This is a genomic window from Pseudomonas sp. PAGU 2196, assembly GCF_022179005.1.
Lineage (GTDB): Bacteria > Pseudomonadota > Gammaproteobacteria > Pseudomonadales > Pseudomonadaceae > Aquipseudomonas > Aquipseudomonas kermanshahensis.
The window spans coordinates 1-57,671 of the sequence record NZ_BNTL01000009.1; the positions used below are offsets into that span (position 1 = coordinate 1).

General features: G+C 62.2%; 52 protein-coding genes and 1 tRNA gene (1 of these 53 running past the window's edge). 28 read left to right on the forward strand and 25 right to left on the reverse strand.

What is annotated here, in order from left to right; translation table 11 throughout:
* Positions 1-213: hypothetical protein (locus MFF34_RS08185; protein ID WP_238212291.1), on the reverse strand; the 213-nt coding region annotated here is incomplete at its 3' end.
* A 156-nt stretch (positions 214-369) separates the two neighbouring features.
* Entirely contained in the window at positions 370-1,569 is a 1,200-nt protein-coding gene (tyrS, locus tag MFF34_RS08190) for a tyrosine--tRNA ligase (RefSeq protein ID WP_238212294.1), read from the reverse strand.
* A 217-nt stretch (positions 1,570-1,786) separates the two neighbouring features.
* Here tyrS and MFF34_RS08195 point away from each other — a divergent pair, with 217 nt between their 5' ends.
* Positions 1,787-3,208 (forward strand): peptidoglycan DD-metalloendopeptidase family protein, encoded by a 1,422-nt coding sequence (locus MFF34_RS08195; RefSeq protein WP_099428193.1) that lies wholly within the window; start codon positions 1,787-1,789, stop codon positions 3,206-3,208.
* A 3-nt stretch (positions 3,209-3,211) separates the two neighbouring features.
* Positions 3,212-4,303, forward strand: coding sequence for an anhydro-N-acetylmuramic acid kinase (locus MFF34_RS08200; RefSeq protein ID WP_238212297.1), 1,092 nt, complete (start codon positions 3,212-3,214; stop codon positions 4,301-4,303).
* Between the two features lie 58 nt (positions 4,304-4,361).
* On the opposite strand, the gene erpA is transcribed toward MFF34_RS08200, so the two are convergent.
* Entirely contained in the window at positions 4,362-4,712 is a 351-nt protein-coding gene (erpA, locus tag MFF34_RS08205) for an iron-sulfur cluster insertion protein ErpA (RefSeq protein ID WP_099455778.1), read from the reverse strand.
* Positions 4,713-4,858: 146 nt separating this feature from the next.
* Positions 4,859-5,893: an N-acetyl-gamma-glutamyl-phosphate reductase gene (gene argC, locus MFF34_RS08210; RefSeq protein ID WP_008089527.1), complete on the reverse strand. Its 1,035-nt coding sequence runs from the start codon at positions 5,891-5,893 to the stop codon at positions 4,859-4,861.
* 142 nt (positions 5,894-6,035) lie between these two features.
* Between argC and hemJ the strand changes: the two genes are divergently transcribed.
* The 6 genes from hemJ (at position 6,036) to MFF34_RS08240 (ending at position 10,463) form a co-directional block, all read left to right on the forward strand.
* Entirely contained in the window at positions 6,036-6,461 is a 426-nt protein-coding gene (gene hemJ, locus MFF34_RS08215) for a protoporphyrinogen oxidase HemJ (RefSeq protein WP_099428191.1), read from the forward strand.
* A 26-nt stretch (positions 6,462-6,487) separates the two neighbouring features.
* The gene (locus MFF34_RS08220) at positions 6,488-7,444 is read left to right on the forward strand and encodes a nitronate monooxygenase family protein (protein WP_238212307.1); all 957 of its coding nucleotides are present in this window, start codon (positions 6,488-6,490) and stop codon (positions 7,442-7,444) included.
* Positions 7,445-7,512: 68 nt separating this feature from the next.
* Complete coding sequence (locus MFF34_RS08225) at positions 7,513-8,295, forward strand: SDR family oxidoreductase (protein ID WP_238212309.1); 783 nt, start codon at positions 7,513-7,515, stop codon at positions 8,293-8,295.
* Positions 8,296-8,359: 64 nt separating this feature from the next.
* Entirely contained in the window at positions 8,360-8,698 is a 339-nt protein-coding gene (locus MFF34_RS08230) for a histidine triad nucleotide-binding protein (protein ID WP_027594412.1), read from the forward strand.
* A gap of 65 nt (positions 8,699-8,763) precedes the next feature.
* Positions 8,764-9,411, forward strand: coding sequence for a 2-polyprenyl-3-methyl-6-methoxy-1,4-benzoquinone monooxygenase (gene coq7 / locus MFF34_RS08235; protein WP_027594411.1), 648 nt, complete (start codon positions 8,764-8,766; stop codon positions 9,409-9,411).
* An 11-nt stretch (positions 9,412-9,422) separates the two neighbouring features.
* Positions 9,423-10,463 (forward strand): DUF2157 domain-containing protein, encoded by a 1,041-nt coding sequence (locus MFF34_RS08240; protein WP_238212311.1) that lies wholly within the window; start codon positions 9,423-9,425, stop codon positions 10,461-10,463.
* Between the two features lie 40 nt (positions 10,464-10,503).
* On the opposite strand, the gene MFF34_RS08245 is transcribed toward MFF34_RS08240, so the two are convergent.
* Entirely contained in the window at positions 10,504-10,926 is a 423-nt protein-coding gene (locus tag MFF34_RS08245) for an OsmC family protein (protein ID WP_027594409.1), read from the reverse strand.
* A gap of 191 nt (positions 10,927-11,117) precedes the next feature.
* On the opposite strand from MFF34_RS08245, the gene crp reads away from it, so the two are divergent.
* Positions 11,118-11,762, forward strand: coding sequence for a cAMP-activated global transcriptional regulator CRP (gene crp / locus MFF34_RS08250; RefSeq protein WP_027594408.1), 645 nt, complete (start codon positions 11,118-11,120; stop codon positions 11,760-11,762).
* On the opposite strand, the gene MFF34_RS08255 is transcribed toward crp, so the two are convergent.
* The 4 genes from MFF34_RS08255 to MFF34_RS08270 form a co-directional block, all read right to left on the reverse strand.
* Positions 11,759-12,463: a lipoate--protein ligase family protein gene (locus MFF34_RS08255; RefSeq protein ID WP_186681377.1), complete on the reverse strand. Its 705-nt coding sequence runs from the start codon at positions 12,461-12,463 to the stop codon at positions 11,759-11,761. The genes crp and MFF34_RS08255 overlap by 4 nt on opposite strands.
* A 144-nt stretch (positions 12,464-12,607) precedes the next feature.
* Entirely contained in the window at positions 12,608-13,441 is an 834-nt protein-coding gene (gene trpC, locus MFF34_RS08260) for an indole-3-glycerol phosphate synthase TrpC (RefSeq protein WP_099428188.1), read from the reverse strand.
* Entirely contained in the window at positions 13,438-14,487 is a 1,050-nt protein-coding gene (gene trpD, locus MFF34_RS08265; protein WP_027594405.1) for an anthranilate phosphoribosyltransferase, read from the reverse strand. The genes trpC and trpD overlap by 4 nt, the downstream gene beginning before the upstream one ends.
* 9 nt (positions 14,488-14,496) lie before the next feature.
* Positions 14,497-15,090 (reverse strand): aminodeoxychorismate/anthranilate synthase component II, encoded by a 594-nt coding sequence (locus MFF34_RS08270; protein WP_238212313.1) that lies wholly within the window; start codon positions 15,088-15,090, stop codon positions 14,497-14,499.
* A 373-nt stretch (positions 15,091-15,463) separates the two neighbouring features.
* Between MFF34_RS08270 and estP the strand changes: the two genes are divergently transcribed.
* A complete protein-coding gene (gene estP, locus MFF34_RS08275) occupies positions 15,464-17,353 on the forward strand; it encodes an esterase EstP (protein ID WP_238212328.1) in 1,890 nt (629 codons plus the stop codon).
* 81 nt (positions 17,354-17,434) lie between these two features.
* On the opposite strand, the gene trpE is transcribed toward estP, so the two are convergent.
* The 9 genes from trpE to MFF34_RS08320 all read right to left on the reverse strand — a co-directional run bounded on the left by trpE (position 17,435) and on the right by MFF34_RS08320 (position 28,409).
* Positions 17,435-18,916, reverse strand: coding sequence for an anthranilate synthase component I (gene trpE, locus MFF34_RS08280; protein WP_238212330.1), 1,482 nt, complete (start codon positions 18,914-18,916; stop codon positions 17,435-17,437).
* A 70-nt stretch (positions 18,917-18,986) separates the two neighbouring features.
* On the reverse strand, positions 18,987-19,805 hold the full coding sequence (locus MFF34_RS08285; protein WP_027594401.1) for a phosphoglycolate phosphatase: 819 nt from the start codon (positions 19,803-19,805) through the stop codon (positions 18,987-18,989).
* On the reverse strand, positions 19,802-20,476 hold the full coding sequence (rpe, locus tag MFF34_RS08290) for a ribulose-phosphate 3-epimerase (RefSeq protein ID WP_099430855.1): 675 nt from the start codon (positions 20,474-20,476) through the stop codon (positions 19,802-19,804). The genes MFF34_RS08285 and rpe overlap by 4 nt, the downstream gene beginning before the upstream one ends.
* A gap of 160 nt (positions 20,477-20,636) precedes the next feature.
* Entirely contained in the window at positions 20,637-21,464 is an 828-nt protein-coding gene (locus MFF34_RS08295; protein WP_238212332.1) for an ABC transporter permease, read from the reverse strand.
* A gap of 11 nt (positions 21,465-21,475) precedes the next feature.
* Positions 21,476-22,723 (reverse strand): ABC transporter permease, encoded by a 1,248-nt coding sequence (locus MFF34_RS08300; RefSeq protein ID WP_027594398.1) that lies wholly within the window; start codon positions 22,721-22,723, stop codon positions 21,476-21,478.
* A gap of 153 nt (positions 22,724-22,876) precedes the next feature.
* Complete coding sequence (locus MFF34_RS08305) at positions 22,877-23,911, reverse strand: ABC transporter substrate-binding protein (RefSeq protein WP_238212341.1); 1,035 nt, start codon at positions 23,909-23,911, stop codon at positions 22,877-22,879.
* 40 nt (positions 23,912-23,951) lie between these two features.
* Entirely contained in the window at positions 23,952-25,076 is a 1,125-nt protein-coding gene (locus MFF34_RS08310; RefSeq protein WP_238212343.1) for an ABC transporter ATP-binding protein, read from the reverse strand.
* 305 nt (positions 25,077-25,381) lie between these two features.
* Positions 25,382-26,014: a response regulator transcription factor gene (locus MFF34_RS08315; RefSeq protein WP_172960400.1), complete on the reverse strand. Its 633-nt coding sequence runs from the start codon at positions 26,012-26,014 to the stop codon at positions 25,382-25,384.
* A gap of 7 nt (positions 26,015-26,021) precedes the next feature.
* On the reverse strand, positions 26,022-28,409 hold the full coding sequence (locus MFF34_RS08320) for a PAS domain S-box protein (RefSeq protein WP_238212345.1): 2,388 nt from the start codon (positions 28,407-28,409) through the stop codon (positions 26,022-26,024).
* 93 nt (positions 28,410-28,502) lie between these two features.
* On the opposite strand from MFF34_RS08320, the gene MFF34_RS08325 reads away from it, so the two are divergent.
* Positions 28,503-29,501 carry an alpha/beta hydrolase family protein gene (locus MFF34_RS08325; protein ID WP_238212348.1) on the forward strand — a complete coding sequence of 333 codons (999 nt, stop codon included), beginning with the start codon at positions 28,503-28,505 and terminating at the stop codon, positions 29,499-29,501.
* Positions 29,502-29,640: 139 nt separating this feature from the next.
* Here MFF34_RS08325 and MFF34_RS08330 read toward each other — a convergent pair whose 3' ends face one another.
* From MFF34_RS08330 to MFF34_RS08340, 3 genes are read right to left on the reverse strand one after another with little or no spacing between them, the layout of a single operon-like run.
* Positions 29,641-30,405, reverse strand: coding sequence for a TerB family tellurite resistance protein (locus MFF34_RS08330; protein WP_027594392.1), 765 nt, complete (start codon positions 30,403-30,405; stop codon positions 29,641-29,643).
* Between the two features lies 1 nt (position 30,406).
* A complete protein-coding gene (gene murU / locus MFF34_RS08335) occupies positions 30,407-31,078 on the reverse strand; it encodes an N-acetylmuramate alpha-1-phosphate uridylyltransferase MurU (RefSeq protein ID WP_027594391.1) in 672 nt (223 codons plus the stop codon).
* The gene (locus MFF34_RS08340) at positions 31,075-32,094 is read right to left on the reverse strand and encodes an aminoglycoside phosphotransferase family protein (protein WP_186681353.1); all 1,020 of its coding nucleotides are present in this window, start codon (positions 32,092-32,094) and stop codon (positions 31,075-31,077) included. Before MFF34_RS08340 ends, murU begins: the two co-directional genes overlap by 4 nt.
* A 130-nt stretch (positions 32,095-32,224) precedes the next feature.
* Here MFF34_RS08340 and MFF34_RS08345 point away from each other — a divergent pair, with 130 nt between their 5' ends.
* The 11 genes from MFF34_RS08345 (at position 32,225) to MFF34_RS08395 (ending at position 46,210) form a co-directional block, all read left to right on the forward strand.
* Positions 32,225-35,032: an LPS-assembly protein LptD gene (locus MFF34_RS08345; RefSeq protein WP_027594389.1), complete on the forward strand. Its 2,808-nt coding sequence runs from the start codon at positions 32,225-32,227 to the stop codon at positions 35,030-35,032.
* On the forward strand, positions 35,013-36,332 hold the full coding sequence (gene surA / locus MFF34_RS08350) for a peptidylprolyl isomerase SurA (RefSeq protein ID WP_238212350.1): 1,320 nt from the start codon (positions 35,013-35,015) through the stop codon (positions 36,330-36,332). Before MFF34_RS08345 ends, surA begins: the two co-directional genes overlap by 20 nt.
* The gene (pdxA, locus tag MFF34_RS08355) at positions 36,329-37,318 is read left to right on the forward strand and encodes a 4-hydroxythreonine-4-phosphate dehydrogenase PdxA (RefSeq protein WP_099428175.1); all 990 of its coding nucleotides are present in this window, start codon (positions 36,329-36,331) and stop codon (positions 37,316-37,318) included. The genes surA and pdxA overlap by 4 nt, the downstream gene beginning before the upstream one ends.
* Positions 37,315-38,115: a 16S rRNA (adenine(1518)-N(6)/adenine(1519)-N(6))-dimethyltransferase RsmA gene (gene rsmA, locus MFF34_RS08360; RefSeq protein WP_027594386.1), complete on the forward strand. Its 801-nt coding sequence runs from the start codon at positions 37,315-37,317 to the stop codon at positions 38,113-38,115. Before pdxA ends, rsmA begins: the two co-directional genes overlap by 4 nt.
* A gap of 163 nt (positions 38,116-38,278) precedes the next feature.
* A complete protein-coding gene (gene apaG, locus MFF34_RS08365; RefSeq protein WP_238212352.1) occupies positions 38,279-38,659 on the forward strand; it encodes a Co2+/Mg2+ efflux protein ApaG in 381 nt (126 codons plus the stop codon).
* Positions 38,659-39,525, forward strand: a complete 867-nt coding sequence (locus MFF34_RS08370; RefSeq protein WP_238212354.1) for a symmetrical bis(5'-nucleosyl)-tetraphosphatase — start codon at positions 38,659-38,661, stop codon at positions 39,523-39,525. The genes apaG and MFF34_RS08370 overlap by 1 nt, the downstream gene beginning before the upstream one ends.
* A gap of 14 nt (positions 39,526-39,539) precedes the next feature.
* The gene (glpE, locus tag MFF34_RS08375) at positions 39,540-39,869 is read left to right on the forward strand and encodes a thiosulfate sulfurtransferase GlpE (protein ID WP_027594383.1); all 330 of its coding nucleotides are present in this window, start codon (positions 39,540-39,542) and stop codon (positions 39,867-39,869) included.
* A gap of 283 nt (positions 39,870-40,152) precedes the next feature.
* Positions 40,153-42,075 carry a PrkA family serine protein kinase gene (locus tag MFF34_RS08380; protein ID WP_027594382.1) on the forward strand — a complete coding sequence of 641 codons (1,923 nt, stop codon included), beginning with the start codon at positions 40,153-40,155 and terminating at the stop codon, positions 42,073-42,075.
* A gap of 119 nt (positions 42,076-42,194) precedes the next feature.
* A complete protein-coding gene (locus MFF34_RS08385) occupies positions 42,195-43,466 on the forward strand; it encodes a YeaH/YhbH family protein (protein ID WP_027594381.1) in 1,272 nt (423 codons plus the stop codon).
* A complete protein-coding gene (locus MFF34_RS08390; RefSeq protein WP_027594380.1) occupies positions 43,463-45,031 on the forward strand; it encodes a SpoVR family protein in 1,569 nt (522 codons plus the stop codon). Before MFF34_RS08385 ends, MFF34_RS08390 begins: the two co-directional genes overlap by 4 nt.
* 60 nt (positions 45,032-45,091) lie before the next feature.
* The gene (locus MFF34_RS08395; protein WP_238212356.1) at positions 45,092-46,210 is read left to right on the forward strand and encodes a multifunctional CCA addition/repair protein; all 1,119 of its coding nucleotides are present in this window, start codon (positions 45,092-45,094) and stop codon (positions 46,208-46,210) included.
* 64 nt (positions 46,211-46,274) lie between these two features.
* On the opposite strand, the gene folK is transcribed toward MFF34_RS08395, so the two are convergent.
* Together folK and folB are read right to left on the reverse strand one after the other, a co-directional pair.
* Entirely contained in the window at positions 46,275-46,784 is a 510-nt protein-coding gene (gene folK, locus MFF34_RS08400; RefSeq protein ID WP_238212358.1) for a 2-amino-4-hydroxy-6-hydroxymethyldihydropteridine diphosphokinase, read from the reverse strand.
* Entirely contained in the window at positions 46,775-47,131 is a 357-nt protein-coding gene (gene folB / locus MFF34_RS08405) for a dihydroneopterin aldolase (RefSeq protein ID WP_033703061.1), read from the reverse strand. The genes folK and folB overlap by 10 nt, the downstream gene beginning before the upstream one ends.
* A 74-nt stretch (positions 47,132-47,205) precedes the next feature.
* Here folB and plsY point away from each other — a divergent pair, with 74 nt between their 5' ends.
* Complete coding sequence (plsY, locus tag MFF34_RS08410; RefSeq protein WP_027594376.1) at positions 47,206-47,775, forward strand: glycerol-3-phosphate 1-O-acyltransferase PlsY; 570 nt, start codon at positions 47,206-47,208, stop codon at positions 47,773-47,775.
* Positions 47,776-47,781: 6 nt separating this feature from the next.
* Here the strand turns inward: plsY and tsaD are convergent, their stop codons facing one another.
* Positions 47,782-48,807 (reverse strand): tRNA (adenosine(37)-N6)-threonylcarbamoyltransferase complex transferase subunit TsaD, encoded by a 1,026-nt coding sequence (gene tsaD, locus MFF34_RS08415; RefSeq protein ID WP_238212360.1) that lies wholly within the window; start codon positions 48,805-48,807, stop codon positions 47,782-47,784.
* Between the two features lie 204 nt (positions 48,808-49,011).
* On the opposite strand from tsaD, the gene rpsU reads away from it, so the two are divergent.
* The 5 genes from rpsU (at position 49,012) to MFF34_RS08440 (ending at position 57,405) form a co-directional block, all read left to right on the forward strand.
* Complete coding sequence (gene rpsU, locus MFF34_RS08420) at positions 49,012-49,227, forward strand: 30S ribosomal protein S21 (RefSeq protein WP_003255575.1); 216 nt, start codon at positions 49,012-49,014, stop codon at positions 49,225-49,227.
* A 312-nt stretch (positions 49,228-49,539) separates the two neighbouring features.
* Positions 49,540-51,522 carry a DNA primase gene (dnaG, locus tag MFF34_RS08425; protein ID WP_085274069.1) on the forward strand — a complete coding sequence of 661 codons (1,983 nt, stop codon included), beginning with the start codon at positions 49,540-49,542 and terminating at the stop codon, positions 51,520-51,522.
* Between the two features lie 67 nt (positions 51,523-51,589).
* Positions 51,590-53,437 carry an RNA polymerase sigma factor RpoD gene (rpoD, locus tag MFF34_RS08430; RefSeq protein WP_238212362.1) on the forward strand — a complete coding sequence of 616 codons (1,848 nt, stop codon included), beginning with the start codon at positions 51,590-51,592 and terminating at the stop codon, positions 53,435-53,437.
* A 131-nt stretch (positions 53,438-53,568) separates the two neighbouring features.
* On the forward strand, positions 53,569-57,312 hold the full coding sequence (locus MFF34_RS08435; RefSeq protein WP_238212364.1) for a bifunctional diguanylate cyclase/phosphodiesterase: 3,744 nt from the start codon (positions 53,569-53,571) through the stop codon (positions 57,310-57,312).
* A gap of 16 nt (positions 57,313-57,328) precedes the next feature.
* A tRNA-Ile gene (locus tag MFF34_RS08440) sits at positions 57,329-57,405 on the forward strand.
* A 71-nt stretch (positions 57,406-57,476) separates the two neighbouring features.
* Here the strand turns inward: MFF34_RS08440 and MFF34_RS08445 are convergent.
* On the reverse strand, positions 57,477-57,671 hold the 3' portion of the coding sequence (locus tag MFF34_RS08445; protein WP_238212373.1) for a DUF2442 domain-containing protein. The gene runs 348 nt beyond the window's last position; 195 of the gene's 543 nt are visible here — the last part of the coding sequence; the start codon falls outside the window, past its right edge; it ends in the stop codon at positions 57,477-57,479.

Here is a 57,671-nt window from a genome sequence, read left to right on the forward strand (position 1 = left end):
TACGCTTTCCTCAGGGCCTGTCAAGCTTTTATTTTGAAGTTTTTCGCGAGAAACTCGTTTAGCTTCAAACACTTGGCTCGCTGCTATCTCTCGTAGCGGGAGGCGAATCATACAGCTTTTAGAAGCGCTGTCAACCACCATTTCAACCGCTGACGATCTTTCGATCGAAGCCCTTACAACACCACCTGAATCGATTAACTCGTTGATACTCAAGGAGTTTCTCGTTCCAATCACGCTGGAAGTGGGGCGCATTATAAGGGGATTCGAAACCCCGTCAACCTTTAATTTCACGAAACCTTAATATCGCTAAAAACAAAGCGGGGAGACCTGTCGGCCTCCCCGCTTCTATATAGCTACACCTACTAACGATCACTCAGCCTTTAGGGTGACCCGGGCAAATGCCTTCTTACCGGCCTGGCAAACGTGTGTGGCGCCCAGTGCAAATACGAAGTCGCGATCGACCACCGCACCATCTACCTTAACGGCACCGCCATTAAGCAGATCCCGCGCCATCGCCGAGTTCTTCACCAACCCCGCCCGGTTCAGCACCGCAGCGATCGGCAGGTCTTCAGCCGCAGTAACTTCGATTTCTGGCAAGTCTTCTGGCAACTCGCCTTCCTTCATTCGGTTGCCCGCCGCACGGTGAGCATTGGCAGCAGCCTCTTCACCATGGAAGCGCGCCACGATCTCTTCCGCCAGCTTGATCTTGATGTCGCGCGGGTTCGCGCCACTGGCAACATCAGCACGGAACTGCTCGATCTCTTCCATCGAGCGGAAGCTCAGCAGCTCGAAGTAACGCCACATCAGCGTGTCCGGGATCGACACCAGCTTGCTGTACATCACCCCTGGCGCTTCCTGGATGCCCACATAGTTGCCCAGCGACTTGGACATCTTCTTCACGCCGTCCAGCCCTTCGAGCAGCGGCATGGTCACGATGTTCTGCGCTTCCTGGCCATAGGCACGCTGCAGTTCACGCCCCATCAGCAGGTTGAACTTCTGGTCGGTACCGCCCAGTTCCACGTCAGCTTTCAGTGCCACCGAGTCATAGCCCTGCACCAGCGGGTAGAGGAACTCATGGATGGCGATCGGCTGATTGGTGGTGTAACGCTTGTCGAAGTCATCCCGCTCAAGCATGCGCGCAACGGTGTACTGCGATGCCAGGCGAATGAAGTCAGCTGGCGTAAGCGTGTCCATCCAGGTGGAGTTGAACGCAACCTCGGTCTTGGCCGGGTCGAGAATCTTGAACACCTGCTGTTTATAGGTCTCGGCGTTATCAAGTACCTGCTCGCGGGTCAGCGGCGGGCGCGTGGCGCTCTTGCCGCTCGGATCACCGATCATCCCGGTGAAATCACCAATCAGGAAGATGACCTGATGCCCCAGCTCCTGGAACTGGCGCAGCTTGTTGATCAGCACCGTGTGCCCAAGGTGCAGGTCAGGCGCAGTAGGGTCGAAGCCTGCCTTGATGCGCAGAGGTTGGCCGCGCTTGAGCTTCTCCACCAGTTCCGACTCGACCAATACTTCTTCCGCACCGCGCTTGATAAGCGCCAGCTGCTCTTCAACCGACTTCATAGACAGACCCGCAAGGCTCAGATTCAAGGGGAGCCAACCATACAAGATCGGCCATCAAATACAAGTTTCGCAACGGAATGTGACCTGACCGCAGGCTTGCGGCGTCTACGCGCCCTTGCGTGAAAATGGATTTGGTTATATTTTATACAGTTATTTCATCTTCATCATGTCATTCATCTTTTCCATATTCACTTTTCTTCAAAAAGTCACCTTACCTATGACCAACGAACCGCCTAAAGCGCCCCCGCTTTATCCGAAAAGCCATCTGTTGGCCGCCAGCGGCATCGCCGCCCTGCTCAGCCTGGCACTGCTGGTATTTCCCTCCAGCGAAGTCGAAGCCAAGAAAACCACCCTCAACCTCGAACTGGAAAGCCCGGTCGAGCAACTGAAAGAAGAATCCAAGGCCGCGCCGCTGGTGCAGGCTGACGCTGAGCAAAGCTCGCCGTTCGCCCAGATCGAAGAGGCCGATTCGGCCACCGAGAAAGCCGAACAGGAAAAGCCTGCAGCAGCACCGGTAGCCGAGGCCGCCAAGCAGCCCGGCCACCGCGAAGTCACCGTAGCGCGTGGCGACACCCTCTCCACCCTGTTCGCCAAGGTCGGCTTGCCAGCCAGCGCGGTTCATGAGGTGCTGGCCAGCAACAAGCAGGCGAAGCAGTTCAGCCAGCTCAAGCACGGCCAGGTGCTGCAGTTCGAGCTCGACAAAGACGGCCAGCTGACCAACCTGCACAGCAAGGTCAGCAACCTTGAAACCATTCGCCTGACCAAAAACGCCAAGGGCTACACCTTCAACCGCGAAATCAGCAAGCCCGTGGTCCGCACGGCCTATGCCCATGGCGTGATCAAGAGCTCGTTGTCGGCCTCCGCCCAACGCGCCGGCCTTTCCCACAGCATGACCATGGACATGGCTCGCGTCCTTGGCTACGACATCGACTTCGCCCAGGACATCCGCCCGGGCGACGAATTCGACGTGGTGTACGAGCAGAAAGTCATGGATGGCAAGGTGGTTGGCACCGGCAACATCCTCTCTGCGCGCTTCACCAACCGCGGCAAAACCTACACTGCGGTGCGTTACACCAACAAACAAGGCAATACCAGCTACTACACCGCCGATGGCAACAGCCTGCGCAAAGCGTTCATCCGTACCCCGGTGGACTTCGCCCGCATCAGCTCACGCTTCTCCGCTGGCCGCAAACACCCGATTCTGAACAAAATCCGCGCCCACAAAGGCGTCGACTATGCCGCCCCCCGCGGCACACCGATCAAGGCAGCGGGTGACGGCCGTATCGAACTGGCCGGGCGCCGTGGCGGCTACGGCAACACCGTGATCATCCAGCACGGCAACCGCTACAAGACTCTTTACGGCCACATGCAAGGCTTTGCCAAAGGCATCAAGACCGGCGGCTCGGTCAAGCAGGGCCAGATCATCGGCTACATCGGCACCACCGGCCTCTCCACAGGCCCGCACCTGCATTACGAGTTCCAGGTCAACGGCGTTCACGTCGACCCGCTGAGCCAGAAAGTGCCGATGTCCGACCCGATCGCCAAGGCCGAACGCCAACGCTTCCTGCAGCAGAGCCAGCCACTGATCGCCCGCATGGATCAGGAAAAGGCCACCATGCTCGCAGCGAACAAGCGCTAAGCCATGGCGCTTTATCTGGGGGTCATGTCCGGTACCAGCTTAGATGGCCTGGACATCGCCCTGATCGAACAGCGCGAGCAGCCTCAACTGCTCGCCACTCACTATATCCCCATGCCTACCGACCTTCGCCAGGACTTGCTGAGCCTTTGCGCCAGCGGCCCTGACGAGATTGCCCGCGCTGCATTGGCCGAGAACCGCTGGGCCAGCCTGGCAGCCGAAGGCATCGGTCACCTGCTCGCGAGCCAGGGCTTGCAAGCCAATGCTGTCCGCGCCATCGGCAGCCATGGCCAGACAATCCGCCATGAACCCGCCCGCGGCTTCACGGTGCAAATCGGCAACCCGGCGCTGCTTGCCGAGCTTACCCAGATCAGCGTGATCGGCGACTTTCGACGCCGCGATGTAGCCGCTGGCGGGCAAGGGGCTCCACTGGTCCCGGCCTTTCACGAAACGCTGTTCGGCCACCTGGGCAAACGGCTCGCCGTGCTTAATGTCGGCGGCTTCAGCAACCTCAGCCTGATTGCCAACGACACGCCGGTGCATGGTTTCGACTGTGGGCCGGGCAACGTGCTGCTGGACGCCTGGATCGAGCACTCGCGCGGCCAGCATTACGATGCTGACGGCGCCTGGGCGGCGAGTGGCGTGGTGATCGAGGACCTGCTTGCGGCGCTGTTGCGCGACCCGTTCTTTGCAGGCGCCGGCCCCAAGAGCACAGGCCGCGAAGTGTTCAACCTGGCGTGGCTGCGCAGCCACCTGAGCCAGCTGCCGCCCTACCGTGCCGAGGATGTGCAGGCGACCCTGCTGGAGCTGACCGCGCGCAGCATCATCGAATCACTGTGCACTGCGCAGCAAGGCACTGAGGCACTGCTGGTGTGCGGTGGCGGGGCCCGCAACGGCACACTGATGCGCCGGCTTGCCCAACTGTTGCCAGGTGCCCAGGTGGACAGCACCGCAGCGCATGGCGTCGACCCGGACTGGGTAGAGGCCATGGCCTTTGCCTGGCTTGCCCATTGCTGCCTGGAAGGCATTCCAGCCAACCGCCCCAGCGTGACAGCAGCCCGTGGGCTGCGCGTGCTTGGCGCCATCTACCCCGCTTAACACTCCGCCAGAATGCAAAACGCCGCGCAAATGCGCGGCGTTTTCGTACAGCCCGTGATCAGATCGAGAACGAAGAACCACAGCCGCAGGTGGTGGCGGCGTTCGGGTTCTTGATGACGAAGCGCGAGCCTTCCAGGCCTTCCTGATAGTCCACTTCGGCACCTGCCAGGTACTGGAAGCTCATCGGGTCGACCACCAGCGACACGCCTTCACGCTCGACGATGGTGTCATCTTCGGCCACATCTTCATCGAAGGTGAAACCATACTGGAAGCCCGAGCAGCCACCGCCGGTCACGAACACACGCAACTTCAGACGCTCATTGCCTTCCTCGTTGACCAGGGTCTTCACCTTTTGGGCTGCCCCTTGGGTGAATTCCAGACCGGTAGGGGTGAAGGTTTCGACGCTCATGCTGATTCTCCCGGCGCAGTTGCCGCCATAAAACTCGATGACGCGCATTATCCGCTTCTCCGAGAAAAATGGTCAAGAATTGTGCGGCTTTAGTCGCGCCCACAAAAAGGCCCGCACACGGCGGGCCCCTGTGCCAGCTTACCCTGTTAAGGGAGCAGGCCCGCGTGGGACAGGCCCATACGCTCATCCAGACCGAACAGGATATTGAGGTTCTGCACCGCCTGGCCCGACGCGCCCTTGACCAGGTTGTCGATCACCGACAGCACCACCACCAGATCACCGCCCTGCGGACGATGCACAGCGATACGGCAGACGTTCGCACCGCGCACGCTGCGGGTTTCCGGGTGGCTGCCAGCGGGCATCACATCGACGAACGGTTCATCGGCATAACGCTTCTCGAACAGCGCCTGCAGATCGACCGACGTATCTGCCACGGTGGCGTACAGGGTGGCGTGGATACCCCGGATCATGGGCGTGAGGTGCGGCACGAAGGTCAGGCCAATATCCTTGCCCGCCGCCAGGCGCAAGCCCTGGCTGATTTCTGGCAGGTGGCGATGGCCCTTGACCGCATAGGCCTTCATGCTCTCGCCAGCCTCACAGAACAGCGAGCCCACTGCAGCGCCACGCCCAGCACCACTGACACCCGACTTGCAGTCGGCAATCAGGCGCGACGGGTCGGCCAGGCCAGCCTCCAGCAGTGGCAAGAAGCCCAGCTGGGTGGCCGTCGGGTAGCAGCCCGGGACCGCAATCAGGCGTGCCTGGCGGATTTTTTCGCGGTTGACTTCAGGCAGGCCATAGACGGCGTCCTTGAGCAGCTCAGGCGCGCCATGAGGCTGGCCGTACCACTTGCCCCACTCGGTAGCATCCTGCAGACGGAAGTCGGCAGACAGGTCGATCACTTTGGTGCCAGCCGCCAGCAGTTCGCCTGCCAAGGCGTGGGCGACACCATGGGGCGTTGCGAAAAACACCACGTCGCACGCCGCCAGGGCCTTGCTGTCCGGCACGCTGAACGCCAGGCCGTCATAATGGCCGCGCAGGTTCGGGTACATGTCAGCTACCGCCACGCCCGCTTCGGAGCGCGAAGTGATGACCGCCACTTCGGCCTGTGGATGCTGCGCCAGCAGACGCAACAGTTCGACGCCGGTGTAACCCGTGCCGCCGACGATACCGACCTTGATCATAACGCTTGCCCCTTATCAACGAGCCCACTGGAAAGCGCACGATAATAGGGGCGCAAGCCGCCTGTAACAACTCTTCGGGTGACCCTTCGGGCGCTTGACCACTACTATCTGACGACCGTGAAAACCTGAAGGAACTCCCTCAATGCTTTACCTATGGATCAAAGCGCTGCATATCATCAGCGTGGTCTGCTGGTTCGCCGGCCTGTTCTACCTGCCCCGGCTGTTCGTCTACCACGCCCAGAGCCAGGACAGCATCAGCCAGGACCGCTTCGTGACCATGGAGCGCAAGCTGTACCGCGGCATCATGAACCCGGCCATGATCGCCACCTATGTGTTCGGCGCCTGGATGCTCTACCTGACCCCGGGCTGGCTGAGCCAAGGCTGGCTGCACGCCAAGCTCACCCTGGTCATCCTGCTGACCGGCTACCATCACATGTGCGGCGCGCAGCGCAAACGCTTCGCCAGCGGCGCCAATACCCGCAGCCACGTCTACTACCGCTGGTTCAACGAAGTCCCGGTGCTGTTCCTGCTGGGTATCGTAATTCTCGTGGTGGTCAAACCGTTCTGACGGTAACCCCCTACAGGAGCCTTGCCATGTCATTGCCCGCCTCGCTCGAACAACGCCTGCGCCTGCCCGTGGTGGCAGCACCGATGTTCCTGATTTCCAACCCGAGCCTGGTTCTGGCCTGCTGCGCCAGTGGCGTGGTGGGCAGCTTCCCGGCGCTGAACCAGCGCGACAGTGCCGGGTTCAAGGCTTGGCTAGAAGAGATCGAGGCAGGCCTGGCACAGTTGCAAGCACCGGCCCCCTATGCGGTGAACCTGATCGTGCACCCGACCAACCCGCGCTTGCAGGCCGACCTGGCCCTATGTGTAGCGCACAAGGTGCCGATCGTCATCACCAGCCTGGGCGCGGTGAAGGAAGTGGTCGATGCCGTGCACAGCTACGGCGGCCTGGTATTCCATGATGTCACCACCCGCCGCCATGCCGAGAAAGCCGCCGAGGCCGGCGTCGATGGCTTGATCGCCGTCGCGGCGGGTGCCGGCGGCCATGCCGGTACCTGGAGCCCATTCGCCCTGGTGGCCGAAATCCGGCAGTTCTTCGACAAGACCCTGCTGCTTGCGGGCTGCATCAACCATGGCCATGAAATTCTCGCGGCACAACTGCTCGGTGCGGACCTGGCATACATGGGCACCCGCTTCATTGCCACCGCGCAAAGCCAGGCCCAGGATGCCTACAAGCAGATGCTGCTCGATGCCCATGCCGTGGATATCGTCCACACCCCGGCGGTCTCCGGTGTGCCGGCGAGTTTCCTGCGCCCGAGCCTGGAGCAGGCGGGCTATGACATGAACGCACTCAAGAGTGGTCACGAACTGGGCAAGCTCAAGCCGATCGACGACGAAGCCAAGGCCTGGAAAACCGTATGGTCGGCAGGCCAGGGGGTGGGCGATATCCATGACCTGCCGGACGCCCGCGTGCTGATCGAACGCCTGCAAAGCGAGTACCGGGAAGCCCTGGATCGCTGCCAGGGTATTCGCGCTCAGGCCTTGTAGCAAAAGGCAACACCTTGCCCAGCCAAGCTGTACACTAGGCGCCCTCTTCAGCCCCCAGGAGCCTTTGCATGACCCGTTACGCCATGATCACTGGTGCTTCCAGCGGCCTGGGCCTGGCCCTGGCGGAAGCGCTGGCACGGCGCGGGCGCAATCTGATCCTGGTGGCACGTCAGCGTGAAACGGTGGAGCCGGTGGCCGTCGAGCTGACCCAACGCTTCGGTGTCGAAGTGTTGTTCCGCGCCTGTGACCTCAGCCAGCCGCTTCGCCTTTCGGGCTTTGTGCTAGAGCTGGAAGAAGGTGAGCGGCGTATCGACCTGCTGGTCAACTGCGCGGGGCTACGCACCTACGGGCCGTTCCTGGCCCACGAGTGGGCCGACGAGCAGGACCTGCTGGAGGTCAATATCCTGGCCATGAGCCGCCTCTGCCATGCCATCGGCAACCTGATGGCTGTACAGGGTGGCGGGCAGATCCTCAATGTCGCAGGCCTGGCCGGCGTCGCACCGGGCCCCTGGATGGCGGCCTACGCGGCCAGCAAAGCTTATGTGTTGAGTTTCTCCCAAGCATTGCGCGAGGAGCTCAAGCGCACCGGCATCAAGGTCTCGGTACTCTGCCCTGGCCCGGTGCGCTCTTCGCGCCGGCGCATTCCGCGGCTCGAGGGCAGCACGCGCTGCCTCAGCCCCGAGGAAGTGGCGCTGTACACCGTGCGTGCCCTGGACAAAAACCGCACGCTGATCACCCCCGACCGACGCAATCGCTGGCTGGCGTTCGCGCCACGCCTGCTACCGCGCTGGTTGGTGCGCAAGCTCGCCGGGGTAATCCATCGCCGCTACTGCCCGGTCGGAATGGAATAGCCACTGGGCGAGCGGCGCCCGGCTGAGTACACTCGGCCCGGACCCTCACCATGGAGCAAGTGCTGTGGACGATTTATTCACCAGGATCATCAACCGGGAAATCCCGGCGAAGATCATTTACGAGGACGACCAGGTTCTGGCGTTCCACGATATCGCCCCCCAGGCGCCCGTGCATTTTCTGGTCATCCCGAAAAAGCACATCCGCACCCTCAACGATTTGACCGAAGAGGATAAAGGCCTGGCCGGCCACATCCTGTTCACTGCTCAGCGCCTGGCCAAGGAACTGGGTTGCGATGACGGCTTCCGCGTGGTCATGAACTGCAACGAGCAAGGTGGGCAGACCGTCTACCACATCCATATGCACGTACTTGGCCAACGCCAGATGCACTGGCCACCGGGCTGATCCAGGGCAAGCGACCCTTGCGCTATTGCGGTAAACTGTCGGGCACACTCTTGCGGAGGTGCCCGATGGCTACCGAACGTCACTACTCGCCGCTCGACCGCTTGTTGCTGCAGGCCGATACCGCCATGCGCACCTTGCTGCCCTTCAGCGGCCAACCGTCCCGCCCATCCCCGGCCATCGTCCAGCCGGATGCCGACCTGGACGACGCCCAGAGCCGCCACATTGCCGGCCTCATGCGCATCAACCATACCGGCGAGGTCTGCGCCCAGGCGCTGTACCAAGGCCAGGCCCTGACCGCCAAGCTGCCCCAGGTACGCAAAGCCATGGAGCACGCCGCCGAGGAAGAAATCGACCACCTGGCCTGGTGTGAACAGCGCATTCGTCAGCTGAACAGCCACCCGAGCGTGCTCAACCCATTGTTCTACGGCATGTCGTTTGGCATTGGCGCCCTCGCGGGCCTGGTCAGCGACAAGGTCAGCCTGGGCTTCGTCGCGGCCACCGAGCATCAGGTGTGCAAACACCTGGACGAACACCTGGAGCAAATCCCGCACGAGGACGAAAAGTCCCGCGCAATTCTCGAGCAGATGCGCATCGATGAAGAGCAGCACGCCGAATCTGCCCTCGAAGCGGGCGGCTATCGCTTCCCTGCCCCTGTGCGTTTCGGCATGAGCCTGCTGGCCAAGGTCATGACCAAAAGCACTTACCGCATCTGAAGGCACCCCCCATGACGGAACGATTCAGCGCCAAGGACCTGGCGCGTGCCGTGCAAGCCGGCATCCTTCAGCCGGGCCAAGACCAGGCCCTGCTGCAGTTTCTGCGCCAGCAACCGGCAACACGTGGCAGCTTTCAGCTGGCGCATGTCGCCTTCTATTTCGGCGCCTTGCTCATCATGGCCGCCATGGGCTGGCTGCTGACCGAAGCCTGGATGTCGATCGGCGACTGGGCACTGCTGGCCATTGCCACCTTGTACATCGTCCTGCTAACCCTCTTTGCCCTTAATTTGCAACGGCGCGCTCAGCCGATTGCAGCCGGTGTACTGGCGGCGGTCGCGGTCAGCATCGTGCCGCTGGCGGTATTCGCCATCGAGCGCCTGGTGGGCTGGTGGCCGATGGATGACAGGCAAACCGCCTATCACCAGTACTACACCTATGTGCAGGGTGGCTGGCTGATGATGGAAGCGGCAACTGTTATTGCCGGGTTGCTCATGCTAAGGCTGATCCCCTTCCCGTTCATCATGATGCCGATTGCCGTGGCGCTGTGGTTCATGTCGATGGACCTCAGCGAATGGTTCTATGGCTCGCCGTTCAGCTGGGAACAACGACGCGAAGTGTCGCTGTGGTTCGGCTTGGGCATGCTGCTGGTGTTTCTGGTGGTGGACGGCCGCACGCGTGAGGACTACGCCCACTGGGGGTATCTGGCTGGGCTAGCGGCGTTCTGGGGGGGGTTGACCTTGGTAGACAGCGGCAGCGAATTGGGCAAGGCCCTCTACTGCCTGATCAATATCGGCCTGATGGGCATCGCCGTGCTGTTACGCAGGCCGGTGTTCATGGTGTTCGGGGCATTGGGCGTGGCGGCTTACCTGGGGTACCTGTCTTACGAGGTATTCGCCGAATCGCTGCTGTTCCCAGTGGTGGTGACGGCGATTGGTCTGGGGGTTATCTGGCTGGGTCTGGTTTACCAGAAGCGGCGGGAGCGGTTGAGCCAGGCCTTCAGAAACGTATTACCGCAGTGGTTGCGAGTGGCCCTTCCGGCGCTGCGTAACTGACGTTAGCTGGGGCCGCTTCGCGGCCCCAACAATCCAGCACTTAACCCAGCTCTACAATCTCGTAACCGTGGGTAATCTCGACACCTGCACGCTCCAGCATGATCGAAGCCGAGCAGTACTTCTCCGCCGACAGCTCCACGGCGCGTTTGACCTGGGCCTCTTTCAAGCCACGGCCCTTGACCACGAAGTTCATGTGGATCTTGGTGAACACCTTCGGGTCTTCACTGGCGCGCTCAGCCTCCAGAAACGCCTCGCAGCTTTCCACGGCCTGGCGCGACTTCTTCAAGATGCTCACCACATCGAAACTGCTGCAACCACCCAGGCCCAGCAACAGCATTTCCATCGGGCGCACGCCCAGGTTTCGGCCACCGGCCTCGGGTGGGCCGTCCATCACGACGACATGCCCGCTCCCCGACTCGCCGAGGAACATCGCGTCACCGGCCCACTGGATACGTGCCTTCATCTACCCGGACTCCTAATATTCGGAAAAGGGTGTCAGCTTAGACCTTGTGTGGCTGTCGGAAAAGCTCGAGACGTGTCGGTTTAGTACCGAAACATCCTGTAGTGTCTGATAAGCTGGCGCCAAATGACTGGCGCGTTCTGCCAGACACTCTCTATAAGAAACCTATGCGTCGTATCGAACAGGATTTCGTGATGGTTGCCTCCGCCCTACCCGCCAAGATCAAGAACATCGACAAACTGCTGGTGCACTGCCAACGCCGCCGCTACACCGCTAAAAGCAACATCATCTGCGCCGGCGACAAGGCCGAAACACTGTCGTTCATCATCAAGGGTTCGGTGACCATCCTGATCGAGGACGACGATGGTCACGAAATGATCATTGCCTACCTCAACAATGGCGATTTCTTTGGCGAGCTGGGCCTTTTCGAGCCCGTAGAAGGCGAGCAGCAGCGCAGCGCCTGGGTCCGCGCCAAGACTGAATGCGAAGTAGCAGAGATCAGTTACGACAAGTTTCGCGAACTCTCCCGCCAGGACCCCGACATCCTCTACGCCCTGGGCGGCCAGATGGCCCAGCGCCTGCGTAACACCACGCGCAAGGTTGGCGACCTGGCCTTCTTCGATGTCACCGGGCGTGTTGCCCGCTGCCTGCTCGAACTGTGCAAACAACCCGATGCGATGACCCACCCGGACGGTATGCAGATCAAGATCACTCGGCAGGAGATTGGGCGTATCGTCGGTTGTTCGCGGGAGATGGTCGGCCGCGTCCTCAAAGACCTCGAGGAACGCAGCCTGGTGCAGGTCAAGGGCAAGACCATGGTGGTCTACGGTACCCGTTAGTCCTTGGGCAAATCAGCCAGCACCTTGGCATAAGCCTGTGACAGGCGCTCGAACCAGGGCGCTTGGGGCGCCACTTCGTGCAAGGCAATATGCGCATCGGCGCGGCAGCGCTGCTCCAGCTCGCAGCATTCGTTGAAGCGGTTGACTGCCGCGACCATCGATTCACGCTCGTTATCCAGCAGCAACGCGCCATGCACCAACACCACCGGGCGTTTGCCACCCAGCCCCTGGCGCCAGCGTTGGGCCGTGCCGACCAGTTTGCGGCCATTGAGGTTGACGTTATAGCGGCCGTCGCAGAACGCACCGTCGATCTCGCCCACCGAAGCCACCCCGCCCCACTCGCGTAGTACTTCGCACAACGGCAAGCAAAGGCGCTCGTAGGCATTTTCGATGCGACCATGGTCACCTTCACTGCGCGGCGCCACATAGACCAGCGCCACATTGACCGTGGCATGCGACTGCGGCACCGGTTCACCGCCGGTCTCGCGCAACAGCACCGGCCAGCCAGCGATCGCCAGCTCGGCACAGGCGGCTTCGAAGTTGTCCAGACGGCTCATGCGCCGCGGCATGACCAGGGCATGGTCGGTCGGGCGCCAAAACAGCACACCGCTGTCGCGTTCGCCGCGGCAGACGGCGGCCAGCAGGTCCTGTTCGGCATGCAGGCCTTGTTCAACGGTCAGTGCCAGGGGTTGATCGGTCATTGATCCACCTTTGATGTTGTTATCGATCCCCGCAGGTTCAACACAGCCACAAGGGCGCCGAAGTACCTGTGGGTGCGGGTTTACCCGCGAAAGGGCCATTACAGGCATACAAAAAAGCCGGCAGTCACGCCGGCTTCGTTTCGATCAGTCCAGTGGCTGAACAGTCTTCTTCACCTGCTCCGGGAAGAACAACCGCTGCAATTCCAGCCCAGGCTGATCAGCGCGCATGAACGCCTCACCCACCAGGAACGAGTAAACCTCGTTGATTGCCATCAGCTCTACATCGGCCCGGTTGAGGATACCGCTCTCGGTAATCGCCAGGCGATCACGCGGAATACGCGGCAGCAGGTCAAGGGTGGTTTCCAGGCTGACCTCGAAGGTGTGCAGGTTGCGGTTGTTCACCCCCACCAGCGGCGTGTCGAGGGTTTTCAACGCACGCTCCAGCTCATCGCCGTCATGCACTTCGACCAACACATCTAGGCCGACATCCTTGGCTGTGGCAGCCAGTTCAGCCATCTTCACGTCATCCAGCGCCGAGACGATCAACAGCACGCAGTCAGCGCCCAGTGCACGGGCCTCGACGATCTGGTAGGGGTCGATCATGAAATCCTTGCGGATCACCGGCAACGACACTGCCGCGCGCGCCTGCTGCAGGTACACATCCGCGCCTTGGAAGTAATCCACATCGGTCAACACCGACAGGCAGGTCGCCCCGCCCTTCTCGTAGCTGACGGCAATTTCCGCTGGCACGAAGTGCTCGCGGATCACGCCCTTGCTCGGCGACGCCTTCTTGATCTCGGCAATGACCGCCGGCTGCTTGCGCTTGGCCTGCTCGATCAGCGCATTGGCAAAGCCACGTGGCGCGTCGGCGGCCTTGGCCAGGCGCTCCAGCTCAGCCAGGCTGACCCGGGCACTGCGCTCGGCCACTTCCTCAACTTTGCGAGCGATGATCTTTTCCAGCACGGTCGGTACGCTCATGCTTCGTTCTCCAGCTTGAATACGGCGGTGAAGGCACCCAGCTCCTGCAGTTTTTCCCAGGCAAGGCCGGTGTGCAGCACGTCATGGGCAAGTTCCACGCCCTGTGCCAGGGTCATGGCATGATCCGCGGCGTACAGCGCGGCGCCCGCATTGAGCACGATCATTTCCGCGGCTTTCTGGCCGTTCTCGGTCTTGCGTCGGCCCAGGGCATCACGAATCAACTCGAAAGAGGCCTGTGGGCCTTCAACCGCCAGGCCATGCAGGCTCTGGCTCTTCATGCCGAGGTCTTCAGGCTCTACCCAATACTCGGTGATCTGGCCATTTTTCAGCTCGGCGACAAACGTCGGCGCCGCCAGGCTGAACTCGTCCAGGCCGTCCTTGGAATGCACCACCAGCACGTGCTTGCTGCCCAACCGCTGCAGCACTTCGGCCAGCGGGCGGCACAGGGCCTGGGTGAATACGCCGACCACCTGGTGCTTCACACCGGCCGGATTCGTAAGCGGGCCCAGCATGTTGAACAGGGTGCGCAGGCCCAACTCACGGCGCGGGCCAGCGGCGTACTTCATTGCCTTGTGATGGCTCTGGGCAAACATGAAGCCGATGCCCAGGCTGTCGATGCAGCGGGCGACCTGCACGGGGGTCAGGTTCAGGTAGATGCCAGCGGCTTCCAGCAGGTCTGCGCTACCGCTCTTGCCCGAGACCGCACGGTTACCGTGCTTGGCCACCGGGCAACCGGCCGCGGCGAGCACAAACGAGGAGGCGGTGGAGACGTTGAAGATGTTGGCGCCATCGCCACCGGTGCCGACGATATCGACCACGCCATCGAGGCTCTTCAGCTCGACCTTGTCGGCCAGCTCACGCATCACCGACACCGCGCCGACGATCTCGTCGATGCTCTCGCTTTTCATGCGCATGCCCATCAGGAAGGCGCCGATCTGCGCCTCACTGCATTGACCGGTCATGATCTGACGCATGACGTCGCTCATTTCTTCGGTGGACAAGTCCAGATGACCGACGATGCGGCTCAGCGCGCTCTTGATATCCATGTTCGATCCTTAGCGGCGGCCGCCGGTCTGCTTGAGGAAGTTGGCGAACAGCTCGTGGCCCTGCTCGGTGAGGATGGACTCGGGGTGGAACTGCACCCCTTCGATATTCAGGGTCTTGTGGCGCAAGCCCATGATCTCGTCGACCGTACCGTCTGCATGGGCAGTCCAGGCAGTGACTTCCAGGCAATCGGGCAGGGTTTCACGCTTGACCACCAGGGAGTGGTAGCGAGTCACGGTCAGCGGGTTGTTGAGGCCGGCGAACACGCCCAGGTCGCGGTGCAGCACAGGGCTGGTCTTGCCGTGCATCACCTGGCGGGCACGCACGACGTCGCCGCCAAATGCCTGGCCGATCGACTGGTGGCCTAGGCAGACGCCCAGAATCGGCAGTTTGCCAGCAAAGCGCAGGATCGCCTCGATCGACACACCCGCCTCGCTCGGCGTGCAGGGGCCAGGGGAGACAACGATGCGCTCCGGGTTGAGGGCTTCGATTTCAGCGATGGTCATTTCGTCATTGCGAATGACCTTGACCTCGGCACCTAGCTCGCCGAGGTATTGGACGACGTTGTAAGTGAATGAGTCGTAGTTGTCGATCATCAGTAACATCGGGCTAAACCTCTTGAATCTACTGACTTCAGAATACGAACCTTCCTACACCGCCCGCAGCATGGCATTGCCACTAAGGGCATTCGGAAACGGATAAGAAGGCAAACAGAAACGGGCCGGGCTGGCCGGCAGGAGATAAAGTCAGGCGCGCCAACGCCAACGGGCGTGGGCCTTGATAACGCGCATCAAGAGTTTGCTGACGATCAACACAGGATAGGTCTCGCTCATACGTCCCGGCACAGTAGCCTACCGGGGCGATGGGCGCAATATGCCTGTAAACACGGGGAAACGAATGGACTTGGGAGACAAGCCCCGCGATTTGCTATGGTCGATCGGGTAGTCCTCATAAAAACAAAGAAAAGGATGTTCTCTGATGCGAAAAGCTCCCTTGTTGCGCTTTACCCTCGCCTCTTTGGCCCTGGCCTGCAGCCAGGCATTCGCTGCCCCTTCCCCTTATTCGACCTTGATCGTTTTTGGCGACAGCCTGAGTGATGCCGGCCAGTTTCCTGACCTGACCGGCGGTACGGCAGGCCAGCGTTTCACCAACCGCGATGCCGACGGTAACTTCGCGCCGGTTTCGCCGATGATTCTTGGCGGTCGGCTGGGCATCGGGCAAGACGAACTCAACCCCTCCACGTCGGTCGGCATCCGGCCTGATGGCAACAACTGGGCAGTGGGCGGCTACACGACACAGCAGATTCTCGATTCGATCACCGAGTCATCGAAAGTGATCGTCCCCCCCAATGGGCCGGCGCCAGGCTTTGTCTTCCGTGAACGCCCCGGCTACCTGGCCAATGGCCTGCGCGCCGACCCCAACGCGCTCTATTACCTCACCGGTGGCGGTAACGACTTCCTCCAGGGCCTGGTGAACAGCCCCGCCGATGCCGCCGCTGCTGGAGGCCGGCTGGCTGCCAGCGCCCAAGCCCTGCAACAAGGCGGCGCCCGCTACATCATGGTCTGGTTGCTGCCCGACCTGGGCCAAACACCGAACTTCAGCGGCACCCCGCAACAGAACCCGCTGTCGCTGCTGTCGGGCGTGTTCAACCAGTCACTGCTCAATCAACTCGGGCAGATCGACGCCGAGATCATCCCACTGAACATTCCGGTATTACTGGCTGAGGCCTTGGCCAGCCCGACCCAATTCGGCTTGGCCAGCGGCCAGAACCTGGTCGGCACCTGCTACAGCGGTCAAGGCTGCGTCGAAAACCCGGTCTACGGCATCAACGGCGCCACTCCGGACCCAACCAAACTGCTGTTCAACGACTCGGTACACCCGACCATTGCCGGCCAGCAGTTGATAGCTGATTACGCCTACTCGATCATCTCCGCCCCCTGGGAACTGACCCTGTTGCCGGAAATGGCCCACGCCACCCTGCGCGCCCACCAGGACGAGCTGCGCAACCAGTGGCAAACGCCCTGGCAAGCCGTGGGGCAATGGCAGGCCTTCGTCGCCACCGGCGCACAGGACCTGGACTTTGACGGCCAGCGCAGCGCGGCCAGCGGCGATGGCCGCGGCTACAACCTGACCCTGGGTGGCAGCTACCGTTTGAACGATGCCTGGCGCCTGGGCCTGGCGGGTGGCGTATACCGGCAGAAACTGGAGGCGGGTGAACAGGACTCGGACTACAAGCTCGACAGCTACCTGGCCACGGCGTTTGCCCAATACCGCCAGGACCACTGGTGGGCCGATGCTGCACTGACGGCCGGGCACTTGGACTACAGCGACCTCAAACGCACCTTCGCCCTCGGCGTGAATGACCGCAGCGAAAAAGGCGATACCGATGGTGAGGCGTGGGCGGTGACGGGCCGGCTGGGTTACAACCTGGCCGCCGAGAGCAGCCCGTGGCAACTGGCGCCGTTCATCAGCGCCGACTATGCCCGGGTCAAGGTCGATGGTTATGACGAGAAGAGCGGGCGCTCGACAGCGCTGGGCTTCGATGACCAGGAACGTACCTCGCGGCGGCTGGGCATCGGGCTGTTAGGCAGTGTGCAGGTGGCAACGGGGACGCGGCTGTTTGCCGAGGTTGCCCAGGAGCACGAGTTCGAGGATGACCAACAGGACGTGACGATGCACCTGACGACGTTGGCGGCGCACGACTTCACCCTGACCGGGTACACGCCGCACAGTGACCTGACCCGGGCCAGCTTGGGCTTGAGCCATGAGCTGATGGCGGGGGTGCATGTGCGAGGGAATTACAACTGGCGCAAGAGTGATGAGTTGACGCAGCAGGGGGTGAGTTTGGCGGTCAGCTTGGACTTCTGAGTGGTTTGGGCCCTGAGGAAGCGGGTTCACCCGCTCCCTCATGCCGGCGAGGGGCTGCACAGCAGCCCCAAATTCCCACAATTACTTGGTAGAGGTCTGCTCAGCCAACGCCACCGCGCGGAACATCGCGCGGCGCTTGTTGATGGTTTCTTCCCACTCCAGCGCCGGCACGGAGTCGGCCACGATGCCGCCACCCGCCTGCACATGCAGCTCGCCGTCCTTGATCACCGCGGTACGGATGGCAATCGCGGTGTCCATGTTGCCGTTCCAGGCAAAGTAGCCCACTGCACCGCCGTAAACGCCACGCTTGACCGGCTCCAGCTCGTCGATGATTTCCATGGCGCGGATTTTCGGTGCACCCGACAACGTGCCGGCTGGCAGAATCGCCCGCAATGCATCCATGGCGGTAAGGCCTTCACGCAGCTGACCGGTGACGTTGGACACAATGTGCATCACGTTGGAGTAACGCTCGATCACCATCTTCTCGGTCAGGCGCACGCTGCCGGTCGAGGACACACGGCCCACGTCGTTGCGGCCCAGGTCGATCAGCATCAGGTGCTCGGCAATCTCTTTCTCGTCCGACAGCAAGTCGTCTTCCAGCGCACGGTCGGCTTCTTCCGTCGCACCCCGTGGGCGCGTACCGGCGATCGGGCGCACGGTGACCAGGTTGTCCTCGACACGCACCAGCACTTCAGGCGAACTGCCGACCACATGGAAGTCGCCGAAATTGAAGAAGTACATGTACGGCGTCGGGTTGAAGCAGCGCAACGCACGGTACAGGTCGATGGGCGCAGACTTGAAGTCGATCGACATGCGTTGGGACGGCACCACCTGCATGCAGTCACCGGCCAGGATGTACTCTTTGATGCGGCCAACCGCGTTCTCGTAATCCTCGCGGGTATAGCTGGAGCGGAATTCCGGCTCGGCGGCGAGCGGGCCGCTCAGGTCCAGGCCACGGCGCGGGGTAATCGGCTGGCGCAGGGTCTCCAGCAAACCGGCCAGGCGAGCCTTGCCCTGTTCGAAGGCTTGCTCTTCGGCCGGGTCGACCAGCACGATTGCATGCATCTTGCCCGCCAGGTTGTCGAACACCACCACGGCGTCAGACACCATCAGCAGGATATCCGGCACGCCCAGCGGGTCCGGGTTCGGGCTCGCGCCCAGACGCTTCTCCACATAGCGCACGCAGTCATAGCCGAAGTAGCCGACCAGCCCACCGTTGAAACGCGGCAGCCCGGGAATATCCGCGACCTTGTAGCGGTCCTTGAAGGACTCGACGAAGGCCAGCGGGTCGTCGACGTCGTGGCGCTCTACCTCGACGCCATCCTGCAGGATACTGACGTGGTAGCCATGCACACGCATCACCGTGCGCGATGGCAAGCCGATCATCGAGTAACGCCCCCACTTCTCGCCGCCCTGTACGGACTCGAGCAAATAGGAGTTGGGCTGGTCGGCCAGTTTCAGGTAGATCGACAGCGGCGTGTCGAAGTCGGCCAGGGTTTCACAGGCCAGGGGGATGCGGTTGTAGCCGGCAGCGGCCAGGCGCAGGAATTCTTCGCGGGTCATGAGTAGCCTCGTGGCAAGCAGCAGTAAGGTCAGGCAAACGGACGGGCCGGCAGCGGCCGGCGAGCAGAAGTCAGGCGCGCCAACGCCAACGGGCCAGGGCCTTGATGACTTTCATCCAGAATTTGCCAGTAACCGCCACGGTGGACTCTCTGTCTTGTGAGGCTTGAAGGTCCGCCAACGTTATCCCAGTGGCCGGGTCTGCGCAACCGGGCAGCAATGCACGCAGGTCGTCGATCACCAGGCTCGGCGATTCGTCGTTGATCGGCCGGCCGTGGTTGTAGCCGTAGGTCAGGCCCACGCACTGCACACCGGCAGCCTTGGCGGCCAGCACATCGCTGCGCGAATCGCCGACGAACAGCGACTGTTGCGGCGTGACACCGGCCATCTGCATGACGAACAGCAGTGCCGCGGGGTCGGGTTTCTTTTGTGGCAGGGTGTCTCCGCCGATGATCCAGCGGAAGTAGCGACCGATCTTCATCTGGTCCAGCAGCGGGGCGACGAAGCGCTCGGGCTTGTTGGTGATCAGCGCCATCTCCACGCCTTGCTTGCGCAGCCAGCGCAGGGTGTCGCGCACGCCGGGGTAGACCACGGTCAGTTCATGGCTTTCGGCATAAGCCTCCATGAACAGCGCCAGCGCCTGTTCGGCCAGCGCATCGTCCACCGAGGCATGCTCGATGCCCCCGGCCAGCGCCCGGCGCACCAGCACCTGGGCGCCGTTGCCAACCCAGTGGCGTACGGCGTCCAGGCCCGCTGGCGGGCGCCCAAGTTCGAGCAGCATGCGGTCCACGGCGGCGGCCAGGTCTGGCACGGAGTCGATCAGGGTACCGTCCAGATCGAACATCACCAGCCTTGGCAGCGTCCCTGGGAACAGCTGCTCGAAGCCGCTCATGGGCGGGCCTGGGCCAGTTCGGCGCGCATTTTGGCGATGACTTCCTGATAGTCCGGGGCATTGAAGATGGCCGAACCGGCGACGAAGGTGTCAGCGCCAGCAGCGGCGATTTCGCGGATATTGTTGACGTTGACGCCACCGTCGATTTCCAGACGGATATCACGGCCACTGGCGTCGATCAGCGCGCGCGCCTCACGCAGCTTGTCGAGGGTGCCCGGGATGAACTTCTGCCCGCCAAAGCCTGGGTTGACGCTCATCAGCAGGACCATGTCGACTTTGTCCATCACATACTTGAGCACATCCAGGCTGGTCGCCGGGTTGAACACCAGGCCGGCCTTGCAACCACCGTCGCGGATCAGCTGCAGCGAGCGGTCGATGTGCTGGCTGGCTTCCGGGTGGAAGGTGATGTAAGTGGCGCCGGCATCGATGAAGTCGCCGATGATACGGTCGACCGGGCTGACCATCAGATGCACATCGATCGGGGCGGTCACGCCGTACTTGCGCAGGGCGGTGCACACCATCGGGCCGATGGTCAGGTTGGGGACGTAGTGGTTGTCCATCACATCGAAGTGAACGATGTCGGCACCCGCGGCCAGCACCTTGTCGACGTCCTCGCCCAAGCGGGCGAAATCGGCGGAGAGAATGGAGGGGGCAATAGCGTAGGGCTGCATGGCGCACCTGTAGGTCAGAATCACGGTGGCGCGCATTGTAACTCAGGCGAACGGGTAGAGGCTGATTGGTATCAATCCGTGTCGACCGGCTGTTTCAACCTGTACCGGCCTCTTCGCGATCCGACTTGCCCCGCGAAGAGGCCGGCACTGGCAACCTCAATCAAGCAGGCTGCTGGGTTCTCAGCTTCTCGCTACGCCCACGCAACCACTCCAGGGTCAGCAGCAGCACCACCGAAAACGCGATCAGCAACGTGGCCGCCGCCGCAATGGTCGGGCTCAGGTTCTCGCGGATTCCGCTGAACATCTGCCGTGGCAAGGTCGCCTGCTCAGGCCCGGCGAGGAACAACGTCACCACCACCTCGTCGAACGACGTCGCAAAGGCAAACAGCGCACCCGAGATCACCCCCGGGGCGATCAACGGCAGCGTTACCCGGCGGAACGCCACCAGCGGCGAAGCGCCCAGGCTAGCCGCCGCGCGCACCAGGTTGTAGTTGAAGCCCTGCAACGTCGCCGACACGGTGATGATGACGAACGGCACACCCAACACCGCATGCACCAGGATCAACGAGGTAAAGCTGTTGCCCATCCCCAGTGGCGCGAAGAACAGGTAACTGGCCACACCGACGATCACCACCGGCACCACCATCGGCGAAATCACCAGCGCCATCACCAGCGACTTGCCCGGGAAGTCGCCGCGGGTCAGGCCAATCGCCGCCAACGTACCGAACACCATCGCCAGCACCGTGGCCGCCGGAGCGACGATGATGCTGTTCTTCAGTGCCCGCATCCACTCGGCAGAGCCGAAGAAGTCCTGGTACCACTGCAGCGAAAAGCCCTGCAACGGGTACACCAGAAAGCTGCCACTGTTGAACGACAGCGGCACGATCACCAGCACCGGCAAGATCAGAAACAGCAGGATCAAGCCGCAAAGGATGCGCAGGCTGTAGTACCAGACCCGCTCCACGGGTGACATGTAAGGGCTCAGCATGACAAGGCTCCTCAGCTCAGGCGCAGGCGGCTGGCGCCGACCAGCCAGCTATAGATCAGGTACAACAGCACGGTCGCCAACAGCAGCAGGCCGCCCAGCGCGGTCGCCATGCCCCAGTTGATGCTGGTGTTGGTATAGAAAGCCACGAAGTAGCTGACCATCTGGTCGTTCGGGCTGCCCAGCAATGCCGGGGTGATGTAGTAGCCGATCGCCAGGATGAACACCAGCAGGCAGCCCGCGCCAACACCGGCGTAGGTCTGCGGGAAGTACACCCGCCAGAAGCTGGCGAACGGGTGGCAACCCAGCGAGATGGCCGCACGCATGTAGCTGGGCGAAATGCCCTTCATCACGCTGTACAGCGGCAGGATCATGAACGGCAGCAGGATATGGACCATCGAGATGTACACACCGGTACGGTTGAACACCAGCTCCAGCGGTTCATCGATGATGCCCATGGCCATCAGCGCACTGTTGATCAACCCGCCCGACTGCAGCAGCACGATCCACGCCGCCACCCGCACCAGGATCGAGGTCCAGAACGGCAGTAGCACCAGAATCATCAGCAGGTTGCTCTGCCGGGCCGGCAGATTGGCCAGCAAGTACGCCAGCGGGTAGGCCAGCACCAGGCAGATGGCGGTGATCACCACCCCCATCCACAGGGTGCGGGCAAAGATATCCAGGTAAATGGCCTGGTCAGGCGTGGCCTTGGCCAGCTCGCCAAGGTCATCGATACGGTGGTCGAGCGACGCCAGCAGGTAAAACGAGGTGACCGAGCTGGTATTGCGGCGGATCGCCTGCCAGTAGGCCGGGTCGCCCCAACGCTCATCGAGGGTTTGCAGTGCTTCTTTATAAGAGGCAGGTTCAGCCTTGAACGGTAACGCTCGTGCGGTCTTGGTCAACAGGCTGCGGTAGCCCGCCAGTTCCATGTTCAGGCGCTTGGAGAGGTCGCCCAGGGTCTGGTTCTTGCGCGACTCGGCCAGGTCCTGGCTCAGTGCCTTGTATACCGCCTCACCGGGCAAGCTCTTGCCATCCCACTGCGACACCGCTTCGACGGTACGCGGCAGGCCGGCGACCACCTCCGGGTTGCCGACGCTCTTGTACAACAGCGCTGCGATCGGCACCAGAAACACCAGCAGAAGGAACAGCGCCAACGGCGCGATCAACGCCTGCGCCTTCCAGCGGTTGACCCGCTCGGCGTGCTTGAGGCGCTGCTTGAGACTTGGACCTGCGCCTTCGTTGAGGGGCACTGCAATGGCCATGGCGAACTCCGTAAAAACCGGCTGAAATCAGGGCTGCTGCGCAGCCATCGCCGGCAAGCCGGCTCCCACAGATACAGCGTTGGGCTCAGGCGCTACGCCTGGCCGGTGGGAGCCGGCTTGCCGGCGATGAGCCGCGTAGCGGCTCCTTGTCGTTTACTTCTTCGCCGCCCAGGCGTTGAAGCGTTGCTCCAGCTGCTCGCTGTTGTCAGCCCAAAAGCCCACGTCGATCTGCACCTGATTGGCAATGTTTTCAGGCGTGGTCGGCATGTCTTTCTTCACCTCGTCCGACAGCAGGCTCACGGCGTTGGAGTTGGCCGGGCCGTAGGCGATGTTCTCGGAGTAGGTTTTCTGCTGCTCGGGCTTGACGCTGTAGGCAATGAACCTCTTCGCCTCATCGACGTTCTTGGCACCTTTTGGAATTGCCCACGCATCGAAATCGTAGATGCCGCCGTTCCACACCACCTTGAGGTTGCTCTCTTTCTGCACGGCGGCGATCCGGCCGTTATAGGCCGAGCTCATGACCACGTCACCCGAGGCCAGGAACTGCGGCGGTTGGGCGCCGGCTTCCCACCACTGAATGCTGGGTTTGAGTTCGTCGAGCTTCTTGAAGGCGCGGTCTTGGCCCTCCTTGGTCACCAGCACCTTGTACACATCCTTGGGCGCAACGCCATCGGCCATCAAGGCGAATTCCATCGTGTACTTGGCGCCTTTGCGCAGGCCACGCTTGCCCGGGAATTTCTTGGTGTCCCAGAAATCGGCCCAACTGGTAGGCGCCGTCTTGAGCTTGTCAGCGTTGTAGGCCATGACCGTGGACCAGACGAAGAAGCCCACGCCACAAGGCTGGATGGCACCCGGCACATAGTCGGCTGCATCGCCGAACAGCGCAGGGTCGAGTTCTTCGAACATGCCCTCGTCGCACCCGCGAGACAGCTCTGGCGACTCGACTTCCACCAGGTTCCAGGACACGCTCTTGGTGTCGACCATGGCCTTGACCTTGGCCATTTCACCGTTGTACTCACCGGCGACGATCTTGCCGTTACCCGCCTTTTCCCAAGGCTCGTAGAACGCCTTGACCTGGGCGGCCTTGTTGGCGCCACCGAAAGAGATCACCGTCAGGTCGGCCGCCATGGCCTGGCCAGCGGCGAACAGCCCCAGGGCCAGGGCCGTCAGTTTCAACTGCTTGCGCATTATTATTCTCTCCACAGTACAGGGTTGGTGAAGCAATCCATCAATGGGCTTCGGCAATCGGATCGAGCGCGCGGGCGTGCTCCACCTCCCAGCCCAGCGGTACCACATCGCCCACGGCCAGCGCCGGGTCGAGCTCGGCGATCGGCTGCTTCACGAAGAAGTCGGCCTTGCCACAGACTTCCAGGCGCACCCGTACGTGATCGCCCAGGTAAATGAACTCGGCCACACGGCCAGAGAAGCGGTTGACGCAACGTTCGCTGTGGCCATTGAGGCGCACCCGTTCCGGGCGGATCGACAAGGTCACCGGCTCGCCGGCCTGGCCGACATTCACCGCCAGCGCCTCGACCCGCTCGCCCCGCGCCAGCTGCACCTGGCAGCGATGGCCATCACTGGCCAGCAGGGTGCCGTTGATGCGGTTGTTCTCGCCGATGAAGTTGGCGACGAAGGTGTTGCACGGCTTTTCATAGAGCGTGCGCGGGTCGGCGATCTGCTGGATTTCGCCCTGGTGGAACACCGCCACCCGGTCAGACATGGTCAGCGCCTCGCCTTGGTCGTGGGTCACATACACCACAGTCACCCCCAGGCGCTGGTGGATATGCTTGATCTCCATCTGCATGTGTTCACGCAGCTGCTTGTCGAGTGCGCCCAGGGGTTCGTCCATCAGCACCAGCTGTGGCTCGAACACCAGGGCCCGCGCCAGGGCCACCCGCTGCTGCTGGCCACCCGACAGCTGGCCGGGGTAGCGCTTGGCAAAGGCATTGAGCTGCACCATGTTGAGCACACGCTTGACCCGCTCGCTGATGTCAGTCTTGTTCAGGTTGCGCACGGTCAGCGGGAAGGCCAGGTTCTCGGCCACGGTCATGTGTGGGAACAGCGCGTAGTTCTGGAACACCATGCCGATGTCGCGCTTGTGCGGCGGCACGTTGTTGATCGAGCGCCCGGCCAGCTGGATCTCGCCGGCGGTGGGGGTTTCGAAACCGGCCAGCATCATCAGGCTGGTGGTCTTGCCCGAGCCGGACGGGCCGAGCAAGGTGAGGAACTCGCCCTTGCGGATGTCCAGGTTGAGGTCTTTGACGATCAGCGACTCGCCGTCGTAGCTCTTCTGCACACCACGGAAGCTGACCAACGTTTCGCTGGTTGCAGCGTTCGAATTCGCCTCGCTCATGCCTGCACCTTCTTGTTGGATGACTGCGTAGGCAAAGACTAGACAAGACGCAAACGCCCGAAAATCGGGGGTGCTGAGAGAATGCCATCATCCAGATGGAAGATTCTGTGTAGGGATTGCCCTACAAGAATGGCGGGATTGGAATGGACCCCAGGCACACCACTTCACCTTGTGGGAGCGGGCTTGCCCCGCGAATGCGCCACCCCAGGCAATGAGGTTGAGCTTGCCGGCCCTTTCGCGGGGCAAGCCCGCTCCCACAGTACTCGCTCATTGCCAACCGTCAGGCCATGTCGCAACCAGAACACTCAGACCAGCTTGTGCTCCATGGCGTACTTCACCAGTTCCGCCAGCGAGTTCACCTTGAGCTTCTGCATCAACCGCGCCTTGTGGGTACTGATGGTCTTGCTCGACAGCGCCAGTTGCTGGGCAATGTCGTTGACGTTGGCGCCCTGGGCCAGGCGCTCGAACACCGAAAACTCCCGCTCCGAGAGCAGCGTGTGCAACGGCCGGGACTCGGTCAGGCCCACCTCGAAGACCATGCGGTCGGCCAGCGCTGGGTCGATGTAGCGCCCGCCCCCGGCAACCCGCCGAATAGCGGTCAGCAGCAAGGCAGGGTCACTGTCCTTGGTGGCATAACCTGCGGCACCGGCCTTGAGCGCCCGCGCCGCCATCTGCGCCTCATCATGCATCGACAGCATCAGGATCGCCGGAGGGTCGTTCAGGGCGCGGATTCTGGGGATGGCCTCAAGGCCGCTGACACCGGGCATCGAGATATCCAGCAACACCACTTCACACGGCATATGGCGCAAGGCTTCGAGCAACTGCTCGCCATTGCCGGCCTCGCCCACCACTTGCATGTCCTTGGCCAGGCCAATCAATTGCTTGATGCCTTCACGGACAATGGTGTGGTCTTCCGCCACCAGCACTCGAATCACGATCGTTCTCCTACTCCAACGGAATGGCCACGCTCAGGCTGGTGCCCTCGCCCGGTTCACTGTCCAGCGTCATGCTGCCACCCAGCATCAGCACGCGCTCGCGCACGCCCACCAGGCCGAACGAGGTGGGCCGGGTCTGATCGCGGCAAAAACCTGTGCCGTCGTCGCTGACGGTCATGCGCAATTGCCCCGCTTCACGCACCAGCTCGATCTCTACGCTGTGCGCCTGGGCATGGCGCATGACGTTGGTCAGCGCCTCCTGAAGGATACGAAACAGCCCGGTCGCCTTGGCATCACTCAATGCTGGCAGATTATCCGGTACCTGCACCAGGCAGGGAATCTGCGTACGCGCCTCGAAACGCCGCGCCTGCCACTCGATGGCCGAGGCGATACCGGCATCGAGAATGGGCGGGCGCAATGCCGTGGCTACGTCGCGCACCAGCTGGAACAGCTGGGCGATCAGGCGCTTCATGCTCGACAAACGCTCGTTAAGGCCCGGGTCCAGTTCGGCAAAGGCCAGCTCACACATCGAGACTTCGAGCTTGAGCACGGTCAGCATCTGCCCCAGCTCATCGTGCACTTCGCGGGCGATGCGGGCCTTTTCTTCTTCGCGCACGCTCTCCAGGTGCGCCGACAGTTCGCGCAGTTGCTCTTGGGAACGCGCCAACGCCAGTTCTGCCCGCTTGCCCTGGGTGATGTCCCAGACGATACCGTCCCACACCACCCGGCCATCGGCCAGGCGCCGGGTACTGGCCTTGATGTCGGCCCAACGCTGTTCCCCTTGGCGCGTGAGGATGCGCCCTTGCCAGGACCAGTCCTGGTTGCTGGCCAAGGCCAGGTCCTGCACCCGGTGATAGTCGCTGCGGTCTTCGGGGTGCACCAGGTTGCGCAGGCCCATCTGCGGGTGCTGGATTTCGGCAGGTGCGTAGCCGACCAAGGCCTCGCTGCCTTCGCTAATGTAGGGGAACTCCAGGTCGCCTTCGGCCGGGTCACGTTCCAGCCGGAACACCAGCCCCGGCACGTTGCCGGCGATGCCTTTGAGGCGCGCTTCACTTTCGCGCAGCGCTGCCAGTGCGCGGTGGCGTTCGGTGACATCGGCGATGTACACCACCAGGTACTCGGCATCACGAAAACGCAGGAAGCTTAACGAAAGCTCCACCGGCAGCACGCTGAGGTCGGCGCGCTGGCAATGGGTCTCGAATTGCCCCACACCCCCTCCCCCCGCCCGCGCGCCGCGCCACAGCTCCAGCCAGCGGTCCATGTTCAGGTTGGGCTCGAAGTCGCTCAGCGGGCGTTCCAGCAACGCGCCCTCACCATAGCCCAGCATGCGCTCTGCGGCATGGTTGGCATAACGGACATGGCTGTCCCAATTGACCCATAAAATGCCCACGGTGCTCTGGTCGATGGCGAACTGGCTCAGCCGCAGCGCCTCTTCACGCACTTGGCGCTCAGCCAGGTTCTCGCGGGTGGCCAGCAGGCTACGTTCCAGTTGGCGCTGCTGGCGGCGCTGCCAGATCAACGTGGCCAGCGCACACAGCAACAACATGCCAAACAGCATGGCGAGGTTTTGCCAGAAGCCTGCCGACTCGCTCAAGCGTGGGTACTTGGGTTGCAACCAGCGTTGGTGAAGTTGTTCCAAGGCCTTGGCCGGCATGGCCTGCAGGCCACGTTCGAGCACGTCGGCCAGCAACGGCCAGTCGCGCCGCGAACCCACCCGCAGCAGCTGCGGCAGGCCAATATCGCCAACCACCGCCAGCTCGCCGAACTCGCTTTCACGCGACAGGCGGCTGAGCTGGGCTTCATCGAGCACCGCGTAGCTGGCCTGGCCACCCACGATCAACTGCAAGGCCTCGCGCTCGTTGGGCACGCCCTGCAAGTTGAGCGTGCCGTAGTTGCTACGCAGGTAGTCCGCCAACGGGCTGGGCATGCGCACCGCGACGCGCTGATCGGGTTCGAGTGTTTCCAGCTCGACGGCCATGGCGCCTGTACGTGGGCCGACCACCAGCTGCGGCACGCGCATGTACGGGTCGCTGAACAGCCACAGGCGCAGGCTTGCCGGGGTTTGTGTCAGGCCGGGGGCAAAATCGATTTCACCGGCCTGCAACGCATGCTCGAGGCTGGCCTGGTCGGCAAAGTTTCGCCAGGTGAGGTCCAGCCTCAGTGCCTGCGCCAACGCGTTCACCAACTCGACGTTGGCCCCGTACAGTTGCTGCAAGCGCCGGTCGAACTGCGCATAAGGCGCTTGCAGCACCAGGCCGACGCGCAGGCTGCGGTGGGTGTCCAACCACTGCTGTTGCGCGGGCTCAAGGGCAACGCTCGGCACGGTTTCAGGCCTTGCCAAGGCGATCAAGGGCAGCCACAAGCAGCCGATAACCAACAGGCGACGCATTCGCTTCATCTACACGCTCGTCTTGGCAAGGGCGGCCCTAACATGGCCGTCGCGGGCAAATACTATTAGGCTGCCGGTATCATTCTGGCCTTGGGTTGACGCATGTCCACACTTTATCGCACGACGCTGGCAATGTGCTGCCTAGCCTCGATCCTTCCGCTCGGCGCCATGGCCGCCGACGCTGAAAAACCACCGACCACCGCCGAGGCCCCACCGGCCGAAGCCACCCGCCCGCCCCTGCTGGAACGCAGCCAGGAAGACGCCCTGGCCCTGGAGCGCCTGGTACCCAAGGCCGAGCAGCAAACCCTGCAGGCAGGCGCCGAAAGTTTCCTGGCCCTGTGGAAACCGGCCAACAGCAACGACCCCAAAGGTGCGGTGATCCTCGTGCCCGGTGCCGGTGAAACGGCCGACTGGCCGAACGCCGTCGGCCCGTTGCGGCGCAAGTTCCCCGATGTGGGCTGGCACAGCCTCAGCGTCAGCCTGCCCGACCTGCTCGCCGACAGCCCGCAGGCGCGTGTCGAAGCCAAGCCCGCAGCGGCCCCTGCCAAGGACGAGGGCGAAACAGCCCCCGCCAAAGACACACCGACCGATGCCAATGCCAACGTCGCCCAGGCGACTGCCGCCGACCCCGACACGGCAGAAAGCACCGATGCCGCACAGGCCAGCGAGCAGAATGACCCGGCCGACGCCGAACGTATCTTCGCCCGCCTCGACGCGGCGGTGGCTTACGCGCAACAGCATGACTCACGCAGCATCGTGCTGATCGGCCATGGCAGTGGCGCGTACTGGGCAGCCCGCTACCTGAGCGAGAAACAACCCGCGCAGGTGCAAAAGCTGGTGATGATCGCCGCGCAGACGCCGGCCCGGGTGGAACATGACCTGGAAAGCCTCGCGCCGACCCTCAAGGTGCCGACCGCCGACGTGTATTACGCCACCCGCACGGGCGATCGACGTGCCGCGGAACTGCGCTTGCAGGCCAGCAAACGGCAGAAGGACAGCCAGTACCGCCAGTTGTCGCTGATTGCAATGCCCGGTAACAAGGCCGCTGAACAGGAACAATTGTTCCGCCGGGTGCGTGGGTGGATGAACCCGCAAGAGTGAGCTGAAATCGATGGGGGTGCTTTGCACCCCTTTTCGCGACACAAGGCCGCTCCCACAAGTTCGCGCAAAGCCCGAGGGATGCACAGCACTTGTGGGAGCGGCCTTGTGTCGCGATGGGGCGCAAAGCGCCCCCGCTTTTCTACAAACCCCGCCGCTTGCGAATCAGCGCATACGCCTGATGCAACTCCCGGGTCCGCTCGGTCGCTGCACGCACCTGGGCATCCGTGGCACCGCTGCCCGCCAGCTTGTCCGGGTGATGGCGGCTAACCAGCCGGCGATAAGCCTGCTTGACCTTGTCGCCCTCGGTATCTGCCTCCACGGCCAGCAGGCGCATGGCTGCCGCGTAGGTCATGGTGCCGCCGTCCAGCCCGGACTTGCGCGGCTCGTACTCAAGCGACATGGCTTGCACCTGCCGCCGGCTCAAGCCCAGCGTCTGCCCCCAGTCCAACAGCAAGTCGCGCTCTTTGGCGCCGACCTTGCCGTCGGCCCAGACCATGCGCCAACAGGCGCGCAAGGTCCCTTCGGCGGCGTGCGGCTGCTCGCGGATACGACGCAGATGGCCGGCCAGTCGGTCCTTGCCGGCCTTGCCGCGGTTGAACGCGGCAATCGCCCGCAGCCGGGCCGCGTCGGCCAGGTCCAGGCGCACCATCTCTTGGCGTGCCTGCTGAATATGCTGCTCGGCAACCCGGCCATCGCACTTGGCCAGCCTGCCCAGCAGCACGAACAGCAATTCTTCGTCACGCAAGGCCGGGCGCCCGCCCAAGCGCTCGCGCAGGTCCTCCCAGCCGCGCACCTGCAGGCGCCGGTCCATGGCCTGCCCTACCAGGGCACCGAGCAGGGCGCCCGGGATGCTGGCGACGGCAAAACCGGCACCGGCACCAATTACCGTGCTTGGCCACCACATGTCAGGCGCGCTCGCCGATCAGGCGTTCAGCCTGCGCCAGGCGCTCGAGCGTACCGACGTCGACCCAATGGCCACGGTAGTGCTCACCACTGACCTTGCCCTGCGCCATGGCCTGACGCAGCAGGGGGGCCAGCTTGAAAGCACCCGGCTGGCAACCGGCGAACAACGCCGGGTCCAGCACCGACAGGCCACTGAAGGTCAGGGTACCCGGTGCGTCGTCGCCATCCACGACCTGCTGGGCTACCAGGCGGAAGTCGCCACGGCCGTGATGGCCAGGGTTGTCGACCAGCACCAGATGCGCCAGGCCCGCAAGCGGCGCTTTCAGGCGAGCGAAATCGTAGTCGGTCCAGACGTCACCATTGATCAGCAGAAACGGCGCCTCGCCCAGCAACGGCAGGGCCTTGAAGATCCCGCCACCGGTTTCCAGCGGCTCGCCCTCGGGTGAATAGCGGATGCTCAGGCCGAAGCGGCTGCCATCGCCCAGGTGGTCTTCGATCTGCTGGCCGAGCCAGGCATGGTTGATCACCACTTCGGTAACCCCCGCAGCCGCCAAGGCACGCAGGTGGTATTCGATCAGCGGCTGACCGGCGACGGGCACCAGGGGTTTTGGGGTATGCAAGGTCAAAGGGCGCATGCGCTCGCCCTTGCCTGCCGCCAGGATCATCGCCTTCATGCACGCGCTCCGGCCTGGAGTTCCGCGATCAGTTCACCCAGCTCCGCCAACTCGGGGCGGCGCTTGATCACTTCATCTATATAGGCGAAGAAGCGCGGGACGTCTGTCAGGTAGCGTGGCTTGCCGTCGCGGTGGCAGATGCGGGCGAAAATACCGATGACCTTGAGATGGCGCTGCACGCCCATCAGGTCGCTGGCACGGTGGAACGCCTCGAAGTCGGCCTGTACCGGAATGCCGGCCGCCTGCGCCTTTTGCCAGTAATCCCGCAGCCAGGCTTCGACACGGGCCTGTGGCCAGCTGAGGAAGGCATCCTTGAACAGGCAGGTGATGTCATAGGTGACCGGGCCGTAGACGGCGTCCTGGAAGTCCAGCACGCCTGGGTTTGGCGTGCTCTGCATCAGGTTGCGCGGCATGTAGTCGCGGTGCACCAGCACCTTGGGCTGGGCCAGGGCACTGTCGATCAGCGCCTGGCTCACACGCTGCCAGGTGGCTTGCTGGGCTTCGGTGAGGGTCAGGCCAAGCGCCCGCCCGACATACCACTCCGGGAACAGTTCGACTTCACGGCGCAGCAGGGCATCGTCGTAGCTCGGCAGTGGCGCGTCCATCGGCAGGCGCTGGAACGCCAGCAGCGCATCGATGGCGTCGCTGAACAGGGCATCGGCGTTGTCGGCATCAATGATGTCCAGGTATGTCTGATGGCCCAGGTCGCCCAGCAGCAGGAAACCGCGCTCCAGGTCTTCGGCATGGATCACTGGCACATGCACACCGGCACTGGCCAGCAGGTGATCGATGGCGACGAACGGTCGGCAGTTCTCCTGCGGCGGCGGGGCGTCCATGATCACGAAACTGCGCCCAGCGCCCTGCCAGCGGAAGTAGCGACGGAAGCTCGCATCGCTACTGGCGGCCGTCAGGCTACCTGCTGGCACTTCGCCCCAGGCGTTTTTCAGAAAAAGATTGTTGAGCTGCTCATCGAGCCAGACAGTCAGTTGTTGCAAGCGTACATCGTGATCAGGCATTACAAGGGTCTCCGACGGCCCTAGCCGTCAAGCGGGTCATGCTTTATTATCCAGCATCTTTTTCAGACCATCGAGAGGCGTGCGGCCCCACACGCGGGCAGATGGCACGCAGGAAGCCCGGACTAATAAGATGGCATTGAAATCCCCCGCGTTTCGTAGAAAGTTTCCGTTGCTGGTCACCGGCGGTTTGCTGGCCCTGCAACCTCTGGCCACCTCGTACGTCGTGGCAGCCGAACAGTTCGACTGCCAAGTGTCCGCCTCCGGCGGTTGGGACTGCAAGCCCAAGACTCCAGTCAACAACCTGCCGCCGCGTCCGGTGCACGAGGGTGCTGCCCTCAGTTCCGGCACCGAGGCCCAGGCGGCCGAGGCCGAAACCGCGGACAAACCGATGCTGGTCACCGAGGCCAAGGGCCGTGGCCTGAAGTCGCGCAGCGAAGACTACAGCCACCTGGACTGGGTTCCCCGTGACAAGCTCACCGCAGCCCAACTGGCCGAAACCGGCCCGTACTGCGGTGGCGCGTACATCGAGCCGACCCGCCCAGGCATGGCCGACACCACGCCCAAGGACGAATCGCCGACCTACATCAATGCCAAGGTTTCCAAGTACCAGCAGGAGCAGCAGATCGCTACCCTCGCCGGTAACGTGGTCATGCGCCAAGGCAGCATGCAGGCCGAGGCCGACGAGGCCAACCTCTACCAGACCGAGAACCGTGGCGAGCTCAAGGGCAACGTCAAGATCCGTGACAACGGCTCGCTGGTAGTGGGTGACGAGGCGCAGATCCAGCTCGACACGGGTGAAGCCCAGGTCGACAACGCCGAATACGTGATGCACAAGTCGCACATTCGCGGCAACGCCCTGTACGCCAAGCGTGGCGAAAACGCCATCATCCGTCTGAAAGACGGTACGTACACCACCTGCGAACCGGGCAGTAACGCCTGGCAGCTGAAGGGCAACAACATCACGCTGAACCCGGCGACCGGCTTCGGTACCGCGACCAACGTCACCTTGCGGGTCAAGGATTTCCCGGTGTTCTACACACCGTACATCTACTTCCCGATCGACGACCGTCGCCAGTCCGGCTTCCTGCCGCCGTCGTTCAGCAGCAGCAGCGACACCGGCTTCATGCTGGTCACGCCGTACTACTTCAACCTGGCGCCCAACTATGATGCCACGTTGTACCCGCGCTACATGACCAAGCGCGGCCTGCTGATGGAAGGTGAGTTCCGTTACCTGACCCCATCCAGCGAAGGCCAGTTCGGCGGCGCGTACCTGAACGACAAGGACGACGACCGTAAAGACCAGACTGACTACAAAGATCAGCGCTGGATGGTCAACTGGCAGCACAAGGGCGGGCTGGACGAGCGCCTGATGACCGAGGTGGACTACACCGACATCAGCGACCCGTTCTACTTCCAGGACCTGGAGTCCGACCAGATCGGCGTCGAAAGCCGTGACCTGCTCAACCAGCAGGGTGCCCTGACCTACCGTGGCGACAGCTATACCGCACGGTTGAACGTGCATGCCTACGAGATGGCGACCATCTCGCAGATCACGCCGTATGACCGTCTGCCGCAGATCACCCTCAATGGCGCATTGCCGTTCCAGCCGGGTGGTTTGAATTTTGGGTATGAGACTGAAGCGGTTCGCTTTGATCGTGACCTGAAAAACGACTTCGTACTCGACAAAGATGGCAACCCTGACGCAAGTGCCGGCGTTCCTGGCCGTCGCCTGGACGAGAACATCTTCGGTGTTGCCCGCGCCAACGGCACGCGACTGAACGTTGCCCCGTCCATGAGCTTGCCTATGCAAGCAAGCTACGGCTACATCACGCCGAAGCTTAAGTACATGTACACCCACTATGACCTCGATCTGGATGGCAAGGGCAAGAGCGACATCGCCAACAACCCAGCCTCGGTCGCGCTCAACGGCGACTTCAACAGCAGCCTGAACCGCGACGTTCCGATTTTCAGCGTCGACAGCGGCCTGTACTTCGATCGCAACACGTCGATGTTCGGTACCAACTACCGCCAGACCCTCGAACCGCGCATGTTCTACCTCTACGTCCCTTACGAGGACCAGAAGGACATCCCGCTGTTCGACTCGGGCGAAACCCTGTTCAGCTACGACTCGCTGTTCCGCGACAACCGCTTCAGCGGTACCGACCGCATCGGCGACGAGAACAAGCTGTCGCTGGGCGTGACCACGCGCTGGATCGAAGACAACGGCTTCGAGCGTCAGAGCTTCAGCATCGGTCAGGCGCTGTACTTCAAGGACCGCAAAGTCCAACTGCCAGGCATCGACTACCGCACCCGTAAAGACTCGCAGTCTGACGTGTCGCCGTACGCACTGCTGTACAGCTACAACTTCAACCGCGACTGGCGCTTCAACTCGGACTTCAACTGGGACCCGGACAGCCGCAGCACCCGCTCGGGCAGCGCGATGTTCCACTACCAGCCTGAAGACAATCCGAACAAGATCGTCAACCTCGGCTACCGCTACCGCAACGACACCATTGCCTACGACTCGACCACGGGTACCTGGAAAGTGGGTGGCGGCGACTACGGCACGCCTGGTGATCCGAACTACATCAAGGATTACTACAAGATCCAACAGCATGACTTCTCGGTCATCTGGCCGATCGTTCCACAGTGGAGCGTGATCGCTCGCTGGCAGCATGACTACAACCGCAACCGCACCCTGGAAGCCATGGGTGGTTTCGAATACGACAACTGCTGCTGGAAGCTGCGCCTGGTCAACCGTTACTGGATCGACTACGACGACTTCAGCCAGGCACTCCCGCAGAACGAAAAAGGCGACCACGGTATCTTCCTGCAGATCGTGCTGAAAGGCCTCGGTGGTGTAGTAGGCAACAAGGTCGAATCTTTCCTCGACGAAGGCATTCAAGGTTACCGTACACGTGAAGACCAAGCTTATTGATCGTCTGCGCCCAGTGTTGCTGGGCGCTGCATTGCTGAGTGGCGCGGTGCATGCCGCGGTACAACCCCTGGACAAAGTGGTGGCCATCGTCGACAACGACGTGGTCATGCAGAGCCAACTGGACCAGCGCGTCCACGAAGTTCAGCAAACCATCGCCAAGCGTGGCGCCGGCGTGCCACCGACCAGCGCTCTGGAACAGCAGGTGCTCGAGCGCCTGATCGTCGAGAACCTGCAGCTGCAGATCGGCGAGCGCTCCGGTATCCGCATCACCGATGAGGAGCTGAACCAGGCCATCGGCACCATTGCCCAGCGCAACGGCATGTCGCTGGACCAGTTCCGCGCAGCCCTCGCCCATGATGGTCTGTCGTTCGACGACGCGCGCGAGCAGGTCAAGCGCGAAATGATCATCAGCCGCGTGCGTCAGCGCCGCGTGGCCGAGCGCATTCAGGTTTCCGAGCAGGAAGTGAAAAACTACCTGAACTCGGACCTGGGCAAGATGCAGCTCTCGGAAGAGTACCGCCTGGCCAACATCCTCATCCCGACCCCGGAAGCCGCCAATTCGGACGACATCCAGAAAGCGGCGCGCAAGGTCGGTGAGCTCTACCAGCAACTGCGCCAGGGCGCCGACTTTGGCCAGGTGGCGATTGCCAACTCGGCCAGCGAAAACGCCCTTGAGGGTGGTGAAATGGGCTGGCGTAAAGCCGGCCAGCTGCCACCTGACTTCGCCAAGATGCTCAGCAACATGTCGGTCGGCGACATCACCCAGCCAATCCGCATCCCCAACGGCTTCATCCTGCTCAAGCTCGAGGAGAAGCGTGGTGGTGGCGAGAACGTGCTGCGTGACGAAGTGCATGTCCGCCACATCCTGATCAAGCCGAGCGAAATCCGCAGCGAAGCGGCCACCAAGCAGCTGGCCGAGCGCCTGTACGACCGTATCCAGAACGGCGAAGACTTCGGCGAACTGGCGAAGAGCTTCTCGGAAGACCCGGGCTCCGCACTCAACGGCGGCGACCTCAACTGGGTCGACCCGAACAGCCTGGTACCGGAGTTCCGCGAGCAGATGGCCAGCGCCCAGCAAGGTGTGGTGACCAAACCGTTCAAGACCCAGTACGGCTGGCATGTTCTGGAAGTGCTGGGCCGCCGCGCCACCGACAGCACCGAGCAGGCACGCGAGCAGCAGGCCATGAATGTGCTGCGCAACCGCAAGTACGACGAAGAGCTGCAGACCTGGCTGCGCCAGATCCGCGACGAAGCCTACGTTGAAATCAAGCTGCCTGGCGCCGACCAGGCCGCCCAGTGAAGCCCCTGCGCTTCGCCGTCACCCCCGGCGAGCCAGCTGGCATAGGTCCCGACCTGTGCTTGCTGCTCGCCGCAGACGCCCAGCCCCACCCCCTGATCGCCATCACCAGCCGTGACCTGCTCGCCGAGCGGGCCACGCAGCTGGGGCTGGCCGTCAACCTGCTGCCGGTAGCGCCTGGGCACTGGCCCGACCAGCCGGCGCCTGCGGGCAGCCTGTATGTGTGGGATACGCCCTTGGCCACCGCCGTGACGGCAGGGCAACTGGACAAGGCCAATGCTGGCTTCGTGCTGGAAACCCTGACCCGCGCCGGCAACGGCTGCCTCGACGGGCATTTCGCCGGGATGATCACCGCCCCGGTGCACAAGGGTGTGATCAACGAAAGCGGCATTGCCTTCTCCGGGCATACCGAGTTTCTGGCCGAGCTGACCCACACCGCGCAGGTGGTGATGATGCTAGCGACCCGTGGCCTGCGCGTGGCCCTGGTGACCACGCACTTGCCACTGCGCGACATTGCCGACGCCATCACGGCCGAACGCGTCGAGCGTGTCACCCGCATCCTGCATGCCGACATGCGCGACAAGTTCGGCATTGCCAACCCTCGCATCCTGGTGTGCGGCCTCAACCCGCACGCCGGAGAAGGCGGCCATCTGGGCCGCGAAGAAATTGACATCATCGAACCGACACTGGCCCGCCTGCGTGCCGAAGGCATGGACCTGCGCGGACCGCTGCCGGCCGATACCCTGTTTACCCCCAAATATCTGGAGCACTGCGACGCAGTGCTGGCGATGTACCACGACCAAGGCCTGCCTGTACTCAAGTACAAAGGTTTCGGCGCCGCAGTCAATGTGACCTTGGGCCTGCCGATCATCCGCACGTCGGTCGATCACGGCACCGCCCTGGACCTGGCCGGCACCGGCAAGGTCGACACCGGCAGCCTGCGGGTCGCGCTGGAAACCGCCTACCAGATGGCCGAGAACCGACCATGAACGAGCAATACCAACACCGGGCGCGCAAGCGCTTCGGCCAGAACTTCCTGCACGACGCCGGCATCATCGACCGCATCCTGCGCGCCATCAACGCCAAGGCAGGTGAACACCTGCTGGAAATCGGCCCGGGCCAGGGCGCCCTCACCGAGGGCCTGCTGGGCAGCGGTGCGCAATTGGACGTAGTGGAGCTGGACAAGGACCTGGTGCCGATCCTGCAGCACAAGTTTGCCGGGCGCGACAACTTCCGCCTGCACCAGGGCGACGCCCTGAAGTTCGACTTCAACCAGCTGGGTGTGCCACCGCGCAGCCTCAAGGTGGTCGGCAACCTGCCCTACAACATCTCCACCCCGCTGATCTTCCACCTCCTCAGCCATGCCGGGCTGATCCGCGACATGCACTTCATGCTGCAGAAGGAAGTGGTCGAGCGCATGGCCGCAGGCCCGGGTGGCGGTGATTGGGGCCGCCTGTCGATCATGGTGCAGTACCACTGCCGGGTCGAACACCTGTTCAACGTTGGCCCTGGCGCGTTCAACCCGCCGCCGAAAGTGGATTCGGCCATCGTGCGCCTGGTGCCACATGAAGTGCTGCCGTTCCCGGCCAAGGACCACCTGCTGCTGGAGCGTGTCGTTCGCGAAGCCTTCAACCAGCGCCGCAAGACACTGCGCAACACCCTTAAAGGCCTGCTCGACAGCCAGGCGATCGAAGCCGCTGGCGTAGATGGCAGCCTGCGGCCTGAACAGCTGGACCTGGCCGCCTTCGTGCGCCTGGCTGACCAGTTGGCCGATCAGCAAGCCTGATTAGCGCCTTTTACGGCCTCTTCGCGGTCCGACTTGCCCGCGAAGAGGCCGGCACTGCCACCCCACCCCGCCTGCACATACCTGCCCGCGACCACACCGCTGGCCCTCCCCCCCGCCAATGGCCTAGACTGCATTATTGCGTCAGTTCGCCCAAGGCCTTTGCATGTCCGATCCCCGTTACCAGATCGACGTCAGCGTCGTGACCCGTTACCTCAAAGAACAATCCGACCCCGAAAACAGTCGTTTCGCTTTCGCCTACACCATCACCGTGCAAAACAACGGTTCTGTCACAGCCAAGTTGATGTCCCGGCACTGGCTGATCACCAACGGTGACGGTGAAGTCGAAGAAGTGCGCGGCGCCGGCGTGGTCGGCCAGCAACCTAACATCGACCCAGGCCAGAGCCACACCTACAGCAGCGGCGCGGTCATCAGCACCCGCGTGGGCACCATGCAGGGCAGCTACCAGATGTTCGCCGAAGACGGTAAACGCTTCGACGCCGAGATTGCGCCCTTCCGCCTGGCGGTACCCGGAGCCCTGCACTGATGGCAACGTACGCCGTCGGTGACCTGCAAGGCTGCCTGCAACCGCTCAAGTGCCTGCTCGAACGTGTTCGCTTCAACCCCGCCGTCGACCGCCTGTGGCTGGTCGGCGATCTGGTCAATCGTGGCCCCGAATCGCTGGAGACCCTGCGTTTCCTCTACTCGATCCGCCAGTCGCTGGTCTGCGTGCTGGGCAACCATGACCTGCACCTGCTGGCCGCCTGGCACAACGTCGAACGCCTGAAAAAAAGCGACACCCTGCGCGAAATCATCGAAGCGCCGGATGCCGACCTGCTGTTCGACTGGCTGCGCCGGCAAAAACTGCTGCACTACGACGAGCCCCGCGGCATTGCCATGGTGCATGCCGGCATACCGCCACAATGGACCCTGGGCAGAGCCCTGGAGCTCGCCGCCGAAGTCGAGGAAGCACTGCGCGACGACGGCCGGCTCAAGCTTTACCTCGACGGCATGTACGGCAACGAGCCCAACAAGTGGAGCAAGAACCTCACCGGCATCGAGCGCCTGCGGGTGATCACCAACTACCTCACGCGCATGCGCTTCTGCACCCCCGAGGGCAAGCTCGACCTCAAGAGCAAGGAAGGCCTGGGCACTGCCCCCAAAGGCTACAAGCCCTGGTATGCGCACAAGGACCGCCGTTCACGCCACGTGAAGATCATCTTCGGCCATTGGGCCGCCCTTGAAGGGCGCGTCGACGAGCCCGGCATCATCGCCCTGGACACCGGTTGCGTGTGGGGCGGTGCCATGACCCTCTACAACGTCGACAGCGGTGAATACCATCGCTGCGACTGTTCCGACGACGGCACCGTACGCCCGCCGGCACAACCCACTAGACTCAACGATCAGCCCTGAAGGAAACCGTAGCCATGAGCGAATTCAAACGCATCCCTCCCGAGCAGGCTCTGGCCCTGCGCGCGCAAGGTGCGGTAGTGGTCGACATTCGCGACCCACAAGCCTTTGCCGCCGGCCACATCAGCGGCGCCACCCACCTGGACAACCATTCGGTCGCCGATTTCATCCGCAACGCCGACCTCGATGCACCGACCCTGGTGGTCTGCTACCACGGCAATTCCAGCCAGAGCGCTGCCGCCTACCTGGCGGGCCAGGGCTTTTCAGAGGTGTACAGCGTCGATGGCGGCTTTGAGCTGTGGCGCGCCACCTACCCGGCCGAGACCGCCCAAGGCGCTGCCGAATAATTTTTTCATTTTTACTGCAGCCCGCGCCCCATGCGGGCTCGCGGCTCACCTGACGAACGGTCGCGAGCAACTTCTCGGCCTCACGCCCTTGACCTTGCGTATTACCAACTATCCTTAAGCCCAGGCCATCCAAAAAAGGGGAGAGCCGGTACACCGGCGTGCGGGTCATCGGTAGCGTTTCAAGGGTGTTCTGGGGGGTATACAGCAATCGGTAAACCCGGTTGCATGCCAGCATCAGCTGACTGATCCGGCGTCGTCTCCACGTATCGAGCGAGGTGACGTCATGAGCATTTTTAGCCACTTCCAACAACGTTTCGAGTCCACCCGCCAGGAAGAACTTTCGCTGCAGGAGTACCTCGAGCTGTGCAAGCAGGATCGCAGCGCCTACGCATCGGCGGCAGAACGGCTGTTGCTGGCCATCGGCGAACCGGAGCTTGTCGACACCTCTAACAATTCCAGGCTATCGCGGATCTTCTCCAACAAGGTGATCAGGCGCTATCCGGCCTTTGAAGACTTCCATGGCATGGAAGAATGCATCGACCAGATCGTGTCGTACTTCCGCCATGCGGCGCAGGGCCTGGAAGAGAAGAAACAGATCCTTTACCTGCTGGGCCCGGTAGGTGGCGGCAAGTCGTCGCTGGCCGAAAAGCTCAAGCAACTGATGGAAAAGGTACCCTTCTACGCCATCAAGGGCTCACCTGTATTCGAATCGCCACTGGGCTTGTTCAACGCCACCGAAGATGGGGCCATTCTCGAGGAAGAGTTTGGGATCCCACGGCGCTACCTGAACACCATCATGTCGCCCTGGGCCACTAAGCGCCTGCAGGAATTCGGCGGCGACATCTCCAAGTTCAAAGTGGTCAAACTCTATCCGTCGATCCTCAACCAGATCGCCATTGCCAAGACCGAACCTGGCGATGAGAACAACCAGGACATCTCTGCCCTCGTCGGCAAGGTGGACATCCGCAAGCTCGAGGAATACCCACAGAACGACGCCGACGCCTACAGCTATTCGGGTGCGCTGTGCCGGGCCAACCAGGGCCTGATGGAATTCGTCGAGATGTTCAAGGCGCCAATCAAGGTCCTGCACCCACTGCTTACGGCGACCCAGGAAGGTAACTACAACAGTACCGAAGGGCTGGGGGCGATTCCCTACACCGGTATCCTGCTGGCCCACTCCAACGAATCGGAGTGGCACACGTTCCGTAACAACAAGAACAACGAAGCCTTCATCGACCGGATCTACATCGTCAAGGTGCCCTACTGCCTGCGCGTCAGTGACGAGATCAAGATCTACGACAAACTGCTGGTCAACAGCTCGCTGGCCAAGGCCCACTGCGCGCCCGACACCCTCAAGATGCTGGCCCAGTTCACCGTGCTCTCACGCCTCAAAGAACCAGAGAACTCCAACATCTATTCGAAGATGCGCGTCTACGATGGCGAAAACCTCAAGGACACCGATCCGAAGGCCAAGTCGATCCAGGAATACCGCGACTCGGCAGGTGTCGACGAAGGGATGAACGGCCTGTCGACCCGCTTCGCGTTCAAGATCCTCTCCAAAGTCTTCAACTTCGACCCACACGAGATCGCAGCCAACCCGGTTCACCTGTTGTACGTGCTCGAACAGCAAATCGAACAGGAACAGTTCCCGGCCGAAGTGCGCGAGCGCTACCTGCGCTACCTGAAGGAATACCTGGCGCCGCGCTACATCGAGTTCATCGGCAAGGAAATCCAGACTGCTTACCTGGAGTCCTACAGCGAATACGGCCAGAACATCTTCGACCGCTATGTGCTGTACGCCGACTTCTGGATCCAGGACCAGGAATACCGCGACCCGGAAACCGGCGAGATCCTCAACCGCATTGCCCTCAACGAAGAGCTGGAAAAGATCGAGAAGCCGGCCGGTATCAGCAACCCGAAAGACTTCCGCAACGAGATCGTCAACTTCGTACTGCGCGCACGCGCCAACAACAACGGCAAGAACCCGAGCTGGCTCAGCTATGAAAAGTTGCGGGTGGTGATCGAGAAGAAAATGTTCTCCAACACCGAAGACTTGCTGCCGGTCATCAGCTTCAATGCCAAGGCCAGCAAGGAAGACCAGAAGAAACACAACGACTTCGTCACCCGGATGGTGGAGCGTGGCTACACCGACAAGCAGGTTCGTCTGCTGTCGGAATGGTACCTGCGGGTCAGGAAATCGCAATAAAGCGGCAAGCTACACACCGCACGCCCAAGGCTGCAGTGCCAGCCTCGGGCGGCGGCAGCTGCTTTTACGTGCAGCTCGTAGCTTGAAGCGTGCAGCTGTTCCCAGCTACCGGAGGGACCATGAGCTACGTAATCGACCGACGCCTGAACGGCAAGAACAAAAGCACGGTCAACCGCCAGCGTTTTCTGCGGCGCTACCGTGACCACATCAAGAAGGCCGTCGAAGAGGCCGTGAGCCGCCGCTCCATCATGGACATGGAGCATGGCGAGCAAATCAGCATTCCGGGACGGGACATCGATGAACCGGTGTTGCACCACGGTCGTGGCGGCAAGCAGACCATCGTGCACCCTGGCAACAAGGAATTCACTGCCGGCGAACACATCCCCAGGCCTCAGGGGGGCGGTGGTGGCGGTGGCCGCGGCAAAGCCGGCAACTCCGGCGAGGGCATGGACGAATTCGTCTTCCAGATCACCCAGGAAGAGTTTCTCGAGTTCATGTTCGAAGACCTCGAACTGCCCAACCTGGTCAAACGTCACCTGACCGGTGCCGACACCTTCAAGACCGTACGCGCCGGTATCGCCAACGAAGGCAACCCGTCGCGCATCAACATCGTGCGCACCTTGCGTTCGGCCCATGCCCGGCGTATCGCCCTTACCGGCAGCAGCCGCGCCCTGCTGCGTGAAGCGCAGAAAGAACTCGACCGCCTGAAGGTCGAGGAACCTGACAATTTCACGGATATCCAGGAAGTCGAGCAGGAGATCGAACGCCTCAAGGCGCGCATCAACCGCCTGCCCTTCCTCGATACCTTCGACTTGAAGTACAACCTGCTGGTCAAGCAGCCCAACCCCAGTTCGAAAGCGGTGATGTTCTGCCTGATGGACGTTTCCGGCTCCATGACCCAGGCCACCAAAGACATCGCCAAGCGCTTTTTCATCCTGTTGTACCTGTTTCTCAAGCGCAATTACGACCGTATCGAAGTGGTCTTCATCCGCCACCACACCAGTGCGCGGGAAGTGGACGAAGAGGAGTTCTTCTACTCGCGGGAAACTGGCGGCACCATCGTCTCCAGCGCACTCAAGCTGATGCAGGAAATCATGGCCGAGCGCTACCCGGCCAGCGATTGGAACATTTACGCCGCGCAAGCCTCTGACGGTGACAACTGGAACGACGACTCGCCGATCTGCCGCGAGATCCTCTCCAAGCAGATCATGCCGCACGTGCAGTACTACACTTACGTTGAGATCACCCCCCGTGAGCATCAGGCGCTGTGGTACGAGTACGAGCGAATCGGCGAGGGCTTCCCCGACACGTTCGCCCAGCAGCAGTTGGTATCGGCCGGCGACATCTACCCGGTCTTCCGTGAACTCTTCCAGCGCAGGTTAGCCACATGACCGCCAGAGCTCAGAAACGCCAACCCATTTCCACCGGGTCCGAGTGGACGTTCGACCTGATCCAGACTTACGACCGGGAAATCAGCCGTCTGGCCGAGCGTTACGCCCTGGACACCTACCCCAATCAGATCGAAGTGATCACCGCCGAGCAGATGATGGATGCCTACGCCTCGGTCGGCATGCCGCTGGGCTACCACCACTGGTCCTATGGCAAACAGTTCCTCAGCACCGAAAAATCCTACAGTCGGGGCCAGATGGGCTTGGCCTACGAGATCGTGATCAACTCCGATCCGTGCATCGCCTACCTGATGGAAGAAAACACCATGTGCATGCAGGCGCTGGTGATTGCTCACGCCTGCTACGGCCATAACAGCTTCTTCAAAGGCAATTACCTGTTCCGCACCTGGACCGATGCCAGTTCGATCATCGACTACCTGGTGTTCGCCAAGCAGTACATCGCCCAATGTGAAGAGCGCCACGGCATCGATGCGGTCGAAGACCTCATCGACTCCTGCCACGCCCTGATGAACTACGGCGTCGACCGTTACAAGCGCCCCTACCCGATTTCCGCCGAAGAGGAACGGCGCCGGCAAAAAGAGCGTGAAGAGCACCTGCAGCGGCAGATCAACGACCTGTGGCGCACCATTCCCAAGGGCGCAGAAAAAGGCGGCGACCGCGATGATGCGCGTTTCCCCGCCGAACCTCAGGAAAACATCCTCTATTTCATCGAAAAACACGCCCCGCTGCTCGAGCCCTGGCAACGTGAAGTGGTGCGCATCGTGCGCAAGATCGCCCAGTATTTCTACCCGCAGCGCCAGACACAGGTCATGAACGAAGGGTGGGCTACCTTCTGGCACTACACCCTGATGAACGACCTGTACGACGAAGGCCTGGTCACCGACGGCTTCATCATGGAGTTCTTGCAATCGCACACCAGCGTGGTGTTCCAGCCAGGCTTTGACAGCCCGTACTACAACGGCATCAACCCCTATGCGCTGGGCTTCGCGATGTACACCGACATCCGCCGGATCTGCGAAAACCCTACCGAGGAGGATCGCCACTGGTTCCCCGACATTGCCGGCAGTGACTGGCTATCGACCATCAAGTTCGCGATGAGCAGCTTCAAGGACGAGAGCTTCATCCTGCAGTACCTGTCGCCCAAGGTGATCCGCGACCTCAAGCTGTTCAGCATTCTGGACGACGACCAGCGCGATGACCTGCTGGTGCCCGCCATCCATGATGAGACCGGTTATCGGGTCATCCGCGAGCAGCTGGCGGCGCAATACAACCTGGGCAACCGCGAACCGAACGTGCAGATTTGGAGCATCGACCGGCGCGGTGACCGCTCACTGACCCTGCGCCACCAACAGCACAACCGCAAACCCCTGGGCGACTCGACCGAGGAAGTGCTCAAGCACCTGCATCGCCTGTGGGGCTTCGACATCCACCTGGAGACTGTTCAGGGCGACCAGGTCATGAAGACCCACCACATGCCCCCCCGCGGCGAGCACAGCGAAAGCGCCGACTATGGCCGCATGGACCTGGCCGTCATCCACCACCTCTAGCACTGCTGCCCCTGCATGACTGCCAACAGGTTATCCTGTGGGCAGTTATGGAGGCTGTACATGCACATCTACAAAGTCGGCGGCGCCGTGCGCGACCGCTTGCTCGGGCGCCCCGTCAGCGATATCGACTGGCTGGTGGTTGGCGCGACCGTCGAACAGATGCAAGCCCTGGGCTATCGCCCGGTGGGCGCTGATTTTCCGGTTTTCATCCACCCCAAAAGCGGTGAGGAATATGCGCTGGCGCGCACCGAGCGCAAGAGCGGGCGGGGGTATGGCGGGTTTACCTTCCATGCAAGCCCCGACGTCACCCTCGAAGAAGACCTGATCCGCCGCGACCTGACCATCAATGCGATGGCGGAGGATGATGCGGGCACGCTGTACGACCCCTACCACGGCAAAGAAGATCTCGACAGGCGCCTGTTACGCCACGTTTCCCCGGCATTCGCCGAAGACCCGCTGCGGGTGCTGCGGGTTGCCCGCTTTGCCGCACGCTACGCCCCCCTCGGCTTCAAGGTCGCTGACGAGACGCTGGCGCTGATGCGCCAGATCAGCGCCTCCGGCGAGCTGCAAGCGCTCACCGCTGAGCGCAGCTGGAAAGAGATCGAGCGCGCGCTGATGGAGCCGCAACCCCAGGTGTTCTTCGAGGTCTTGCATGCGTGCGACGCCTTGCAGGAGTTGCTGCCTGAGCTCATCGACAGCCCCCACGCCCTGGCAGGCCTGGAGCAGGCTGCGCTGCACGGTCAACCGCTGCACGTGCGCTGGGCCTGCCTGCTGCGCGAGCTACAGCCGGCCGTGATCAAGTCGGTCAGCCAGCGCTTCAAGGCACCGCGCGAGTGCCAGGAGCTGGCCATGTTGGTGGGTGAGTGCCTGACACACTGCAACCAGGCCTTTGAGCTGGATCCTGAGGCATTGCTGGGGCTGCTGCAGAAGTTCGATGTGTACCGCCGGCCACAGCGTTTTGACGACTTCCTCAGCGCCTGCCAGATGGATGCACGTGCGCGTCAGGGCGAGCGGGCTTATCCACAGGCTGATTACCTAAGGGGGGCAGCGGCGGCGGCGAGGGCTGTGGATGTGAAGCCGCTGGTGCAGGCTGGGCTGACCGGGCAGGCGCTTGGGGAGGCACTCAAAGGTGAGCGATTGAAGGCGCTTGTTGCCTACAAAGGTGGTGCAGAAGGCTGATTTCTCGATTGCCTGAGCGGGTTTACCCGCGAAGAGGCCCGCTCAGGCAACAAAAGAGTTCGGATCAGGCAGGCGTCAGTTGCAACCCGCGCCACTCAAAGGCCACCGGCGCCAACACCTGATCGATCCGCGCCTCCTGCCACACCTGCGCCATCGGCTTGCCCACCCCAGGGTGCACCAGCTCTGGCGCCAGCAGCGACAATGGCCACAGCACAAACGCGTTTTTCAAAATCTCGGCCCGCGGCAGCACCAACCCATCGAACGTGCCGTGCAGATCGTCATACATCAGCACGTCGATATCCAGCGGCAGCCCTTTACGCTCTGGCGCGTAACGGCCGTTGTCGGCTTCGATGAACTTGAGGCGGCGGTCCAGCTCCATCAACGGCAAATCGGTCTTACCGGTCACCACGAAGTTGATGAACGGCCCACTCTTGATCCCGACCGCCTGGCTTTCGAACGCTGGCGAACAGCGCATGTCGGTAAGAATGCCCGCCAAGGCATCGAGCCCGGCACACAAGTGCGCATGCCGGTCGATGTTACTGCCCAAGCCCAGGTAAACCGTGTTCAGAGACATCCGCGCTCAATCTCCACGCCAACACCGCCACGGGCAGCCGGAACCGCGCCTGGCTTGGTCAGCTTCAACCGCACCCACGGAATCTGGAATTCTTCCATCAGCACCGCGACCAGGCGCTCGGCGAAGGTTTCTACCAACTCGAAGCGTGCCTGCTCGGAAAATGCCTGGATACGCGCCGAAACACTGGCGTAGTCCAGCGCCAGGCTAAGATCGTCGCCGGCCGCTGCCGGGCGGTTGTCCCAGGCAAAACTCAGGTCCAGGCGCAAGCACTGGCGAATATCCCGCTCCCAGTCATAGGCACCGATGACGGTATCGACTTCCAGGCCTTCGATGAACACTCTGTCCAAGCACTTCTCTCCACAGCACGACAAGGGCGACTGGCGCCGTTAGAATCAGGGCGTCCTCGCCCGGAATAGTTAGCATGTTTTGGTTATTGGCGCTGCTCGCCTACCTGCTCGGCTCGCTGTCCTTCGCCATTGTCCTGAGCCGCCTTTTCGGCAGCCCGGACCCCCGTGCCAGCGGTTCAGGCAATGCCGGGGCCACCAACATGCTTCGCCTGGCAGGCCGCAAGCTGGCGATCCTGACCCTGCTTGGCGACCTGTGCAAGGGCTTGTTGCCCGTATTGCTTGCCCGCGCTGCCGGCCTCGACCTGCAGGAGCAGGCCTGGGTTGGCGTGTGCGCGGTGCTGGGCCACCTGTTCCCGCTGTACTTTCGCTTCCAGGGCGGCAAGGGCGTGGCAACGGCGGCCGGCATGCTAATGGGCCTGTACTTCCCGGCGGCATTACTGGCCATCGCTGCCTGGTTGCTGACCTTCTACCTCACACGTACCAGCTCGCTGGCGGCGCTTATCGCCACGCCGCTGACCTTGCCCCTGCTCGCCTGGCGTGAGCCCGAGGCACTGCTGCCGATCAGCGTGCTCACGCTGATGATCGTCTGGGGCCACCGCAACAACCTACGCGACCTGTTCGCCGGGCGTGAACGCCACTTCTGACAACTTTCAGACCGGCGGCAACTGCTCCATCGGCCAGCGCGCCTGCACGCTGATCGCCAGGTCCTGCTGCTGCCCGGCCAACAGGCGCTGGCAGCCGGCATAGGCGATCATCGCGCCGTTGTCGGTGCAGAACTGCGGGCGGGCGTAGTACACGTTGCCCTTCATGCCAGCCAGCATTTCCTCGAGGGAGGCACGCAAGGCCTTGTTGGCGCTGACACCACCGGCAATCACCAGCCGCTTCAGGCCCGTCTGCTTCAGGGCCCGCTTGCACTTGATGGTCAAAGTCTCCACCACCGCCTGCTGGAATGCCAGCGACACGTCGCAACGGGTTTGCTCACCGTCGTCGCCAGCATCACGGCACTGCTGCCAGGTATTCAGGGCGAAGGTCTTGAGGCCGCTGAAGCTGAATTCCAGCCCCGGGCGATCGGTCATCGGCCGTGGGAAAACAAACCGCCCTGGCACGCCCTGCTCGGCCAGCCGAGCGATTTCCGGGCCGCCGGGGTAGTTCAGGCCGATCAGCTTGGCGGTCTTGTCGAACGCCTCACCGGCTGCGTCGTCCAGGCTTTCGCCCAACAGCTCGTACCGGCCGATGCCATCGACCCTGACCAACTGGGTATGGCCACCCGACACCAACAAAGCGACGAACGGAAACTCGGGCGGGTTTTCTTCCAGCATGGGCGCCAGAAGATGGCCTTCCATGTGGTGCACGCCAATGGCCGGGATGTCCCAGGCAAACGCCAGGGCCTGGGCGCAGGACGCGCCGACCAGCAGTGCGCCGACCAGCCCAGGACCCGCGGTGTAGGCGATGGCATCGATCTCGGTGGCGACGCAGCCAGCCTCGTCCAATACCTGGCGAATCAACGGCAGCATGCGCTTGACGTGATCGCGTGAGGCAAGCTCCGGTACCACACCGCCGAACACGCGGTGCAGGTCGATCTGGCTGAACAGCGCGTCGGCCAACAAACCGCGTTCGCTGTCATATAATGCGACGCCAGTTTCGTCGCAGGATGTTTCCAATCCCAGTACTAGCATGGGCTCGTCCCTTGTGGGGGCTGAATTCGAAGCCGCGCATGATAGTCGCCGTGTCGGGTGCCGACCAGCGGTTTTCGATCAGAGGCTTTGCATTCCGGCCAGCTAAGGGTTAACATCCGCAACCCTTGAAAACCGACGTTCTCCAGCACACCTTTGTTTTGCCAGGAGCACGTCTACCCCGGTAATGAATTAAGGTAGCCCTGGATGCCAGCCGTCAAAGTTAAAGAGAACGAACCCTTCGACGTAGCTCTGCGTCGTTTCAAGCGCTCCTGCGAAAAAGCCGGTGTACTGGCTGAAGTTCGTAGCCGCGAGTTTTACGAGAAGCCGACCGCCGAGCGTAAGCGTAAAGCAGCTGCTGCTGTTAAGCGCCACGCCAAGAAAGTTCAGCGCGAACAGCGCCGCGCCGTTCGTCTGTACTAATACAGGCGTTCTACGCAAAGCTTCTGCCCTGCCCGGCTCACCGCCGGGCCGATGGCAGCGGTTGCTTCACAACTGCTTCAAACTTGGGCAGCTAGCTCAAGGCCTTTTATGCACTCGCGTCATGCGAACTGCATGGGGGCAACCTGCCTGAAACGTCAGAGCTGGTCATTGACCAGATCGTGCACGTCCTGTCTGACGAGCCTTCATTGGCTGGCGACGAGCACATACTTCCCTCGCACTTCCCCTTGCAGCATTCGCCCCAACCGGCGCGTGAGCGATTAGACTTGCCAGTTGCCAGATGACGAGACTGCCATGGCCGGGCTGATTCCCCAGAGTTTCATTGACGACCTGATCAACCGCCTCGACATTGTCGACGTGGTGAGTTCGCGCGTCCAGCTGAAAAAAACCGGCAAAAACTACTCGGCCTGCTGCCCGTTCCACAAGGAAAAGACCCCGTCCTTCACGGTCAGCCCCGACAAGCAGTTCTATTACTGCTTCGGTTGCGGCGCCGGTGGCAACGCCCTCGGCTTCGTCATGGACCACGACAACCTGGACTTCCCCCAGGCGGTCGAGGAACTGGCCCGCGCCGCTGGCATGGAAGTGCCCCGCGAAGAAGGCCGTCGCGCACAAAAGCCGCGCCAGCCAACCGATTCACCGCTGTATCCGCTACTGGATGCCGCCACCGAATTCTACCGCCAGGCCCTGCGCAACCACCCCACCCGCAAAGCGGCGGTGGACTACCTCAAAGGCCGCGGCCTGTCTGGGGAGATTGCCCGGGACTTCGGCCTGGGCTTCGCGCCACCCGGCTGGGACAACCTGCTCAAGCACCTGGGTGCCGACACCCTGCAGCAAAAGGTCATGATCGATGCCGGCCTGCTGATCGAGAACGCCGAAACCGGCAAGCGCTATGACCGCTTCCGCGACCGCGTGATGTTCCCGATCCGCGACAGCCGTGGCCGCGTGATCGCCTTCGGCGGCCGCGTACTGGGTGACGACAAGCCCAAGTACCTCAACTCCCCGGAAACCCCGGTTTTTCATAAAGGCCAGGAACTCTACGGGCTTTACGAGGCGCGCAAGCACAACCGCAACCTCGACGAAATCATCGTCGTCGAAGGCTACATGGACGTCATCGCACTGGCCCAGCAGGGCCTGCGCAACGCCGTCGCCACCCTCGGGACCGCCACCAGCGAAGAGCACCTCAAGCGCCTGTTCCGCGTGGTGCCCAGCGTGCTGTTCTGTTTCGACGGCGACCAGGCCGGGCGCAAGGCGGCCTGGCGCGCGCTGGAGTCCGCCCTGTCGGCCCTGCAGGATGGCCGCCGCGCACGCTTTCTGTTCCTGCCCGAAGGCGAAGACCCGGACAGCCTGGTGCGCGCCGAAGGCACTGACGCCTTCATGGCACGCATCAACCAGCACGCCCAACCCTTGGCGGATTACTTTTTCGAGCAACTGAGTGCCGAAGCTGACCCGCGCTCGCTGGAAGGCAAGGCGCATTTGGCGACCCTGGCTGCACCGTTGATCGAAAAAATCCCTGGCGCCAACTTGCGTCAGTTGATGCGTAACCGCCTGAAGGAAATCACCGGCCTCGACCCTCAGCAAGTCGAGCAACTGGCCCAGCAACCGGCAGCCAGTAGTAGCGTCCCGGACTACGATCCGGGCTATGACTACGATGCCATGGCCAGTTACACGCCAGACTACGGCGACATGCCGCAGCACGACTACGCGCCGGCGCAGCAAGAGCAACAATGGAAGCCGAACAAGGCGGGCGGCAAGAAGCCGTGGAGCGACAAGCCCTGGGACAAAAACCGCAAAGGCGGCAAGCCCTGGCAGCAACGCGACGAGGCCCCACCGCGCACCCCGGCCCCCGTGGAGCCCCCGACCCTGGCGGCCTTGCGCACTTTGCTGCACCACCCATTACTGGCCGGCAAGGTGGAAGATGCCAGCCACTTCGCCGACGAAGAGCACCTGTACAGCCAGCTGCTGGTGGCATTGATCGAAGCCGCTCAAAAGAATCCTGGGCTAAGCTCAATGCAGTTGATCGCACGTTGGCACGGCACCGAACAGGGCCGTTTGCTGCGGGCGCTGGCCGAGAAGGAATGGCTGATCGTGGCCGACAACCTTGAACAACAGTTTTTCGACACTATAACTAGCTTGTCCGCCCGCCAACGCGAGCGCAGCCTGGAACATCTGCTCAGGAAAGCACGTCAAAGCGAGTTGAGCAGTGAGGAAAAATCGCAGCTTCTCGCCCTGCTTAGCAGGAATGTTCCCGCACAAACGCCGACCTCATCTGGCGCGTGAGGCCCATGCTCGGGTATAATCCTCGGCTTGTTTTTTGCCCGCCAAGACCTTCAGTGGATAGGGTGTTATGTCCGGAAAAGCGCAACAGCAGTCTCGTATCAAAGAGTTGATCACCCGCGGTCGTGAGCAGGGCTACCTGACTTACGCGGAGGTCAACGACCACCTGCCTGAGGATATTTCAGATCCTGAACAGGTGGAAGACATCATCCGCATGATCAACGACATGGGGATCAACGTATTCGAGAGTGCTCCGGATGCGGATGCCCTTCTGTTGGCGGAAGCCGACACCGACGAAGCCGCGGCCGAAGAAGCCGCTGCTGCGTTGGCGGCAGTTGAAACCGATATCGGCCGCACGACCGACCCAGTGCGCATGTACATGCGTGAAATGGGTACTGTCGAGCTGCTGACCCGCGAAGGCGAGATCGAAATCGCCAAGCGTATCGAGGAAGGCATCCGTGAAGTCATGGGCGCCATCGCTCACTTCCCGGGTACTGTCGACTACATTCTCAGCGAATACGACCGCGTCACCACCGAAGGTGGCCGTTTGTCCGATGTGCTCAGCGGTTATATCGACCCTGATGACAACATCGCTGCCCCGACCGAAGAAGTGCCTGTTCCAGGTGCCAAGGTTGCGGCTGCCAAGGAAGAAACGGACGACGAAGAAGAAAGCGAAGAGAGCGACGATGAGGAAGAGGCCGAAAGCGGCCCGGACCCAGTCGTTGCCGCTCAGCGTTTCGGTGCGGTTTCCGATCAGCTTGCCATCACCCTCAAGGTGCTGAAAAAGCATGGCCGTAGCCATGCCGAGAGCATCGGCGCCATGCAGGCGCTGGCCGATCTGTTCATGCCGATCAAGCTGGTACCCAAGCAGTTCGAGGTACTGGTCGAGCGCGTGCGTGATGCACTGAGCCGCCTGCGTCAGCAAGAACGCGCCATCATGCAACTGTGCGTCCGTGACGCTCGCATGCCGCGTGCCGACTTCCTGCGCATGTTCCCAAGCAACGAAACCGACCAGACCTGGAGCGGTGACCTGGCCAAGCGTAACACCAAGTGGGCTGCTGCCCTGGGTGAAAAAGACGCTGCCATCGTCGCCTGCCAACAGAAGCTGATCGACCTTGAGACCGAGACTGGCCTGACCGTCGCGGAGATCAAGGAAATCAACCGTCGCATGTCGATCGGTGAAGCCAAGGCCCGCCGCGCCAAGAAAGAAATGGTCGAGGCGAACCTGCGTCTGGTGATCTCCATCGCCAAGAAGTACACCAACCGTGGCCTGCAGTTCCTCGACCTGATCCAGGAAGGCAACATCGGTTTGATGAAAGCGGTGGACAAGTTCGAATACCGTCGCGGCTACAAGTTCTCGACCTATGCCACCTGGTGGATTCGTCAGGCGATCACCCGTTCGATCGCCGACCAGGCCCGCACCATCCGTATTCCGGTGCACATGATCGAGACGATCAACAAGCTCAACCGTATTTCCCGCCAGATGCTGCAGGAAATGGGCCGTGAACCGACCCCGGAAGAGCTGGGCGAGCGCATGGAAATGCCTGAGGACAAGATCCGCAAGGTACTGAAGATCGCCAAAGAGCCGATCTCCATGGAAACCCCGATTGGTGACGACGAAGATTCGCACCTGGGCGACTTCATCGAGGACTCGACCATGCAGTCCCCGATCGACGTAGCCACGGTCGAAAGCCTCAAGGAAGCCACCCGTGACGTGCTCTCGGGCCTGACCGCCCGCGAAGCCAAAGTGCTGCGTATGCGCTTCGGCATCGACATGAACACCGACCACACCCTCGAAGAGGTAGGTAAGCAGTTTGACGTGACCCGTGAACGGATCCGTCAGATCGAAGCGAAGGCGTTGCGCAAATTGCGTCACCCGACGCGCAGCGAGCATCTGCGTTCCTTCCTCGACGAGTGATGACAAACCCCGGCCCAGGCCGGGGTTTTTCTTTTGTGGCCAAAGCGGCGACACAATGCCTGATTTCTGCCCCACATCCCCCTGAATGCCCGTCTACACTCGACGTCAGACACTCTGATAGCGAGGCCGCTATGCCCCTAATGCCGGCCATTCTGTTGCTGCTCCTTATCCTGTGGACCACAACGGCCGGCGCCCTGACCCTGACAGATGAGGAAAAAGCCTGGCTGGCTGCCCACCCGCAGTTAAGCCTGGGCGTAGACGCCTCTTGGCCACCGTTCGAGTTTCGCGACCAGGAGGGCCGGTACCAGGGATTGGCCGCCGACTACATCGACACGATCCAGGAACGCCTGGGCGTGACGCTAAAACCGGTCGAGCCCAAGAGCTGGACCGAGGTATTGGCGCAGGCGCGCAATAACCAGCTCGACCTGCTACCCGGCATCATGTCGACTCCCGAGCGCCAGGGTTACCTGGCCTTTACGCGCCCCTACCTCGACTTCCCGATTGTCATCTTGGCCCACAAAGGCGGCGCCCAACCTCGCTCATTGAAAGACCTGTACGGCCTGAAGATAGCCGTGGTCGAAAACTACGCCCCGCACGAACTGCTGCGCACCCACCACCCCGACCTCAACCTGGTGGCCATGCCCAATGTCAGCTCGACCCTGCAGGCACTGGCCACAGACGAAGTCGACGCTGTGGTCGGCGACCTCGCTTCGAGTATCTGGAGCCTTCGCCAGCTCAAGCTCGACGGCCTCTATGTCAGCGGCGAAACGCCCTACCGCTACCAACTGGCCATGGCCGCACCACGGGACAACAAAGTCCTGGTGGGCATTCTCGACAAAGTCATGGCCGACATGAGCAGCGCCGAGGTCAACCGTATTCAACAACGCTGGGTCGGTAACGTGGTGGACCAGCGCCTGTTCTGGTCCGACATGTTGGTGTATGGCCTGCCTGCGGTGCTGTTGCTGGTGGCGATTCTTGCCGTGGTGATCCGCATCAACCGCAGGCTTAGCTCGGAAATTTCCCGGCGCATCGCCCTCGAACAAGAGCTGCGCAGCAGCGAATATCACTACCGCGGCCTGGTCGAGAGCCTGTCGGCCATCGCCTGGGAAGCCGACGCCAACGATTTCACCTACAACTATGTCTCGCCCCATGCCGAAGACCTGCTCGGCTACCCGTTGCATGACTGGCTCAAGCCCGGCTTCTGGCGCAGCATCCTGCACCCGGAGGACGCGCTCTGGGCCCAGGCTTATTGCGACAGTGAAACCGCAGCCGGCCGCGATCACAGCCTCGACTACCGGGTCATCCGCGCCGATGGCCAGCCCCTTTGGATCCGCAACATCGTCAGCATGATCGAGCATGGCCACCGGCCGGTGATGCGCGGGCTGATGATCGACATCAGCGAGACCAAACGCACCGAAGACGCCCTGCGCCTGTCGGAGCAGAAGTTCGCCTCGGTGTTCCAGCAGTGCCCGGACATCCTGCTGATCGCCCGCCATAGCGACGGCTGCCTGCTGGAGGTCAACGAAGCCTTCGAAGAGCAGATCGGCCTCACCCCAGGTCAAGTGATCGGCCGCACCGCCACCGAGCTGAACCTGTGGGCCGTCGCCGGCACCGGGCCGCGGCTGCTCGAACGCCTGCACCAAGGCGGCATCCGCAACCTGGAAATGAGCTTCCGCCGCAGCAATGGCCAGTTGTTCACAGGCCTGACCTCGGCAGAAACATTCGAGCTCGATGGCACGCCGGCGCTGGTCGTGGCCGTGCGCGACATCAGCCAGCTCAAAGAAACCCAGGAGCAACTGCAAACCTCGGAAGAGAAGTTCGCCAAGGCATTCCACGCATCGCCCGACGGCCTGCTGCTGTCGCGCCAGAGCGACGGGCTGCTGATTGAGGTCAACGAAGGCTTCTGCCGCCTCACCGGCTACGACCTGAACCCGACCATCGACCAGACCTCCCTTGACCTGGGCATCTGGGTGGACCTCAACGAGCGCAAGCGGCTGGTCGACCAGCTCAAGCGTGATGGCTTCGTACGTGACTTCAGCTGCCACATCCGCCGCAGCGATGGGCAGATCCGCCTGTGCGAACTGTCCGCCCGGCCCCTGCCGATTGGCGGTGTCGACTGCATGCTGACCATTGCCCGCGACATCACCGAGCGCCACCTGATGCAGGAAAAACTGCAGCTGGCCGCCACCGTGTTCGAAAACACCGCCGAGGGCGTTCTGATCACCGACATCGACCAGCGCATCAGCGCGGTCAACCGCGCGTTCAGCGAAATTACCGGCTACGGCGAGATCGAGGCGCTCGGCCAAACCCCGCGCCTGCTCGCCTCCGGCCAGCACGACAGCGCCTTCTATGCTGCCATGTGGCATCAGCTGACCGACGAGGGGCACTGGCAGGGCGAGATCTACAACAAACGCAAGAATGGCGAGCTGTACCCCAGTTGGCTGACCATCAGCGCGGTGCGCAACAGCGAGTACGAGATTACCCACTTCGTCGCCGTGTTCGCCGACATTTCCAGCCTCAAGCACGCCCAGGCCAAGCTGGATTACCAGGCTCACCACGACCCGCTCACCGGCCTGCCCAACCGTGCCCTGTTCGAGAACCGCCTGCAGGCCGTGCTCACCTGCGCCCAAGTCTCGAACCGCCAGGGCGCGGTGTTGTTCCTCGACCTCGACCGCTTCAAGCACATCAACGACAGCCTCGGCCACCCGGTCGGCGACTTGTTGCTCAAAGGCATCGCCCAGCGCCTGAAAGAACAGGTGCGCGACGTCGACACCGTGGCGCGCCTGGGCGGTGACGAGTTCATCATTCTGTTGCCCGGCCTGCACAGGCCCAGCGACGCCAACAGCATCGCCGGCAAGCTGCTGGCTTGCTTCAGCGCGCCCTTCCAGGCCGGCGAGCACGAGTTTTTCACCAGCGCCAGCATCGGCATCAGCCTTTATCCACAGGACGGCAGCGACGTCTCCACGCTGATCCGCAATGCCGACGCCGCCATGTACCGCTCCAAAGCCAAAGGCCGCAACCGCGTAGAAGCCTACACCCGCGACCTCACCGCCCAGGCCAGCGAGCGCATCGCCCTCGAACATGAGCTGCGCCGCGCCGTCGAACGCAACGAAATGAGCCTGTGCTTCCAGCCCAAGCTCAGCCTAAAGACCCAGAGCCTGGTCGGCGCCGAAGCGCTTATCCGCTGGAGCCACCCGACCTTTGGCGAAGTGCCGCCAGAGCACTTCATTCACCTGGCGGAAGAGAACGGCACCATTCTGCAGCTCGGTGACTGGGTGCTTGAAAAGGCGTGCCAGCAGATGCACATCTGGAAGATGCACTACGAAGACTTTGGCCCACTGTCGATCAACCTGGCCGGCGCCCAACTGCGCCATCCCCACCTGGCACGGCGCATCGAACAGTTGCTAAAGACCTACCAGCTCAAGGCCGGCGACCTGCAGTTGGAGATCACCGAAAACTTCATCATGAGCCAGGCAGAAGAAGCCCTGGCCGTGCTGCACCAGTTGAAAAAACTGGGCGTGCAACTGGCCATTGACGACTTCGGCACGGGTTATTCGTCCCTCAGCTACCTCAAACGCCTGCCGTTGGACATCCTCAAGATCGACAAGTCGTTCATCCGCGGCCTACCTGACGACCCCCACGACGCCGCCATCGCCAGGGCGATCATCGCCCTGGGCCGCAGCATGCAGTTCACGATCATTGCCGAAGGTGTTGAGAACCAGGCCCAGCAGCGCTTCCTGGCAGCCGAGGGCTGTGAACAGATCCAAGGCTACATCGTCAGCCTGCCCTTACCCCCGGAGGAGTTCGCCGCGACGTTTCTTCGTATAGCACTATCCGATCTTTCGGATGGCACCCTTTCAAAACCCTCGTTATAATCCGGCCACTTACTGAGGGCCTATAGCTCAGTTGGTTAGAGCAGAGGACTCATAATCCTTTGGTCCACGGTTCGAGTCCGTGTGGGCCCACCAAATACGACAAAGCCGCGCAATCGCGCGGCTTTTTTGTGGCTGTTGCCCCGTCCTGATTAAGGACATGCCGCTTAGGCCCGTTTCTTGGATGCCTGGCCTGCATTCGCAAACCCGTTGGCGCCGTTGTTGAGTGACACCTTCCGGCGCCTAGAAGCCTCTAGAGCTTCCTCTTGCCTAGTACAAAGCGCATCCCAGCCCTTCATCGCTAAAGCGACCGTCCTCGGTACAGGTTTTTCGCCACTGCGATAGTAAGCCAGCATACGCCT

Bases quoted from the DNA above. Each gene is read 5' to 3' on its own strand.
- MFF34_RS08300 (WP_027594398.1), bottom strand. From the start codon at position 22,723: ATGGCCATTGCAGTGCCCCTCAACGAAGGCGCAGGTCCAAGTCTCAAG.
- coq7 (WP_027594411.1), top strand. From the start codon at position 8,764: ATGGCTACCGAACGTCACTACTCGCCGCTCGACCGCTTGTTGCTGCAG.
- MFF34_RS08200 (WP_238212297.1), top strand. From the start codon at position 3,212: ATGGCGCTTTATCTGGGGGTCATGTCCGGTACCAGCTTAGATGGCCTG.
- MFF34_RS08325 (WP_238212348.1), top strand. From the start codon at position 28,503: ATGTCCACACTTTATCGCACGACGCTGGCAATGTGCTGCCTAGCCTCG.
- trpC (WP_099428188.1), bottom strand. From the start codon at position 13,441: ATGAGCGTACCGACCGTGCTGGAAAAGATCATCGCTCGCAAAGTTGAG.
- tyrS (WP_238212294.1), bottom strand. From the start codon at position 1,569: ATGAAGTCGGTTGAAGAGCAGCTGGCGCTTATCAAGCGCGGTGCGGAA.
- hemJ (WP_099428191.1), top strand. From the start codon at position 6,036: ATGCTTTACCTATGGATCAAAGCGCTGCATATCATCAGCGTGGTCTGC.
- crp (WP_027594408.1), top strand. From the start codon at position 11,118: ATGGTTGCCTCCGCCCTACCCGCCAAGATCAAGAACATCGACAAACTG.
- glpE (WP_027594383.1), top strand. From the start codon at position 39,540: ATGAGCGAATTCAAACGCATCCCTCCCGAGCAGGCTCTGGCCCTGCGC.
- MFF34_RS08240 (WP_238212311.1), top strand. From the start codon at position 9,423: ATGACGGAACGATTCAGCGCCAAGGACCTGGCGCGTGCCGTGCAAGCC.
- rpe (WP_099430855.1), bottom strand. From the start codon at position 20,476: ATGCAGCCCTACGCTATTGCCCCCTCCATTCTCTCCGCCGATTTCGCC.
- MFF34_RS08390 (WP_027594380.1), top strand. From the start codon at position 43,463: ATGACCGCCAGAGCTCAGAAACGCCAACCCATTTCCACCGGGTCCGAG.
- folK (WP_238212358.1), bottom strand. From the start codon at position 46,784: ATGTCTCTGAACACGGTTTACCTGGGCTTGGGCAGTAACATCGACCGG.
- argC (WP_008089527.1), bottom strand. From the start codon at position 5,893: ATGATCAAGGTCGGTATCGTCGGCGGCACGGGTTACACCGGCGTCGAA.
- MFF34_RS08270 (WP_238212313.1), bottom strand. From the start codon at position 15,090: ATGTTACTGATGATCGACAACTACGACTCATTCACTTACAACGTCGTC.
- MFF34_RS08285 (WP_027594401.1), bottom strand. From the start codon at position 19,805: ATGAGCGGCTTCGAGCAGCTGTTCCCAGGGACGCTGCCAAGGCTGGTG.
- rpsU (WP_003255575.1), top strand. From the start codon at position 49,012: ATGCCAGCCGTCAAAGTTAAAGAGAACGAACCCTTCGACGTAGCTCTG.
- tsaD (WP_238212360.1), bottom strand. From the start codon at position 48,807: ATGCTAGTACTGGGATTGGAAACATCCTGCGACGAAACTGGCGTCGCA.
- MFF34_RS08385 (WP_027594381.1), top strand. From the start codon at position 42,195: ATGAGCTACGTAATCGACCGACGCCTGAACGGCAAGAACAAAAGCACG.
- rsmA (WP_027594386.1), top strand. From the start codon at position 37,315: ATGAACGAGCAATACCAACACCGGGCGCGCAAGCGCTTCGGCCAGAAC.
- MFF34_RS08220 (WP_238212307.1), top strand. From the start codon at position 6,488: ATGTCATTGCCCGCCTCGCTCGAACAACGCCTGCGCCTGCCCGTGGTG.
- estP (WP_238212328.1), top strand. From the start codon at position 15,464: ATGCGAAAAGCTCCCTTGTTGCGCTTTACCCTCGCCTCTTTGGCCCTG.
- MFF34_RS08370 (WP_238212354.1), top strand. From the start codon at position 38,659: ATGGCAACGTACGCCGTCGGTGACCTGCAAGGCTGCCTGCAACCGCTC.
- MFF34_RS08380 (WP_027594382.1), top strand. From the start codon at position 40,153: ATGAGCATTTTTAGCCACTTCCAACAACGTTTCGAGTCCACCCGCCAG.
- erpA (WP_099455778.1), bottom strand. From the start codon at position 4,712: ATGAGCGTCGAAACCTTCACCCCTACCGGTCTGGAATTCACCCAAGGG.
- MFF34_RS08395 (WP_238212356.1), top strand. From the start codon at position 45,092: ATGCACATCTACAAAGTCGGCGGCGCCGTGCGCGACCGCTTGCTCGGG.
- apaG (WP_238212352.1), top strand. From the start codon at position 38,279: ATGTCCGATCCCCGTTACCAGATCGACGTCAGCGTCGTGACCCGTTAC.
- MFF34_RS08305 (WP_238212341.1), bottom strand. From the start codon at position 23,911: ATGCGCAAGCAGTTGAAACTGACGGCCCTGGCCCTGGGGCTGTTCGCC.
- MFF34_RS08310 (WP_238212343.1), bottom strand. From the start codon at position 25,076: ATGAGCGAGGCGAATTCGAACGCTGCAACCAGCGAAACGTTGGTCAGC.
- trpE (WP_238212330.1), bottom strand. From the start codon at position 18,916: ATGACCCGCGAAGAATTCCTGCGCCTGGCCGCTGCCGGCTACAACCGC.
- MFF34_RS08345 (WP_027594389.1), top strand. From the start codon at position 32,225: ATGGCATTGAAATCCCCCGCGTTTCGTAGAAAGTTTCCGTTGCTGGTC.
- murU (WP_027594391.1), bottom strand. From the start codon at position 31,078: ATGAAGGCGATGATCCTGGCGGCAGGCAAGGGCGAGCGCATGCGCCCT.
- MFF34_RS08255 (WP_186681377.1), bottom strand. From the start codon at position 12,463: ATGACCGATCAACCCCTGGCACTGACCGTTGAACAAGGCCTGCATGCC.
- MFF34_RS08340 (WP_186681353.1), bottom strand. From the start codon at position 32,094: ATGCCTGATCACGATGTACGCTTGCAACAACTGACTGTCTGGCTCGAT.
- MFF34_RS08245 (WP_027594409.1), bottom strand. From the start codon at position 10,926: ATGAAGGCACGTATCCAGTGGGCCGGTGACGCGATGTTCCTCGGCGAG.
- trpD (WP_027594405.1), bottom strand. From the start codon at position 14,487: ATGGATATCAAGAGCGCGCTGAGCCGCATCGTCGGTCATCTGGACTTG.
- MFF34_RS08330 (WP_027594392.1), bottom strand. From the start codon at position 30,405: ATGTGGTGGCCAAGCACGGTAATTGGTGCCGGTGCCGGTTTTGCCGTC.
- rpoD (WP_238212362.1), top strand. From the start codon at position 51,590: ATGTCCGGAAAAGCGCAACAGCAGTCTCGTATCAAAGAGTTGATCACC.
- plsY (WP_027594376.1), top strand. From the start codon at position 47,206: ATGTTTTGGTTATTGGCGCTGCTCGCCTACCTGCTCGGCTCGCTGTCC.
- MFF34_RS08195 (WP_099428193.1), top strand. From the start codon at position 1,787: ATGACCAACGAACCGCCTAAAGCGCCCCCGCTTTATCCGAAAAGCCAT.
- MFF34_RS08295 (WP_238212332.1), bottom strand. From the start codon at position 21,464: ATGCTGAGCCCTTACATGTCACCCGTGGAGCGGGTCTGGTACTACAGC.
- MFF34_RS08225 (WP_238212309.1), top strand. From the start codon at position 7,513: ATGACCCGTTACGCCATGATCACTGGTGCTTCCAGCGGCCTGGGCCTG.
- MFF34_RS08320 (WP_238212345.1), bottom strand. From the start codon at position 28,409: ATGAAGCGAATGCGTCGCCTGTTGGTTATCGGCTGCTTGTGGCTGCCC.
- dnaG (WP_085274069.1), top strand. From the start codon at position 49,540: ATGGCCGGGCTGATTCCCCAGAGTTTCATTGACGACCTGATCAACCGC.
- MFF34_RS08435 (WP_238212364.1), top strand. From the start codon at position 53,569: ATGCCCCTAATGCCGGCCATTCTGTTGCTGCTCCTTATCCTGTGGACC.